36 protein-coding genes and 1 other annotated feature (2 of these 37 running past the window's edge) are annotated in these 57,671 nt (G+C 36.4%); of the genes, 5 read left to right on the forward strand and 31 right to left on the reverse strand.

Going from position 1 to position 57,671, the window contains the following annotated elements:
- From spoIIP to BM305_RS05065, 17 genes are all read right to left on the reverse strand, one after another.
- Positions 1 to 784 carry the 5' portion of a stage II sporulation protein P gene (spoIIP, locus tag BM305_RS04985; protein ID WP_092559604.1) on the reverse strand. 533 nt of this gene lie to the left of the window's left edge, so the window shows 784 of its 1,317 coding nt (coding positions 1-784); it begins with the start codon at positions 782 to 784; its stop codon lies beyond the left edge, outside the window.
- Between the two features lie 57 nt (positions 785 to 841).
- Entirely contained in the window at positions 842 to 1,798 is a 957-nt protein-coding gene (gene gpr, locus BM305_RS04990) for a GPR endopeptidase (protein WP_242940458.1), read from the reverse strand.
- Between the two features lie 83 nt (positions 1,799 to 1,881).
- Positions 1,882 to 5,274 (reverse strand): SbcC/MukB-like Walker B domain-containing protein, encoded by a 3,393-nt coding sequence (locus tag BM305_RS04995; RefSeq protein ID WP_177214556.1) that lies wholly within the window; start codon positions 5,272 to 5,274, stop codon positions 1,882 to 1,884.
- Positions 5,237 to 6,481, reverse strand: a complete 1,245-nt coding sequence (locus BM305_RS05000) for an exonuclease SbcCD subunit D (protein ID WP_092559606.1) — start codon at positions 6,479 to 6,481, stop codon at positions 5,237 to 5,239. The genes BM305_RS04995 and BM305_RS05000 overlap by 38 nt, the downstream gene beginning before the upstream one ends.
- A 96-nt stretch (positions 6,482 to 6,577) precedes the next feature.
- A complete protein-coding gene (locus BM305_RS05005; RefSeq protein WP_177214557.1) occupies positions 6,578 to 9,769 on the reverse strand; it encodes a DUF5704 domain-containing protein in 3,192 nt (1,063 codons plus the stop codon).
- 16 nt (positions 9,770 to 9,785) lie between these two features.
- A complete protein-coding gene (locus BM305_RS05010) occupies positions 9,786 to 11,021 on the reverse strand; it encodes a hypothetical protein (RefSeq protein WP_092559608.1) in 1,236 nt (411 codons plus the stop codon).
- A gap of 353 nt (positions 11,022 to 11,374) precedes the next feature.
- On the reverse strand, positions 11,375 to 13,657 hold the full coding sequence (locus BM305_RS05015; protein ID WP_092559609.1) for an alpha-galactosidase: 2,283 nt from the start codon (positions 13,655 to 13,657) through the stop codon (positions 11,375 to 11,377).
- Between the two features lie 16 nt (positions 13,658 to 13,673).
- Entirely contained in the window at positions 13,674 to 16,730 is a 3,057-nt protein-coding gene (locus tag BM305_RS05020) for a beta-galactosidase, LacZ type (protein ID WP_242940459.1), read from the reverse strand.
- 4 nt (positions 16,731 to 16,734) lie between these two features.
- Entirely contained in the window at positions 16,735 to 17,580 is an 846-nt protein-coding gene (locus BM305_RS05025) for a carbohydrate ABC transporter permease (protein ID WP_092559610.1), read from the reverse strand.
- Entirely contained in the window at positions 17,550 to 18,467 is a 918-nt protein-coding gene (locus BM305_RS05030; protein WP_092559611.1) for a carbohydrate ABC transporter permease, read from the reverse strand. The genes BM305_RS05025 and BM305_RS05030 overlap by 31 nt, the downstream gene beginning before the upstream one ends.
- Positions 18,468 to 18,545: 78 nt before the next feature.
- Entirely contained in the window at positions 18,546 to 19,892 is a 1,347-nt protein-coding gene (locus BM305_RS05035; RefSeq protein WP_092559612.1) for an ABC transporter substrate-binding protein, read from the reverse strand.
- A 136-nt stretch (positions 19,893 to 20,028) separates the two neighbouring features.
- Positions 20,029 to 21,591, reverse strand: a complete 1,563-nt coding sequence (locus BM305_RS05040; protein ID WP_242940460.1) for a response regulator transcription factor — start codon at positions 21,589 to 21,591, stop codon at positions 20,029 to 20,031.
- Positions 21,591 to 23,354: a cache domain-containing sensor histidine kinase gene (locus BM305_RS05045; RefSeq protein ID WP_242940461.1), complete on the reverse strand. Its 1,764-nt coding sequence runs from the start codon at positions 23,352 to 23,354 to the stop codon at positions 21,591 to 21,593. Before BM305_RS05045 ends, BM305_RS05040 begins: the two co-directional genes overlap by 1 nt.
- 81 nt (positions 23,355 to 23,435) lie before the next feature.
- Complete coding sequence (locus BM305_RS05050; RefSeq protein WP_092559613.1) at positions 23,436 to 24,323, reverse strand: hypothetical protein; 888 nt, start codon at positions 24,321 to 24,323, stop codon at positions 23,436 to 23,438.
- A gap of 116 nt (positions 24,324 to 24,439) precedes the next feature.
- On the reverse strand, positions 24,440 to 26,257 hold the full coding sequence (locus BM305_RS05055; RefSeq protein ID WP_242940470.1) for an ABC transporter ATP-binding protein: 1,818 nt from the start codon (positions 26,255 to 26,257) through the stop codon (positions 24,440 to 24,442).
- Positions 26,258 to 26,312: 55 nt separating this feature from the next.
- Positions 26,313 to 28,553 (reverse strand): ABC transporter ATP-binding protein, encoded by a 2,241-nt coding sequence (locus BM305_RS05060; RefSeq protein WP_092559615.1) that lies wholly within the window; start codon positions 28,551 to 28,553, stop codon positions 26,313 to 26,315.
- Positions 28,537 to 29,040: a MarR family winged helix-turn-helix transcriptional regulator gene (locus BM305_RS05065; RefSeq protein WP_092559616.1), complete on the reverse strand. Its 504-nt coding sequence runs from the start codon at positions 29,038 to 29,040 to the stop codon at positions 28,537 to 28,539. Before BM305_RS05065 ends, BM305_RS05060 begins: the two co-directional genes overlap by 17 nt.
- A 445-nt stretch (positions 29,041 to 29,485) precedes the next feature.
- On the opposite strand from BM305_RS05065, the gene glmS reads away from it, so the two are divergent.
- Positions 29,486 to 31,306, forward strand: coding sequence for a glutamine--fructose-6-phosphate transaminase (isomerizing) (glmS, locus tag BM305_RS05070; RefSeq protein ID WP_092559617.1), 1,821 nt, complete (start codon positions 29,486 to 29,488; stop codon positions 31,304 to 31,306).
- A 54-nt stretch (positions 31,307 to 31,360) separates the two neighbouring features.
- Here glmS and BM305_RS05075 read toward each other — a convergent pair whose 3' ends face one another.
- From BM305_RS05075 to BM305_RS05110, 8 genes are all read right to left on the reverse strand, one after another.
- A complete protein-coding gene (locus BM305_RS05075; RefSeq protein ID WP_242940462.1) occupies positions 31,361 to 33,907 on the reverse strand; it encodes an RICIN domain-containing protein in 2,547 nt (848 codons plus the stop codon).
- Positions 33,908 to 34,255: 348 nt separating this feature from the next.
- Positions 34,256 to 34,885, reverse strand: coding sequence for a GntR family transcriptional regulator (locus BM305_RS05080; RefSeq protein WP_092559618.1), 630 nt, complete (start codon positions 34,883 to 34,885; stop codon positions 34,256 to 34,258).
- Positions 34,886 to 34,963: 78 nt separating this feature from the next.
- Entirely contained in the window at positions 34,964 to 36,529 is a 1,566-nt protein-coding gene (locus BM305_RS05085) for an ABC transporter permease/substrate-binding protein (protein ID WP_092559619.1), read from the reverse strand.
- On the reverse strand, positions 36,529 to 37,653 hold the full coding sequence (locus tag BM305_RS05090; protein ID WP_092559620.1) for an ABC transporter ATP-binding protein: 1,125 nt from the start codon (positions 37,651 to 37,653) through the stop codon (positions 36,529 to 36,531). Before BM305_RS05090 ends, BM305_RS05085 begins: the two co-directional genes overlap by 1 nt.
- Positions 37,654 to 37,791: 138 nt before the next feature.
- Positions 37,792 to 40,203 carry a leucine--tRNA ligase gene (gene leuS / locus BM305_RS05095; RefSeq protein WP_092559621.1) on the reverse strand — a complete coding sequence of 804 codons (2,412 nt, stop codon included), beginning with the start codon at positions 40,201 to 40,203 and terminating at the stop codon, positions 37,792 to 37,794.
- An 84-nt stretch (positions 40,204 to 40,287) separates the two neighbouring features.
- Positions 40,288 to 40,552: a binding site (T-box leader), on the reverse strand.
- A gap of 58 nt (positions 40,553 to 40,610) precedes the next feature.
- Positions 40,611 to 42,191: a L,D-transpeptidase family protein gene (locus BM305_RS05100; protein WP_092559622.1), complete on the reverse strand. Its 1,581-nt coding sequence runs from the start codon at positions 42,189 to 42,191 to the stop codon at positions 40,611 to 40,613.
- Between the two features lie 91 nt (positions 42,192 to 42,282).
- Entirely contained in the window at positions 42,283 to 44,043 is a 1,761-nt protein-coding gene (locus BM305_RS05105) for an ABC transporter ATP-binding protein (protein WP_092559623.1), read from the reverse strand.
- On the reverse strand, positions 44,033 to 45,778 hold the full coding sequence (locus tag BM305_RS05110) for an ABC transporter ATP-binding protein (protein ID WP_092559624.1): 1,746 nt from the start codon (positions 45,776 to 45,778) through the stop codon (positions 44,033 to 44,035). Before BM305_RS05110 ends, BM305_RS05105 begins: the two co-directional genes overlap by 11 nt.
- Positions 45,779 to 45,959: 181 nt before the next feature.
- Between BM305_RS05110 and BM305_RS05115 the strand changes: the two genes are divergently transcribed.
- Positions 45,960 to 46,559 (forward strand): DedA family protein, encoded by a 600-nt coding sequence (locus BM305_RS05115; protein WP_092559625.1) that lies wholly within the window; start codon positions 45,960 to 45,962, stop codon positions 46,557 to 46,559.
- On the opposite strand, the gene BM305_RS05120 is transcribed toward BM305_RS05115, so the two are convergent.
- Entirely contained in the window at positions 46,530 to 47,096 is a 567-nt protein-coding gene (locus BM305_RS05120) for a manganese efflux pump (protein WP_177214558.1), read from the reverse strand. The two genes, BM305_RS05115 and BM305_RS05120, sit on opposite strands and share 30 nt — an antisense overlap.
- A gap of 163 nt (positions 47,097 to 47,259) precedes the next feature.
- On the opposite strand from BM305_RS05120, the gene BM305_RS05125 reads away from it, so the two are divergent.
- Positions 47,260 to 47,844: a hypothetical protein gene (locus BM305_RS05125; RefSeq protein WP_092559627.1), complete on the forward strand. Its 585-nt coding sequence runs from the start codon at positions 47,260 to 47,262 to the stop codon at positions 47,842 to 47,844.
- 86 nt (positions 47,845 to 47,930) lie between these two features.
- Here the strand turns inward: BM305_RS05125 and BM305_RS05130 are convergent, their stop codons facing one another.
- The 3 genes from BM305_RS05130 to BM305_RS05140 all read right to left on the reverse strand — a co-directional run bounded on the left by BM305_RS05130 (position 47,931) and on the right by BM305_RS05140 (position 51,242).
- On the reverse strand, positions 47,931 to 48,794 hold the full coding sequence (locus BM305_RS05130) for a DUF1848 family protein (protein ID WP_177214559.1): 864 nt from the start codon (positions 48,792 to 48,794) through the stop codon (positions 47,931 to 47,933).
- A gap of 194 nt (positions 48,795 to 48,988) precedes the next feature.
- Entirely contained in the window at positions 48,989 to 50,614 is a 1,626-nt protein-coding gene (locus BM305_RS05135) for a flotillin family protein (protein ID WP_242940463.1), read from the reverse strand.
- A 64-nt stretch (positions 50,615 to 50,678) separates the two neighbouring features.
- Positions 50,679 to 51,242 (reverse strand): hypothetical protein, encoded by a 564-nt coding sequence (locus BM305_RS05140; protein WP_092559629.1) that lies wholly within the window; start codon positions 51,240 to 51,242, stop codon positions 50,679 to 50,681.
- 143 nt (positions 51,243 to 51,385) lie between these two features.
- On the opposite strand from BM305_RS05140, the gene BM305_RS05145 reads away from it, so the two are divergent.
- On the forward strand, positions 51,386 to 54,103 hold the full coding sequence (locus BM305_RS05145; protein WP_092559630.1) for a calcium-translocating P-type ATPase, PMCA-type: 2,718 nt from the start codon (positions 51,386 to 51,388) through the stop codon (positions 54,101 to 54,103).
- A gap of 91 nt (positions 54,104 to 54,194) precedes the next feature.
- A complete protein-coding gene (locus BM305_RS05150) occupies positions 54,195 to 54,542 on the forward strand; it encodes a hypothetical protein (RefSeq protein ID WP_092559631.1) in 348 nt (115 codons plus the stop codon).
- 79 nt (positions 54,543 to 54,621) lie between these two features.
- Here the strand turns inward: BM305_RS05150 and BM305_RS05155 are convergent, their stop codons facing one another.
- Together BM305_RS05155 and eno are read right to left on the reverse strand one after the other, a co-directional pair.
- The gene (locus BM305_RS05155) at positions 54,622 to 56,109 is read right to left on the reverse strand and encodes an acyl-CoA carboxylase subunit beta (RefSeq protein WP_092559632.1); all 1,488 of its coding nucleotides are present in this window, start codon (positions 56,107 to 56,109) and stop codon (positions 54,622 to 54,624) included.
- 276 nt (positions 56,110 to 56,385) lie between these two features.
- Positions 56,386 to 57,671, reverse strand: the 3' portion of a protein-coding gene (gene eno / locus BM305_RS05160) for a phosphopyruvate hydratase (protein ID WP_092559633.1). Its footprint extends 25 nt past the window's final position; 1,286 of the gene's 1,311 nt are visible here — the last part of the coding sequence; the start codon falls outside the window, past its right edge; its stop codon occupies positions 56,386 to 56,388.

Raw genomic sequence — 57,671 nt, forward strand, 5'->3', positions numbered from 1 at the left:
CTCCTACAACCGTTTCTTCAATCTTTCCTTCATGGCTGTCTGTGAATGCTTCTGAACCTCCATGTGTATGGTAAATTAAAATCTGTGGATTGTCAGTATCCTTTTCCATCTTAAAATTTTTTTCCAGCAACTGTTTCGCATTAAAGATTTTATTATCAATTGTTGTTTTTCCATCTACAATATAAAAATTCTTTGTCAAAAACTCTGTTGTTAAATCTTGTTTCAATGTCTGAATTAATTTTTTATTCTGCTCCAATTTATTTGTTAATTCAATTGTACTCTCCACTTCATTGGCAGCTATCTCCTCATAATAAGAATCTCCGTTTAATACGCCTATGGTTCCAAGGCTTCCATTTTCCTCCTGGACATGGCTTGCCAAATCATTATCTACTATAATCAGGTTATCCTCGTCCTCATCATCTGGTTCATAAAATACTGCCTGGTCAGTATCTGAAATAATATTTGCATAAGCAAATTCTATCTTATACTGGTTAATTGGAAATTGTTCTAAAAATGCTGCTGCAATCCAACTGCGTCCTGCATTCTGATCCATTTCAGGAAGCTGTTTGTATGCTGCAATAGGATAACAGGCTCTTACAGCTTGTATACTGACACTGGATATCAAATTATTCATTAACCGGCTGAATAGTGAGTCTGATTTTTCTAATTTACTCTTTGCATTAAAAGATATGCAGCAGGCGGCAATAAACATAAAACTAATACTAAGGAAAAAGCTTATTCTCTTACTTGCTTTTTTTCTTTTTGTAATTTGAACCAGTTCCATGTTACACCACCTGCCATCTACCTTCTATTATTCCATTGTATTCATTTTATTGCACATTTATGCCCCGATTCCCTTAAAGAAGCATTGATTAAGAGCTTCTGAAATTGTATAGCTAATCTGCTTAATAGATTCATCTATATTTTTTGGTGTCACAAACATGTTTCTCATAGATGGATCATTCATTTCCTGAATAAAACACTCCACCTCTTTTTCGCTAAAACCCTGTCTGCTTAGCAGACGTTCCAGATGTTCCGATACAATTGTCGCAGCATCTACAACTGTTGGAACTCCTAATGCAATCACATCCACACCTAAGTTTTTACGATTCAGCTCCTTTCGGTTGTTTCCCACTCCTGCTCCAGGGCTAATTCCTGTATCGGTAATCTGTACTGTCCTGTTTAACCTTTCTACACTTCTGGCTGCCAATGCATCAATTACGATTACTAAATCAGGCTTTGTTTCATGTATGACTCCCGCAATAATTTCACCTGTTTCCATTCCAGTTTGTGCCATAACTCCTGGGGAAATTGCACTCATAGATTCCATGTTATGCTTTTCCTTAAACTCTTTCCCATATTCATTAATTAAATGTCTTGTTACAAATAAATTATCTACTACATCTGGTCCCAAAGCATCTGGTGTCACTTCACGATTTCCTAAACCCACAACAAGTACCTGCTTATTTTTCAAGCCTCCTGCTAGTCTTTCTACATATTTTGCTATTTCTTCAGAAAGTGGTTTATAAAAATTTTCATCCTTCTCATTTAAATGAGGAGCTTCTATAGTAATATACGTCCCTATTGGTTTCCCCATCACCTTTTCACCCTGTTTATCCGTAATTTCTACTGTAGTTACCCGAATGTCCTTCTGCTCATTCTCTTCTTTTTTTAAGATTACTCCCTTTATCTCAACATTATCTTCGGTAAAGCTTTCACGTACTTCCAGTGCTAAATCTGTTCTTCCCCCCTTCATAGATGTTTCAGATTCACTGTTCTTACTTTGTTTCCAATTCATTTTTGTCACTTCCTCTTTCTCCTGATTCTTATTTTGCTACTGGATATTTTGCCCCAAAAATGAATTAATATGAACCTAAATCATTAACTCTTTTCGATTTCTACGTGTGTACCTGCTTTGCCAGCAACCGATGGCTTCACAAGCAGCTTAACTGGAATACGGGTTTTTACAGATTCCACATGGCTGATAAGCCCTACCTTCAGTCTTTCATGATGAATTTTTTCAATGGAACTCATTACAACATCCAGCAGGTTATCATCTAATGTACCGAAACCTTCATCTAAAAAGAACAATTCGAGAGGCGCGGTTCCCTTCAATTGAATTTGCTGGGACAGCGCCAATGCCAATGCTAATGATACTAAAAAAGTTTCTCCTCCAGATAAGGTAGAGGCATCCCGGGTTACACCGCCGTTTTTAAAATCGCGTATCATAAATCTACCTGTTTCGTCTACTTCAATTCCATAGTTTCCATTTGTTATCTCCTGAAGTCTTTTGGCTGCATCGATTGAAATATATTTTAGTCTTGAAATTGCTACAAACTCAACAAATTTTTTCCCTTTAAAAAGCTTTTCAAGTTCCTCAATTAATGACTGTATATGTGCCGCCTTCTCCTGCTTTTTCAAAACCTCCCGAATCAATAATAATTTTTCTTCCATTTCATTTATTTCATGCTCCAGTGTATGAAAAAGCTTCTTCTTTTCCTCCTGGTCTTTCTCAATAAACAACTTCTTTTCTTCTAACTGTTCCCACTCTGCTTTTTCTATCCTTCGTTCCCCTAATTTTTCCCGGACATGAGTCAGCAGACTTTGAATACTCACTATCTCCTCCTTGTACTGACTGAGCTGTTTCATGTAGTCTTTGTATACATTTTCTTCCAAATTCCCTGCTTTTACTTCATCCTGACTATGAAATCCCTGCTCCTCCATAACAATAACAAAGTCCTTTTCTAAGTTTCTTTGCTGGGTCTGTAACAGCTGATACCTAGATTCTATTGTCCTCAGCGTCTGCTGGCACCTGCTGTAGGTTTCTTCTATATTTTTTTTCTGTTGTTCAAATTCTTTACTATTCCTTTCGATCCTTTTAATTTCCAATTCCACTTCTTCTAGACAGCCATGAATATTGGTTTCTGCCTTGTCCTCTTGATTCCATTGAATCTGTTCCAATTTTCTCTCATAATGCATTCGTTTTTCATTTACATGATCTGTCAAGAGTCGTATTCCCTCTTGCATGCTCACCAATTCCTGCTCACATTTATTCGTTTCAATGGAAATTTCCTGCATCTGCTTCAATAAAGTGCTTTGCTCATCCCTTAACTTCTTAAGTCTTACTGATAACTTCTTTGCTTCTTTATCCTTTTCTATCAGCAAGGAGCTTTCCTTTAAAAAATCTTTTATATGAATCTTATCCTGTAATATGATTAACTGTTCTTTCGCTTCATTATAAAGCCTGATTTTTAATTTGTAATCTTCTTCTGCCTGCCTTAAACTCTTGGTTTTTTCAAAAATCTTATTTCTAAGTTCCTTATATCGATCTAGCTTTTCTAATTTTTCTTGAATGACTTCTTTCGTATCTTCTCCTAGCTCTGCACCCAGTTCTTTTATAATTTTTTTATCCTCCTGGATTTGTTCTTCATAGATGGCTGTTCTAGATAAAAGATCCGATAGTGCTTTGGTCACCTGGTCAATTTGTAATTCTATTTTTTCTTTTTCCTTTTTTAGTATAGCAATGTGTTTCGTGTCATCCTGCTCTATATAATGCTTTACATGATGTATACTCCCACAAACTGGGCAAGGAACTCCCTCTTCCAATTGCTGTCTTATAATTTGTGCAAGATTTTCTTGTTCCTCTTTTTTTATTTTAACCTCAAATTCGAGATCTTGATTTCTAAACATTTTTTCTCTGTCTAATAATTCATTCCGCTTTTCACTTAATTCCATTACTAATTGAGAGTTCTTGGCTGCCTTATCGCTAGCTGCATTATACTTGTCCCTTGCTTCCTTTCTTTTATACAAGTCTTTTTGTAAGAAAGCTAGTTTCTCTTGCTCTTTCTCGTAGTCTTCCTCTTCTAAATTAAAAAAATTCTTTAGCTTTAGATATTCCGGAAGAATTTGATTATATACCCGTTTCTCTTCTAAAAATCTTTTTTCTAAGTGTTCTTTATCCTTCTCATATTCTGATTTTTTTTCTTCATATGAGGCTCCTGCTAGAATTTGCTCTCTTAAAACAGGATCCACCGTTTTTTCCATCAGTAATTTTTCCTGAACACTTATTTCTTCTGCTGTTGACAGTGCTTTTTTTTCTATCAGTTCCTTTTTTTTCATGCATTCTGCTTTCTGATCTTTCAGAACATCCAAACGACAACTGTATTCTACAAGCTGTTTTTTCTTTTCCCTTAACTCTTCAAATAAAATGACGGCATCTTTACAATCTTTCTGCTTTAAATAAAGTTTAGGCAGTTTTTCTTGCTGAAGTGTATGCCAAAGCTGAAAACTTTCGTCTACTCTTTCCTTTTCCAATTTGCACTCCTGCAAAATAGCCATTTGCTTTGTCTGCTCCTGTAATGCCTGATTAGTCTGCAAAACATTTTGCTCAAAAGCTTCTAGATAAGGTTTTACTCTTTTAGTCCCTTCATGTATTACAATCTTTTTTTCAATCCCCTTCATATCATCAGACCGTTCTTCTAGCTTTATAAGACGGCCATGATATTCTTTTTCTTCCTCTTGTAGTTTCCAGATTTCTTCTGCTTCTTTATGCTGCTTTGTGATTGCCTCCAGGAAATCTGCTGTACTATTCAGTTCCATTTCACAGTTATTCTTATCTTTTTTCTTTTCCTCCAGCAAGCTATTTGAAATACCGCTATATGCCTGTAATTCGCCTCGATAACCTTCCATTTCTGATTGAAGTAGCTTTTTATGAATGGAAAGCCTGTTGGCAAGACAATCTCCGTATTTTTCTAGATGAAAAAGACGTTCCAACATTTCACGTCGTTCCTTTCCCTCCAGCTTTAAAAATTCACTAAAACGCCCCTGTGGCAACACTACTGTTCTTTGAAAATCTTCCTGTCTAAGTCCAATAATTTCAATCACTTTTTTATTTACTTCTGTTATCGTGTCTGCCAGTATAACCAGCTCTTCGCCTTGATCCTCAAAAATTCTCCCCTTACCAGAACGAACACTATTTGTCTTTTCTGAGAATTTAAACTCTCGTTCCACCAGATATCTTTTTGTTTTCCTCTCAGTTACTTGAAAGAGAAAGGAAACATTTGCTGACTTTAGATTGACATTAATAAAATTAGAACTTTTTACTGCTGGCTGTCCATACAAAGCAAGCATCATGGCATCTAATATAGTAGTTTTACCACTTCCAGTAGGACCAAATATACCAAATAGACCTTGCTCCGACAGCTTAACAAAATCAACTATTTGTTCCTCTATAAAACTATTTATTCCCTTTATTTTTAATACAAGCGGCCTCATCCTCATCCTCCTCCGATACTATTTTTAATAATAATTCTACTAGCTCTGGTTCTGGCTCGCCTCCTTTTTCCCTGATAAAAAACTCCCGAAAAACCTCTTCAAACGGCTTTTCGGCAAAATTCAATGCTTCCTCACTGGCTGTCTCCAGCCTTGGAAAGATAGGAATAATTTCAAGAATATCATCTTTGATGCTCTTTAACTGCTTTATTTCCTGTTCCGTAATAAATGTCTCTGTTTTTATTTCCAAATACACCCAGCATTGTCGATTACTGTTTTCCATACACTTTCTCACTGCTTCCTCAAAAGCATTACACTTCCAGATTTCAATTGGCTTATAGGTATTTAATGGAATTTCCTCCACTTGACACGGCTCGCCTGCTTGTACCTCAACTAAAAATACTTTTTTTTGAAAGGCTGCTTCTCCTTTATGATAATGAAGGGGAGCCCCAGCATAACGTGCTCTTTTTTCTGTCCCAGGTACAATCTGTGGTCTGTGAATATGTCCAAGAGCAATATACTGTGCCTGCTTGGGAAAACATTTACTATCTACAATATAACTTCCACCTAGCGAAATACTCCTCTCAGAACCACTTTCTTCTATCCATGCAACAAATAAATGTGCTGTTAGTAAATTAATCGTGTCCTCCTGATAATGAACTGCCAGTGAATCCATTAGCTGTTTCAGACGTTCTCCATATGATTTTAATTTCTCCTCTTCCTCAGACATTTCAGTATAAATCATTTCTTCCAGCCTTTTTTCACTTGGAAAAGGAATTGTTACAATCACTGCCTGTTCCTCACCAATTTGAAGTTTAAAATAACCTTCTCCTGATTCAGTTATTTTATGTTTGCCGTATGTCCCTGTCTGGGCAATTGCCTTAGGAGTTCCCAACATAATAATTCCATGTTCTCTTGCTAATGGTCCTGCTGCAACCAGACGTTCTGGGCTATCGTGATTACCCGCTATTACCAAAGTTACACGTTCCCCATCTCTAGATAATTTTTTTAACGTATCATAGAACAATTGTTCTGCCTTTGCAGGTGGATTGGCTGTATCATAAATATCTCCTGCAATAATCACTAAATCCACTTTCTTTTCTTCTACTAGTTTAACAAAATCCTCTAGAAACCTTTCTTGTTCCCAAAGCCTGCTGTTTCCATCTAGATATTTTCCTAAATGCCAATCACTTGTATGCAAAATTCTCACAATACTGTCCTCCTTTATATACCAGCCTTTTCCTTATACTTTTATTAGTATAACATGTAACGTTTTATATGGAAATAGCGAGCCCCCGTTATTTCACTAATGCGTTCCCCCCACTTTATAATCTGATGCTGCTGAACGATTCCAGTCATACAGAATGCTGTCCCCATCTCGAAAAGAAAATGTTGTATATTCGTTATCTGTTTTTTCCCGAGAAAACCCTTCCATTTCCCACATATTGCAATATCCATTCTGTTGGTTCTTTTTATTTACATAGCTTAAGTGTTCCTTTCCGTCTTGTATTGTTTTGATGGAAAAATTCACAACTAAATATCCTTTCTTTAACCAGAAATCTTCCTTAAAATCAAAAGCTCCATTATTCTCATAATATGCTTTCAAAGGAAATGCCTTTGGTACTACATAAATTTTACTAGGCAGATAATATTCTCCATACCATTTTTGCATAGACCTTGTAACCGTTTTCCACGAAACATTTATAGGAAGCTCATTCATGCTGGAATAATTTTTTTGGATAGGAATATAGGTATCTCCAATATAAGTTCTAAAATTCTCATTTAACTGAACAGACTGGAAACAAAACATCGGATATTTCTTATTACGGATACTGTCTATCGTTTCACCAGTCACCTTGCATTTCACCTTAAGTTCTTCCTTGCTTACTGCAAGAAAAGGACTTCCTAATGCCCTATTCTTCACATTTTCTGCATCCCTTTTACTGCCAATGCGAACTAGTATTTCTTTTTCCTCTCCAATTGTTTCAGAATAATAAACATCCACTTCTGTCCTGTTTTCTCCTGTTTTATCAATATAATAGAACTCTGGTTTTATTACTATACTGTCACTCTCCTCATACATATTACCGATTGTAGTTAAATAATATCGGATAGAATACCCCGTCTTTAATATTCCTTCTGTAGAATCATATGGATGACTTCCTTTTACAAGAGGAATCGTATTCCTACTACTTCTATCCATTCTTTTACCGTCCTGATTATTAATGCCTGCCCAATAGGTGAAACCTGTTGGTTTTAATGAATCAGTCTGACGGAATACAGCCTGCCACGTTGGATAGTCTGATATATCATAAATAGAAAGTCCATATAGCCTGCCCGATATTTCAACGCATACAGAATCCGAAGCAATGTAATGGGCAGGATTAAGATTCGCAAGATTTTCTTCTAGAAGTGTTTCATTCTGTACAGTGGGAATGTTTACCGCAATACTCCTGCACTGTATCTCATAGCAGCCTTCCTTGACCCATATGGGAAGGTAAAACTCTGTCCAATCGTCTTCTAGTGTAATCCACGTATATTTGCAATAATACTGGCTGCCTATATATACATCAAAGGGAAACTGAACCTGCCTGCATTTTGTATACCGTTCATAATCCCTATATCCATATCCTGTCTGGTACAAATGCTCACCTTCCGTTGGCAAATACAATGAAAATGTCTTGTCTAACACGAGGGATGCTCTGGTTTTATCTGGATTAAGCATCTGATTATATGGCACCCCATTGGATACCATGGCATCACAGATAACTGGTGTATGTACAACAACTGGATTAATTCCCTCTATTTCATAGACCAGTTCATTATGATTTTCTGTTGTACTAACCGTTTCATATGTTATGTTTCCTGACGCAGCATACTCCTGATTTAAAATATGCTGGGCAATACTTAAATCATCTTGAAAAAGAACGTTTTCACCTGTTATTGCAGCCTGCCCTATAATTTCTTTTGGCGGATTTGTTTCTTTTTCTCTCCAATGCTTATCCATTACAATCTGCTGCCCCATAGTTAAGAAATCATTTGCTACAAGTATTTGGGGAACCTGCTGCTGGGCATAAGTAGAAAAGTTTTCTGATGGAATTTCTGGCCGTTGATTACTACCAGTAAGACTTTCTGATGGAATGATAACAGTATCTTGATAGACTGGGATTTTCATATGATTATTCTCGTCAGAATCTGCTTGATATACTAGTTGTGGAATAGAATAATTCTTAGGAACCAACACAATCGATTGATTAGGAAATACTTTATTACGGACTACAGCATTTTTAATTTTGTAATACTGTAAGGATTCAATCACCCAGTAAGAATAGGTTCTTTCCACCTTGATTTTTTTCGTAATTGTCTTCTCTTCCTTTTTTTGAACAATTTCTTGTTCCTCTGTAGAATTGCTGTCATTCCATTTTAAATGATAGGTTTTTTGAATCGTAACATAAAAAGATTTTGTTCCATAGATTTTCTTAAAATGATAAGACAGTAAATAAGACTGGGACATAACATTTACATATAAATTTTCTTTTACTGGAATTCCTTCTGTAACATCAAAAAACTCTTTACCTCTTTCTTCTGCACCAATGACTGCACTTATATCAGGAGATTCTAGATTTCTAATCTGTTCCGTTTCCGTAATTGTTTCTTTCGACGGCGTTTCTCTCATAATAGCTACAAACCGGACACCTCCTGGCCTCTGCCGAATCGTTCTGTTTTGTATACTGGCCTCTGACTCTCCGTTCAGTAAGCTGCGTCCAGTTCCTTCTATTGCCCTGCCGCTTATATAATACTGGATATAGCTTTTATATAACTCATATGTTGTATTACGATATACCATTTCTTTACGAAATGTTACAGCAAGCATAGTGCCTGGCTTTACCCATCTGGCTTTGTCATAAAGCTCTGTTTTTATAATTGCTCCAGATGCTGTTTTATACTGAAGTTCTACAGGCTCCAATGCCGCCTCATACCTTACCTTAATATCAAATCTGTCTCTGAAATCATTGGGATTTTTCCAATTTTCAGCTCTCATAATAGAGGGCAGATCATAAATTTTACTTCCATAGGCTATTCCATTATGCATCACCTGAAAGATACCATGGAGATATATAATATCGTTATTTTGAATCTCATCAAAGCCGGCTTGGATAAATGCTGCATTCACAGCTTCCTTTGGAATAGTAAAGGTAACATATACCGTACTTTCCGTTTCTCTTTCCTTTTTCCACTCCTCTTTTAAATAAATCGTAGCACACTTCAGCTTTTGCGGATATCCGCCATTGCTTGCTTCTCCGCTTAGACAAGGTTCTCTTGTCACTGTAAAACCAACTGTTTTCCACCGAATAGAAGACACTGCCTTTGTATCAACTGTAATAAACTTAATTCCACCTTCCACTGTTGTAACGCCAGTATTTTCCGCAAAGCTTTCAGGGCTTTTCCAAAAGACAATACAAGCTACAACCAGTATCAGTATCCATTTTTTATTCATCTGCAAATAACTCCTCCTAAAATGCTGTATCAATTAATTTATTGTCAATAACTGCATAGTCTTCACCTAAGCTGTTTCCATTATAGGAACCAATTGCAATATCAAAATATTGTTCTGCCCATTTTCCTATTACCATTGGATTCCCAATGTAATCATCACAGAACACAGTATCTTTGGTGGCAGTTCTGTCTTTTGCAGCTACAAGCATAAACTTAACATAAACTCTTACATAATTATTTTCCATGTTATATAATGTGGATGGTTCCACGCTTACCCGCTGTGTTTTAATAACCACCTTATTCTTTTTCATCCTGGAAACGTATTCTTTAATCTGAGTTGTCATTATCTTATTGGATACTTCATCTTTATTAAATATATAATAGGTACTTCTTAATTTATTAATCCATTCCTTGTCAAGTGTCCTGTAATCCACATTAAAGCGAAGCTTCATATTCTCTTCCACTTTGTCACACCATTCATCCAAATGCCGTTTCATCACTTCTTCCATACTTGTCTGATTATAAGCAAATACCATCTGCTTCACATGGGCTGGACTGGCATAATCCTCCAGTTCAACTGGTTTCTTATAGTATTTTGTTTTCTGGTACTCAAATTTTCCTTCATAAAATCGGTTAGGAAAGCTTGCCAATATGTATTCATAACTTTTATAATTTTTCGGAAGATGTGTAGTGCGAATCAGCTGTCCATCCGGACTAAGGTTTTTTCTCTGGCTTTTCTCTGTAACCCTCTTCAAGATTGTCCCAATCTCGGACTTTGTTAAATAACTACCTCCCGAAAACCTTCTGCTCTGACTGCATGTTCCATTAGACTGTCCAATCATAATCCCCTTACAAAATACTTTAATAACGTCTTCCCTTCGGTTTTTAGCAATAGAACTTAAATCAGAAATTCTATTCTTTAATTTTACCTGCTCATACAAGGCGTGATCGTACTCCTGCCCATATAAAGATTCATCCATCCTGTTTACCAGTACGGCAAGTCTTTCCTTCGTAAGCTTCTTCCCCATATCAGCCTTCTCTTCGTCCAGTAAAAGCCCAGCTGTAACAGCAGCTTCTATCCTCTCCTTTTCTCCTTCTTCCTCTGTTAAAGCAAGCAGATTGACGATTCGCAATATTCCATATTTTTCAGTTACTGTATTGGCTGCACTAGATATTTTACAATTATAAAACAGACCTGCTCCTAGCAGAATTAGAAGTACACCAGTTAAAACTCCTCTATACTTTCCGTTCATAAAATCCTCCTTACTCCTTGTTGATACGCTTTTTGTGATTAAAACATAGAAAAATAGATGTGACATATATTATAGAATTCTATACAAGCTGTTTACTTTCTAGATATTATTAGGAATTTTTTATTATCATACCATATTTTTTCTTTTAGTTCAATTTATTTTCCCTATTTTATGTATTTTCTCATCACAGAAAATCTATTTTTTTTGCTATTATCTGACACTCTGCTTTTCTGCTGAAAATCTCCACTTTAATAAAATCTTACTCCTTTTGCTAAAGACAAAATAGAGGCTCTTGCTCCATAGATTATTCATCTATTTTGCAAAAGCCCCTTTCAATCTAAATATTTATTAAATTATTTCTTCTTTATTTCATATACCCTGGTTCCAAAATCCCCCATAAGCCGCGTCTGCTCCAATAGCTCTGTTCCTGAGAACTGCTGGACTAACTTTATTCCTGCATGCATAAGCATATCTCCAAATACCTGATATTCTTCCTCTTCACTCATACCTGCTACTTCTTCTTTTCCCTTTATTATATATTGTTTTCTGGATTTCACAGTATAGATTTCATCCGGCAGAAGATTCACTGCCTTTATGATATCCCCAGGTGGATTGGATACAGCCAGCCTTTGATAAACAAGTATAACCGCCTCTTTTTGATCCCCTGACGTAACCTGCCAGACAACCAGATTCTGCTCTGATTTCAGCCGTGAGAAAGTGCCGAACTGAAACAACCTCCGGTATTGTTTATAAAAACTAATCTGCTGCGCCACTGCTATTTTTTCCATTTCTGTTAATTTTGTAATATCAATTTCATATCCAAGCACTCCGAAACAAGCCACATGAAACCTTGTCTCAATAGAAATATTTCGAAGTGTCTGATGATTGGGAACTGCACTGACATGTGCTGCCATAGCAGAAAGAGGATAGCCAAAGGATGTCCCTTCCTGAATATCAATTCTTTGATTGGCATCTGTATTATCAGAAGTCCAAATCTGTGGCATGTAAAACAACATACCTAAGTCAAAACGGTTTCCTCCTGAGGAACAGCTTTCAAATAAAACATCTGGAAACTCTTCTGTAATTTCCTTCATAATCTGATACAGCCCTAAAATATACCGATGATAAAATTCTCCCTGCCGTTTCAAAAGTCCTGCTGAATAAGCATCTGTTATATGTCTGTTCATATCCCATTTCACATATTCAACTGGTGCACTTTTCAGTATACTGGTAACAGCATCCACAATGTACTCACATACCTCCTGACGTGTCAGATCCAAAACAAGCTGGTTTCTTCCCAAATATGCCTCTCTGCCAGGTACCTTTACCGCCCAGTCTGGATGTTGTCTATATAACTCACTGATTTCACAAATCATTTCCGGTTCAAACCACAAACCAAATTTTATGCCAAGGTTATTTATTTTCTTGACAAATCCATCTAATGTTCCACCTATCTTCTTCTCATTCACTGTCCAGTCACCTAGGGAAGAAGTGTCGTCGTTCCGATTGGAGAACCAGCCATCATCTAACACAAACATTTCTATGCCAAGACTTTTTGCTTCCTCTGCAATTTCCAGCAGCTTATCACCAGTAAAATCGAAATAAGTCGCTTCCCAGTTATTAATTACGATTGGTCTTTCCTTCCCCTGCCAATTAGAAGGTATTATATGCTGATTTACAAATACATGCATATTATGTGATAATCCATTTTGCCCTTTATCGCTATAAGTCAATACTGCCTGCGGGGTATAAAAGACATCATTTCCATCTAATGTCCAGGCAAACTGATGGGGATTTAATCCTGACATAATTCGTATTTTTCCGTATTCGGATACTTCAACCGCTTCATAGTGATTGCCAGAATAAATCAAATTGAAGCCAAAACAATCTCCTGTGTCTTGTGTGCAATTTGCTTTTGTCAGCATAATAAACGGATTATGCCTGTTAGAGCTGCTTCCTGTGGTAGAATCGTTTACATAAATTCCAGAAACAAGCTTTTTCCTATTTTTATGCCGTTCGCGAATCCAAAGCCCATCAAAAGTATGGAGATAATACTCCTGTTCTGGCAAATCCAACATCATACTCATCACTTTTTCTATTCTGATCGAATCTTCACAGTGATTCTCTATCTTAACAAGCCTTACAATCACATCGCACTCATAAAAGAACGTATAAATCAAGTGTAGATACACTGGATATACAGTATCCTTTAACACGATGTCTAATGTTTCCACATCTTCCTGTTCTTTATCCTGACTTTTCTTTGCAAAGGGCATGTTGGTTTTATCATTTTCTTCATAAGTGCCTTGATAGATTCTGTAACTGTCATAAACAAATTGATTGGAAAAACAAGAATCTGGCATCTGAAGAGTCAGAGGTATATGCCTGTAGTCTCCTGTTCCTGAAAAGGAATATTCCAGACATATATTATCTAATGTGAGTCTGGAATCTGTTGGAGTTACAATAGAATTTCCATATCCTGTTCCATTTTTTTCGTATAAAGCCTCATAATCTGACGTATGTCTTATTTTCTTCCCGTAATAAAGCTGCTCTATATACTGGCCATCACGAACTCTTATAATATACGAAGTATTTTTTGTAGAAGCATGAAATACATTATTTTGAAATATAATCAAAGCTACTGTCCTCCTGTCAGCTTATTATAGATAACATAAATTCAAATTCTATGTCCTCTTCACCCGAAATACAGTATTCTGGATGAACAGGAGCGCCCCAGCTGTCATCACCACCAACTCCCATTTGTTTTGCCGCAATCCTCACATATGTGTTTTTAACTGGCGGCAGTTCTTCTATATGCATGGCATTTTCCAAATCCACTGTGCTATAAGGCAGCACACTTAGTTCAAACGGCTGCTTTACCATCGTAATCTCTACTCCACATCCTGAAGCATCATATACCTTTGCACATCTTACGCCTGTTCGATTGCCACATTCCTGTGGCACAATATATCTGGACAAATTATCCATTACTCTCATTTCATATTTGCCAAGTCTTGCACCAGCAGAACGATCCACATAATTTTCATCAGGCCCCATACCATACCAGCTGAACCATTTTAAATCAGGCACCATTTTAAATTCCATTCCATAAAGAGGAAGAACTGTTAACCCTTCCTTCCCGAAATATTTCATCTGCACCCGTATATTACAGGTTTGATCAACGGTATAAATAACCTTTGATAAGGTACCAGGATTGGTTGGTGTTAAAAAAGTGTAGCTGAACTGATGGCAATTGCCTATTGTATCAACGGTAAAGTTAGTTACTTTTTGATATTTTGAAGCCAGGCCCCATTGAGCTGCATCAAAGCTAATACTGTTTCCTCTGTCATTATCCGTTGAAGCCCGCCAGTATACGGGTTTGCCAGCACGGCTGACTAGCTCCTTGCCTGCCTTTTTTATTGAAACAATTCCACCCTCTGATACAGAAAAGAGGATAGAAAGATCACCTGAACGGATTCCATAATTTCCATCACCTCTTATCAGTTCTACCTTTGGTAAAGCGTTTTCTAGCTGTTTCACTTTTTCCTTGCTAAAAGTCTTACAGCAATATTCACCATAAGCTGTTTCATATCCCTTTGACTCCCATAATGTATCTTCTCGTAAATGCAGAGAAACCCGATATACATATTCTCCTTCAGAGTTAAAATGTGGGTAATCAATGGGAATCCACTGCTCCTTCTGTGGTTCTACCGATACTACTCCACTGGTAAAATAAATTGGTTCTCCATTTCGAAAAACCTGGCATTCCATTATATAATGATCCGTTGAAATAAAAAGATTTTGGTTCTGTATCCGTACTCCCTTTTCATCTGGCATTATTTTTACATTTTGGTAAAGAAACTTCACTTCCTGCGCCTTTGGAGATGGAGTGCGGTCTGCATATACAATGCCATTGGCACAGAAATTATAGTCTGACGGACGATCCATAAAGTCTCCTCCATAGGCAAACACGTTATTTCCTGATTTCCCTTCTCGTAAAATCACCTGGTCAATATAATCCCATATAAATCCCCCTTGATACATGGGATACTTTTCCTCTAAAGCTGTATATTTCAACATTCCACCACAAGAATTACCCATAGCATGCATATATTCACAGCTAATATAAGGCTTTTGTGGATCCTGTAACAGATACTCTTCTATTTCATGAGGTTTTGCATACATTCTGCTTTCCATATCACTTGTTTCATTATAGGTTCTATCCCAAAATACTCCTTCATAATGAACCAGTCTGCCCGGGTCCTTTTGACGAAACAATTGTGACATAGCATAAATATCTTTTCCTCCATATGATTCATTTCCACAAGACCAAATCAAAATCGAAGGGTGGTTTTTATCTCGTTGAAGCATGGCATTGGCACGACTTAATACATTTTCCCGCCACTCCTCCAGATCCCCTGGGACAACCCATTTAGGAACAGTTCCATCTGTTCTCTGCCAGGATCCATGACTCTCCAAATTTGTCTCGTCAATCAGATATATTCCATATTCATCACACAATCTGTACCATTCACTTTGGTTAGGATAATGAGAAGTCCTTACTGCATTTATGTTATTCCTTTTGCAGAATTTTATATCCCAAATCATTTCCTTTTTCGTAACTGCCCGCCCTCTGGACGGACTAAATTCATGACGGTTAACTCCTTTAAATACAATTCTCTTACCATTTAAATACATTATTTTATCCCGCAGTTCAAATGAACGAAACCCTACCTTTTGAGGAACTACCTCAATTAAGTTTCCGCTGTCATCCTTGCAGTATAAAAGCAGAAGATATAAATAAGGCTCCTCTGCACTCCATGTCTGGATTTGGTTTACTTCTATTTTAAGGTTCATTTCTGGCTGTGTACTTATATGTTCCAGTACAGCAACTGTCCTGTTCTGACTGTCTAGCAGCTTCGCTGACATGCTTCCTTTTAAATTTCCTTTTGTTTGAAGATCTATCTCTAATATTCCGCTTTTATAATCGCTGTTTAATTTTGTTTTAATAAATACATCAAAAATATGAAGCTCTGGTACTGCATATAAATATACTTCTCTAAAAATACCTGAAAATCTCCAAAAATCTTGGTCTTCAATCCAACTTGCACTGCTTCTTTTGTAGACTTCCACACAAAGCTTATTGGTTCCCTCTATGATATATTCCGTAATATCAAATTCCGATGGTGTAAAGGAATCCTCAGCATATCCAATAAATTCTCCATTGAGCCAGACATAAAATGCTGTCTCAACTCCTTGAAAGGACAAAAATATTTTTTTCCCTTTCAAATTCTCTGCTAACTCAAAGTATTTGACATAACTTCCAACAGGATTATACTTCCATGAAATATTTGGTGGAAGAAGTTCCTCCTGACCATCCCATGGATATATTTTGTTGGTATAGTGACAATAATCATACCCTTCCAACTGAATATGAGAAGGGACCTGAATACTAGAAAAATCATCGCAGGAATTATCCATTTCATAAAAATGCTCCTTGCGGGATTCTGGATTTTCCGCATAATGAAATAACCACCTACCATTTAAGCTTTGTTTTAATGGCATTTCACTTTGGCATAAAGCCTGACATTCCTTTTCATAAAACCAATGGTCTGAATGTGGTGGTATTGTATTCACTGAAAATACAGCTGGATTCTCCAGCCACGCCAAGTCTGCCTTAGCTGCCCTTTGATTCATTTTAACATCCATACATTTATCCTTTCACTGCTCCGCCAATTGTCATTGCGCCTTCAACCTTTTTACTAAATATACAATATAAAATAATTGTTGGCAAGCTTGCAATTACCATAGTTGCTCCCATTGCACCCCAGTCAGTTGTAAAGGCTCCCTGTAAAAACAACAAACCTAATGGTAATGTCTTTAATCTTTCCTGTACTACTAATACATTTGCCAGATTAAATTCATTCCATGCATTTAAGAATATATAAATAACAAGAGTAGCAGTTGCTGGCTTTACCAGTGGCACAATAATGCGGAAAAAGCAGACAAAAATATTCGCTCCATCCATACATGCCGCCTCTTCTAGTTCAACTGGCAGTGCCTTTAATGAACCATAATACACCAGTGTTGCAAAGGAAAGGTTGATTGCTGTATAAACTAATATTAAACCTGTTCTTGTACTATCCAGCCCTAATCCATTCACCAGTTTGGCAACTGGAATCAGTATAGCTTGAATTGGTATGAACATTCCTAAAGACATATAAATTTTTGCTGTATTTCTTCCTTTCCACTGCATACGTGCTGTAGCATAGGAGAATAATAATGCTAAAATAATGGTGAGAATTACAGTTATAATCGAAACGATCAAGCTATTAGTAAAATACATTGGTACATTATATTGAGACCATGCTTTTTGGTAATTTTCCCAGTGGAGTATAGTGGGAACTCCAAATGGATTTGTGACAAATATTTCACTGTTATTTTTGAATGAATAAAAAATCAGCCATATTACAGGATATAGCGATATTCCTGCGTAAAACCAACAAAATGCACGAAATAATACTTTTCCTATTTTACCTGTCCAGTTTTTTTGCTCCATCTGCTTTCCCTCCTATCTTCTTTATCACGAAACAGCCAATTAATAACCAAAATAATAACTAAACACTGAATTACCAAAATACTGGCGGAAGCCATACCATATCCGTACCGGTATTCACGAAAGGCTGCTTTATACATTAAGTAGGTAAGGGTATAGGTTGCATTACCTGGTCCCCCTTTTGTCATAATAAACATTTCTGTAAATGCTTTAACACCGCCTGTTAGTGATATAGTAAGACAAATCTTATAAGTTTCTTTTAATAAAGGAATTGTAACCTTGGAATGAGCCTGCAAAGTCGATGCTCCATCAATTCTTGCTGCTTCATAATAATCATTGGGAATGGATTTAATACCTGCCATCATTAATGCAAACTGATACCCCATCCACTGCCATGCATTAACAAACGCAATGACATAAATAGCATGGTGCCTGTCTGATAACCAGTTTTGTTCATAATTGATACCAAGCGCTTTAAAAATTGCATTTAACAATCCAGTATCGGCATTTAGGATTGCCAGCCATAATTGACATACTACTGTTACAGAAAGCACTACAGGAATAAAATACGCCACCCGTAGAAAATTTCTTCCCTTTACCTTTTTGTTGGAAACAACCAAAGCAAAAATACTGGCTAATGTCATTTGAAAAACAGTGATCACCAAAGCAAAAATCAGTGCATTTTTATTGGATAGTTTAAAAACAGTATCTCCAAACAGTTTTGTATAATTGTCAAAACCAATAAATGTCCCGCTTCCCAGACCATTCCATTCGTAAAAACTTTTTACAAACGCCTGCACAATCGGATAAAATACCATAACAGTAAAAACCAATAGTGCCGGAAATGCAAAAAGAACAATTGCCAGCTTATTTGAATAAAATTTCTTCACTTTATGGCCCTCATTTCTATATTTTATTAGAGTTAGAGCCGCCATACACAGGATTGCCTTTGTATGGCGGCTCCATAACTAGTTCAGAGAATTATCAAGTTCTTTTATTACTTCTTCTGGTGTGTAATCTTTCACTAATAAATATTTTGTCTGATCCTCCAGAGCAGTTTTAAACGTTGCATTGGATAAATGCCAGTCGAATTTTGTAATGCTTGTGATACCTGGCAGATCTGCCTGCAATTTCTGCATCATTGCTGGAAATTCTGTCTGTGGCTCAACATCTACATCTAGAGCAACTAATGGTGTACCACGATACATTACTTTTGCTTCACAATACTTTTCTGATAAGAAAGCTGCTACTTCTGCTGCAAGCTGAGCATGCTTAGAATCTGGGTTCACTGCATAACCAGCTGCTGCACCACCACCAGACCAAGCCGTTTTTCCAGCTTCGTATGAAGCTTCATCATAAGAAGGATAGTACATCCAATCTACATCCTGACCTAGTGCAGTTGTTGCATCTGTCATATACCATTGTCCATTTAAGAACATAGCTGCTTCACCATTTAAAAACATTTGAGATGCCTGATCATAATTTGTTGTAGGTGCACTTCCCTGGAACATACCTGCTTTTACAAGGGTATTCATCATTTTAGCTGCATTTACATAGGCATCTTCTGTGGCGGAGCCTTCTCCATTATCTAGTTTTGCTATACCACCTGCATCCCATCTGGTTGCAAGAACATCAAACATAGCAGAGGTAATCCAGCCTTCTGAACCAAAAATAGCCATTGGTGTAATACCATTGCTGTTAAAAGTATCAATCGCTGTTAATAATTCATCAAATGTTTTTGGAACCTCTACATTGTATTTTTCAAAAATTGCTTTATTATAATACCACATTACATATTCGTTTCCTGCATATGGAAAAGCATAAATATTTCCATCTTCGTTATATAAAATATTCTGTGCGCTTTCAAATACTTTATCTTTAAATCCAGTTGCTTCTGCAACATCATTTAGCACCATAATATTTCCAGATTGTTTGAAATTTTCAATCTGCGCTAAAGCCACCTGATAAATGTCTGGCAAGTTGCCTGTTGCTGCATAGGTCATAAGTTTTTGTCCATCATCCTGTGCCTGGACTTCTAAGTTTAAAGTTACATTAGGATAGGCTGTTTTCAACTGTTCTACCGCATAATCATAAGGTACCTTTGTATCGTCATCTGAATATTGTGCATAGATTGACAAGGTAGCTTCCTCATTTGACAATACGCCTTCTGGCAATGTCTCTGTAGCTGACTCAGTAGTAGTTTCTGATGGTGACGTAGTATCGGGTGTAGTTTCATCCTCTGTTTTACTGGAACATCCGATAAACATAAACAAGCAAAGAATAATACTCATTGCAAAAGCCATAATTCTTTTCATAATATTTCCTCCTTGTAATAAAGTAAAAAATCTGCCTGACTGCTTAAAAGCAGCATTGCTGTTGATGAAATGAGTATACCCTTTTTTACATATAATTACTACGGAATATCCAAAAAACATTGGTATTTTTCAAAATTTATTGTCTATTTATAATATCACTAGGTAAGTAGCCAAAGTATTTCTTAAAACATTTACTGAAATAGCTGGTATCATTATAGCCAACTTTGTACGATATGTACGAAAGTTTTTTATTTTCCCTCTTAATCAATTCTCTTGCCATCTCCATGCGATACTTTGTAATGTACTCACTAATTGTCATTTTATATTCCTCTTTAAACATTTTCCTCAAATAGGTCTGATTCACTAACAATTCTTTTGATATATCACTGATGGAAAGTTCTGTATCTCCATAATTTCTTTCAATATAGCTTTTTGCCTGCTGAGCAATCTGACGAGACTTTGTATCCTGGTGCTTTACCTGATAATCAATTGCTGCTTTATAGCATTTAAAAATGAAATTCCTTTTATTTTTATAAGATGTTTCCTCATTCAGGATAGTATTTGGATGAAAACCATACCCAAATATATCATCTATATTCCGCCCCTTCTTAACTAAATAGGAAAACAAAATGCTGAGCAGACTCATATAAATCATAGTAGCATATTCTGGATTTTCATATTCCCCAATCCGATCCAGTTCTTCTATCATGCTTTTTTCAATTTGCTCATAACTTAATATTTCTAAGCAGTTATTAATTTCGTCAATTAAATCCCATGTATAAAATTCACTTTTACCATCCTGTTTCTCTCTCTTATAATCTAATATTTTACCATGATGCTCCATATAAGAATTACTTAGTGCTTGAATTGTTTGAAAATACGCCTCTCTTAACTCATTTTCTGAATAACAGTAATCGCTGATTCCAACGGAAACTTCAAAACCAATGTGCTCTTTTGTCATATTTATGATATCTTCAAATTCAAATCCCTCATACTCTTCCATAGATTGCTTATCTTGAAAGTTAAGAATTGTAACGATATTTCCTTCAAAATCACTAAAAATCTCCTGGGTTCCATTAATTTGAATCATATTCAGCAGCATGGAAGACAACACCTGTTTCCACTTTACTATTTCCTCCGATTCAACTTTGTTCTCGTACAAGTTTATCCGGACTGTAGTTACCAGAAAATAAGGATATTGAAATGAAACTTTGGTGTCCATTATTTCCTTATCCTTTAAATCCCGTGTATAAATATACTGCCTAAGCTGCTGTTCCCTCCTCTCCCTTTTTACTTCATCTTGTTCATTTTGAAGTTCCAGTACACGACTGATATTATCCTGTAATTTCAGCAATGCAATGAGCAGTTCTTCTTTTTCAAAGGGTTTTACAATATAATCACAAACACCTAGCTTAACTGCTTTTCTTGCATACTCAAACTCACTATTTCCCGTTATTAGTATAACCGATACATCGGCATTATCGCCAAGCAGTTTTTCCGCAAGTTCCAATCCATCCATATACGGCATTACTATATCCGTCAGTACAATATCCGGCAGATGTTGTTCATACTGCTCCAAAGCTTCTCGTCCATCCTTCGCCTCACAGCACACTTCAAAACCATATGCCTTCCAATCAATGAAATTCCGCAGATACTCTCTGTAAACGGGCATATCATCCACAATCATTATCTTAATCATTAATTCCCATCCTCCATACTTTCCTTTGCTGGAAGTAATATACTAATTATTGTTCCTTCTCCTGTTTTACTTTGTATTGCCATACCGTATTGTTCTCCGAAAAACAGCTTAATTCTATGATTTACACTATATACTCCAAAATGCCCGTCTGGCTGATTTGTTAATATTGACTGGCTGATTTCAGGACTCATACCTGCTCCATTATCTTCAACAGAAAGCACAATTCCTCTTTCTGTCCTGTTTCCAGTAACACGCAATAGCCCCATTTCTTCTTTATATTTTAACCCATGATAAATTGCATTTTCAATAAGAGGCTGCAAAGTGAGTTTAGGAATCAGCATATTCATAATACTTTCATCCAGATCAACCTCATAGGAAAAAATATCCTGATAGCGGATTCGCTGCAATTCTAAATAATCCTCTACAATTTTAACTTCTCTGCTAATAGTGATAATCTTTTTACTATCTGAAAGGGAATTTCTATAGTAATCAGCAAGCCTTCTAATTGCCCTTCTTGCTTCTCTGTTCCGATTCATATCTGATAGCTTTAAAATAATATCCAGACTATTATACAAAAAGTGAGGCTTTATCTGTTCATGCAACAGGGATAGCTCATATTCCTGCTTTTTCCCCGCTTCATAATCCACCTTTACAAGTAATTCCTGCACCTGCTCTGTCATATAGTTAAAGCTATTACCTAATTGGCCTATTTCATCTTCACTCTTAAAATCCAGCCGCAGATTCATATTTCCACCTGCAATTTCCTCTGCTCCAGCTTTTAATTTTTGAAGAGGATTTGTAATAATCTTAGACAAATAGTAGGACAATAGAATTTCCAGCACCATTACTGCAATTATAATGATAATTGCCATATATAACAATTTTTTTGCTTCTACACTAAATTCATTTAAATCTGTTACGCCTGCTAAACTCCATCCATAATCTGCTATTTCATAATTGGAAATATAATAGCTTCTCCCATTATATCTCGTTATCTGTTCCATCTCTCCCTGCCTCAAAAGCTCTGTTACCTCTTCCTCATCTATATACTCAGATGAGGTAACCGAACTAATTACCATTTCATTCTTATCCACCAATCGGTAATTAATTAACTGATTTGATAAAATAGTACCAATGGCACGTAAGTCCACATTTACAAATATATATCCTAATGTTTCCCCTGTGGTAATCTTTACTACTTTTTTTCCTAATGACAACACTGGTTCTGTGGTATCTTGTACAAAAAAATTTCTTGTTTCACAAGGAAACCAAATTGGCTTCCCACTGGTTTCCTTCAACTTTTTCAAATGCGAAGATTGAAGAATTTCATTTATGTTAATTTGTATTGTATTATCCGATACAAATACTGTTCCGTTATTACTAATAAATGCAATGGATTCAATTTCATCAAACACAATTTTAGCTACATAAAGCTCATTTGTAATTGCTTTTTGCTCTGCCAGTGACATTTCCCTGTTAATATCCTTGTTTTCCATTACTTTATTTATATTAACTGTTAAATAATTTGAGCAATTCTCTGTATCCTTTAATACCCTGGTAATTCGATCCGCAATTACAGTACTGGAATCCTCTACACTTTGCCTTGTCCGTTTATTTACCGTATCGCGGTACACTTTTGTCATTAAGATTCCAAATATAGTTACAGGAAGGATAGCTATTATCATATTAATAAAAAGTAATTTCCGCTTAATCAAAAGTGTTTTCCGATACTTTCTGATTTTCTCAACTAAAGTCTTTTTCATTCTGTTTTTCCTCTCATGCACAGGAAAAGGATATATTGCATCCCTTTATTAGGCTTCCTGCAACATATCCTTTACCCTACACTAATTGTTAATTGCTATAATTTTATATTCACCGTTTTCATTTTCCGTAAACCAGATATTATTGGAACCAGTGCCAACCATAACTCCATCTTCATTACTAAACATTAGATTAGAATAGGCATTTATCATACATTCCTGTAACCCTTCTGTAAAGACCTTTTCCATTCCAATCTCTAACAGCTGCTCCTTTGTATCAACTGAAACCTTAATATCTCCTGCCATAATAACAACCGGATATTCAACATAATCAGCAAATGCCTGAAAATCTCCAGCATTTACAGCATCTATAATTTTTAATGCAAACTCTTCCACATCCTCATTTTCACCAATTGCATACAAATGTTCCTTATCTGGCGAACTATTAATGTGATTCAAAGTAACCCTTACCTCCTGCGGCTCTCCACCTTCCTCTGCAAAAAAACCTGTTAAAGATGAATCTTCTATTTCAGCCAGTGCTAGAAAATAAGATGTATCCTGATATATGATTCTATTATTTTCTATAGATGTTTCCATCGTAATCGGTTCTGCATAAAAAGAACTCACTAATACAATCTGAGCTTCATTGGTCTCAACATCTGACCATATATCCAGATATACTTCTTCTGTACCAATGCTTCCATAATAAATATTATGTGCTTTATCTTGTATCGTAAAGGGAACACTCTCTAATTTCTCTGTTAATGAAGAGTAATCTGTTAATAAATTCTCTTCTTCTGCCTCCACTGCTTCCGTTGCTGGAATATCTGTGGTATCTGCCTCTTCAGTTGAAACATTGGGTTGATCTACATCAACAGTTGGTTTCTGAAGACCATCCTTTGAACAGGCAGTCAGTATAACAGCTAAGCATACCATACCAATATAAAAACTAAAATATTTATTTTTTTTCATAGTACTCTCTCCTAACTTCATGCATTCCACTTTTTTAATAGAATATATTCATTATAATACAGAGCGCCGGAAGTTACAATATGGTGGAAAAAAGAAGAAACAAATCAAGCTTTATACTATGCTGTTTTTTCAAACTGACTGTTATATAACTGGGCATAGAATCCACCTTTTGCCATAAGTTCTTGGTGATTTCCCTGTTCTACAATATCCCCGTCCTTCATAACTAAAATCAAATCAGCATCACGAATGGTGGATAGTCTGTGGGCAATTACAAAACTTGTTCTTCCCTTCATTAAATGATCCATTGCCTTTTGAATCTGCACCTCAGTTCTGGTATCTACTGAACTGGTTGCTTCATCTAAAATCAAAATCTTATTATCCGCCAAAATTGCTCTGGCAATGGTTAATAGCTGTTTCTGCCCCTGGGATACATTGGTAGCCTCCTCATTTAGTTCCATATTATATCCATCTGGTAACGTCTGGATAAAATGATGTGCATGGGCCGCTTTTGCTGCTGCAATTACCTCTTCATCTGTTGCATCTAATTTACCATAACGAATATTTTCCATAATGCTTCCTTTAAACAGCCAAGTATCCTGAAGCACCATTCCAAACAGCTTCCTTAATTCTCCCCGGTTAAAATCACGTAAATCATTACCGTCGATTTTAATTGATCCGTTATTCACATCATAAAAACGCATCAGAAGCTTCACCATTGTAGTTTTACCTGCTCCAGTAGGCCCGACAATTGCAACCTTTTGCCCCTGCTTAATATCCACGCTAAAATCATGTATAATAATGTTATCTTCATTATACCCAAAATTCACATTTTCAAATCGCACTTCTCCCACCAAATCCTCTACAGAAACAGGGTTTTCAGCAAATTGAACTTCTTCCTCTTCTTCCAAAAATTCAAATACACGCTCTGCAGCTGCTAAAGTGGATTGCAGCATATTAGAAACCTGTGCAATCTGACCAATTGGCTGGGTAAAGCTTTTTACATATGAAATAAAGGACTGTATATCACCTACCTGAATTTTCCCCTTTATAACTAGAAAACCTCCTAAAATAGCTACTGCAACATATCCTAAATTTCCAATAAAATTCATAATTGGCATCATCAAACCTGATAAAAATTGAGACTTCCATGCTGATCCATATAAAACATCATTTACTTTATCAAACTCATTGATTACCTGCTGTTCATGATTAAAAACCTTTACTACACTGTGACCTCCATAAACCTCTTCTACCTGGCCATTAATATGCCCTAGATATTCCTGCTGTTCTTTAAAGTACTTCTGGGACTTCTTCACAATAAACATTATCAGAACCATGGAAATAGGTAAAATTAACAACGTAACCAAAGTCATAACTGGGCTAATAGAAAGCATCATAATGATAATACCAACTATGGTTGTAACAGATGTAATCAGCTGGCTGATACTCTGATTCAGACTCTGTCCAAGTGTATCAATATCATTTGTCACTCTGGAAAGAATCTCACCATTGGTTGTACTGTCGTAATACTTCATTGGCAGTCGGTTCATCTTTTCAGAAAGTTCTTTTCTAAGATTATAGCAGGTTTTCTGAGAAACCTGTGTCATAATCATTCCCTGTACAAAACCAAATACCGCACTAATACAATATATAATTACAAGAAAAATCAAAATATCTAAAATCTTATCGAAATTAATGCCACTTCCACCTTGCATTTTGGAAATGAATCCATTGGCAATTTCCGTTGTCGCATTTCCTAATTTTTTAGGACCATAAATATTAAATGTGGTACTGAAAATCGCAAAAATAAACGCAATGACCATCTGAATTTTATATTTTCCCAGATATCGATTTAATTTTTTCATAGTTCCCTTGAAATCTTTTGCTTTTTCACCAGGAACCATTCCTCCCATTGGTCCATGGCCGCCTCCCATGGGTCCCCTTTTCGGTCCTCTTTTTATGGAAGCATCTGACACCTTAGGATTGTCATTATTGTTCATTCTGATCAGCTCCTTTCTTTAATTCTAACACCTCTTTACTATCTAAATCCCCACTTAACTCCGCTTGTGAAAGCTGAGATGCTGCTATCTGCTGATACACCTCATTGGCTGCCAATAGCTGCTTATGGGTACCAATTCCCACTATTTTACCTTCGTCTAATACAATAATCTGGTCTGCATTCAAAATCGTACTAATACGCTGGGCAACAATTAAGACAGTGCTCTCTTTTAAATCTTTCTGAATTGCCTTTCTAAGCGCTACATCTGTCTTAAAATCCAGAGCTGAAAAACTATCATCAAATATAAAAATTTCTGGTTTCTTCGCAATTGCCCTTGCAATAGAAAGTCTTTGCTTCTGTCCACCAGAAACATTGCTGCCGCCTTGTGCAATAGAGCTAAAATATTTATTTTCCTTTTCCTCTATAAAGTCCGCTGACTGTGCAATGGCTGCTGCCTTCTTTATTTCTTCTTCTGTTGCATCTTCTTTTCCATAACGAAGATTTGAATCTATGGTTCCAGAAAACAAAATTGCTTTTTGTGGAACATACCCCAGCTTATCATGTAGTTCTTTCTGTGTTATTTCTCTCACATCGATTCCATCCACTTTAACGCTGCCTTTTGTAACATCATAAAAACGTGGTATCAGATTTACTAACGTAGATTTACCACTTCCTGTACTTCCAATAAATGCTGTAGTCTTGCCAGGCAGTGCCGTAAACGTAATATTTTCAAGCGCATCTTCATCTGCATTTGGATACCGGAACGATACATTTTCAAATTCAATCAGTCCCTTTTTCCCGTTTGCATCCGATATTTTTTTTGGACTTTCTGGTTCCATAATTGTAAGGTCTGTCATTAACACTTCATCAATACGGGTAGCGGAAATAGCTGCCCTTGGAAGAAAAATAGAAACCATGGTAAGCATTAAAAATGACATTACAATCTGCATGGTATAAGTCATAAAGGCAATCATATCTCCAACCTGTAACTCTCCCAGTTCAATGCCCTTTCCTCCGTACCACACAATTAAGATCATCACACAATTCATAATTAAAAACATAAATGGCATCATAAACGACATCACCCGATTGGTAAACAGCATCGTTTTTGTCAAATCCTGATTTGCCCCATCAAATCTTTTCTCCTCATGCTTTTCTGTTCCAAATGCCCGGATAACAGAAAGACCAGTCAAGATTTCTCTTGATACTAAATTGACTCTGTCAACTAAGCTTTGCATCATTTTGAACTTTGGCATGGCAACTTTAAATAAAATAAGTACAACTGCCAGAATTGCTGCCACCGCAACAAAAATAATCCATGACATAGATGTATTGGTATGCACTACTTTAATAATACCGCCTATTCCTAAAATTGGTGCATACACTACCATACGCAGCAGAAGCACAGCTACCATCTGCACCTGCTGAATATCATTGGTACTCCGTGTTATCAGAGAAGCAGTTGAAAAGCGGTCCATTTCCGTGTTGGAAAAGGATACAACCTTCTTGAACAAAGAGGTACGCAGATTTTTCCCTATGCTTGCTGCTACTCTTGCTGCTATTAAACTGACAATGATTATAATAAACATGGCTCCGAAGGATACTCCCAGCATTTTTGCTCCCGTCCTTAAAATATAGCTGGTTTGAATTTTCCCAATATCCCTCCCAAGTGCCTCATACTCACTTTTTGCAAAAGCTGCTCCAATTGTATTTATCATAGAGGCGGAATAATTAGAAAATCCTTCATCGGTTTTCTGGTACATGGCAATTCGCTGCTCTGCTGTTCCGTTTAAAACTCCTTCTAGCGCACCCTCCGTTTTTGACAAACTACTGATAAGGGCATATACCTTAGCAATCACCAAACCTGCTTTTTCTCTCTCCTCTTCTGTTCCATTAAATTCATAAACTACCATAGAATCAGCTAGAGGATATTGTTTTAGAAATTCCTTTCTCCCTTGTTCAGTTAAACTAGATAATTCCACTTTTTGATAACAATTCTGAATCAATGTCAAATTGTCCTCTGCTAGAAAAGGATACATTAACTGCAAACTCTCTTCTCTCATCACATCAGGGGACACCTCTTCAATTCCACTCTGCTGGATTCCTACATTTACAACATCTGAAGTATATTCTGGCAATTTCAAATCACAGATAGCCTGAATGACAAGCAAAGCCACAATTGCAATGACCGGAATATAATGCTTTGATAAATACTTAATGATATTTCTCATATTCTGCGCTCTCCCTTTCTTTCTCCTCAATATCACCTAATTCTTCTATTATCAGGTCTACAAGCTTTTCATTTAAGTGAAGCAACTGTTCCACATCTTCACTCCCCATTTTCTGAAATACTACTGTAAGAAAATCAGTAATTTCCTTTTTTGACTCCTCCAAAGCTTTCCGTCCTTCTTCTGTTACAGTAAGATACACTACTCTCTTGTCTTTTTTATCAGAAACCCGTTTCACATATTCTTTTTCCTCTAGTGAACGTATTTTCTTTGAAATCGCTGGTTTTGTAGCATCCATCCTCTTTGTAATATCAGAGATTTTGACTCCAGGCAAATTAGGTTCTGTCTTTGTATTTTGCTCCACCATTTCCTGAATACAAGATAATGTAACAAACTCTACATGAGGCAAATGGGCGGATTTCATTTTTTTTGCAATATTTCGAAAACGATGTAATACAGTAACGTATCTTTTTATGAATTCCTTCACCATTTCATGTCCTTTCTTTTAAATAGTTTACTTGGTTAACAGTTGAGCAAGTGAACTTATTTTATCCTATTAATAATTTTTTGTCAATTAGCTATTTTTGTGTTAAGAAATTTAATACCTGGTTTATACTTTTTTTATCTTTGCAAAAATTGACTTTTTTAATATTTAGTGTTACCATTTGACTGACACAAAATCAATTTACTCTCATATACTGAGAATAAATTATAAAAACAGCTGACAGAAGTGTCTTTGTCATTTCTAAGTGGCAATAAAACTAGCGCCATGCACCTTTTCATATTGTGAAAAAGGTTAACGAGGTAGGAAGAGTATCGAAAATTCGGCGGATGCTTCCTCGCGTTTTCTGGACGTGTAATATGTTGCTAAAAATCTGGGTAACTAGCCAACAAGAGTAACATAACCAGTAAATGCTTGAAAAAGGAGAATAAGTATGTGTGGAATTATTGGTTTTACTGGCATCCTTGATGCAAAAGAAGTTTTAACAGAAGGATTAAAGGAATTAGAATACCGCGGCTATGACAGTGCCGGCATTTCTTTTTTTGGGGAAAACAAAATCCTTACGATTAAATCAGAAGGTAAGGTTGCCTGTTTATGCGAAAAAGTTAAGGCAGCTGATACCGAAGAGGCAACCTGTGGAATCGGACACACCAGATGGGCAACCCATGGTGGCGTTTCTGACACAAACTCTCATCCTCATACTTTTGGCCAGGTTACTTTAATTCATAATGGTATTATTGAAAACTATAAAGAATTAGAGGAAGAACTGGCAAAGAAGGGAAAATATCCTGTTAGTCAGACAGATTCTGAAATTGCAGCAATGGTCATTGATGACTACTATGTTGGCAATCCTGTTAAAGCATTAAAATCTGCCATAAAAAAATTGCAGGGAGCGTATGCATTTTGTATTATGTTTGCGGATCAGCCAGAAGTTATTTATGCTATCCGAAATGGAAGTCCTCTAGTTGCCACTTCTACGGTAGAAGGCTCCATCATTGCATCTGATATGGTTGCACTAATTAAGTATTCAAAAGACTATTTTGTTTTACCAGAGCATCACATTGCCCGTCTCACCAAGGACGAAATTATTGTAACAAATATGGAACATCAAGTGGTGACACCTCCTATGCTTCATGTAAACTGGGATGTGGCAGCAGCAAGAAAAGGTGGATACGAATATTTTATGCTGAAAGAAATCCACGAACAGCCTGAAGCTTTAAGAAATACAATTGCACCTCGGATCGTCAATGGGCTTCCCGATTTTTCAGAAGAAGGTATTTCTGATGAACTATTAAGAAATACAAAGCGCATTGTGATTACAGCCTGTGGTACTGCCATGCATGCTGGATTAGTCGGCCGTATCCTTATTGAAAAGCTTACGCGGATTCCTGTTTCCGTTGAAATAGCTTCTGAATTTCGTTATGCCAACCCGATTTTGGATGAGAATACTCTTGTCATTACCATTTCTCAGTCTGGAGAAACCGCAGATACATTAGCTGCATTGCGATTAGCGAAAGAAAATGGTTCTATGACCTTATCGATTGTAAATGTGAAGGGTTCCTCCATTGCCCGGGAAAGTGATTTTGTTCTTTATACTCACGCAGGCCCTGAAATTGCAGTTGCAAGCACAAAGGCTTATACCGTTCAATTATCTGCCTTGTATCTTTTTGCATTCCGTTTTGCTTTTGTCAAGGAAAAAATTTCCCAACAGAAGGCTCAGGAATATATTACTTTGCTGGAGGATACCATTGACACAGTTGCCTACGTTTTATCCTATGATACACAAATAGAAGCTATCAGCCAACGCCTGAAGAGTGCTGATGATTTATTTTTTATTGGCCGTGGGTTAGATTATGCTCTTTCTTGTGAAGGTTCTATTAAGCTGAAAGAAATTACTTATATTCATTCTGAAGCTTATGCAGCAGGTGAACTTAAACATGGTACCATATCACTGATTACAGACAATGTTCCTGTTATTGCATTAGCCACTCAGGCAGATGTTTATGCAAAAACTATTTCTAATGTAAGAGAAGTCCGTTCCAGGGGTGCGAAAGTAATTTTGATTACAAATGCAGATGTCCAGGTAGATGCTTCTTTATGCGATCATCATATTATGCTTCCACCAATGGAAGCAGAGTTTACTCCTTTTGCTGCTGCTGTGGTATTACAGTATATCGCTTATTATACAGCAGTTGCCCGAGAGTTAAATGTTGACCAGCCAAGAAACCTGGCTAAATCTGTTACTGTAGAATAATTGCAAGGGATGCTGTTGGTTAAGAACAGCATCCCTTTTCATAATACAAACAATTTAATACACTACATCAATATCATAAATATTAATTCCGCTATTTGATGAATACAAATAAATTGTATTGCTATTTCCTGAGTAAGTAAATTTTTGTACCGACAAGGACGTACTCATTGAAAACGTTCCTAGCTGGTTTCCATTGGCATCAGCAACCAATAAGGTTCTTGAACTAGTTCCTGATGATTTTCCAGTCACTACAATGGAACAAGCACCACTTACAGGAAAGGAAGCTGAACGATAAGAAGTATTTCCTGTACCCCCTAAAGCTAAACAATATCCATAGGTTGTTCCATTTAATGTTTGAGAAGCTTCATATACTTGCATCGTTTTTGCACTGGTTGCATGTAATGCTAATTGATTTACAGTAACACTAGATGAAATAGTCCCTAAACCTTTAAAGCCGGAATCCTGCATATTCCATGACATGTTTGTTCCAGTACTGCCAGCCGGAATTAACTTCCAATGCTGTGCATTGCCGCCCCAGTAAGTCCATTGGTTTGCGTTTCCTCCATTTGCTGTGCTAAAGTCATAGATTTCAATTGCTGAAGCACTTCCAGATGCTTTTGTCAAAAATGCATAGGAGCCATCATTATGTTTAGTAATATAATACTGTTGCATATCTCCTCCATGATAAGTCCATTGCAAAACATTTGTACCATTACTAGTACTACCGTTTTCAATATCTATACAACTAGTATATCCAGAGGCACCTGTTAGTATATGATAGTAGCCATTTCCATTGGAAACTACTTTAAATTTTTGAGCGTCACTTCCGTTATACTCCCATTGTTGAATGTTGGTTCCGTCTGACGCAGATCCATCTGCAACATCAAGGTATAATCCACTATTTACATTTTGTATATAATAAGTTCCTTCTGTCACAACTGAAGCCTCATCCTTAGTCTTTGATCCCCAAAGTGCTTTATTATTCTTACCAATTACAGAAAATGTCATTACCTCATTGTGGCTGCTTGATTCATTATATTGCTTGAAGAAAACACCTTTATAAGTTATTCCACCAATTATCATCGTTACATAGTAGGAACCTGATGTATAAGACCATGTTCCGCTGATTGCTCCAGAAATTGTTCCATTAGAAGAAAGTGTAATGGATGTAGTAGGAAGCATTCCAACATTTGAAGTAGATGCATCTAAACCATGATCAATAAATTCATAGGTACCTGCCATATCTGATAAACTGTATCCCGATGCCGAAATTTTACTTCCCAGATACTCATATGGAGCTGTCACCAGCCAGCCATCTTGATTCAAAAATTGTTGATGAACACGAACTTCATGCATCTCTGAGCCATTATTAAATCGAGTATGATATACAAGATAATGACTTCCATCTGTGTTAATGAATGCTGAATTATGACCACCAGACTTATATCCCACGCTTAAACTGGAAAAATCATAGTTTCCAAATAATTTAACCCCTAAATTTGCCTGATTACTTGTGGAAGAATAAATCGCTGAATTTCCTGCTGCATCCTTATATGGACCTGAGATATTAGTAGAACGGTACATTCTAATGTGATAACCACCAGAATTTGCAAGTCCTCCGTATGTTATGTAAAGGTAATAGTAACCTGCCGTTTTATCATATACAATATATGGCGCTTCACCTGATTTATAATAGCCTCCTGCTATTCTTGTTCCAAAATAGGCATCTGTATTACCACTGTTATAACCAGGATAAATTGGCTGACCAGTTGCTGGATTTAACTCAAGTAAATAAATTCCCCCTGACCAGGAACCATATGACATCCACATTCTTCCACTAGAATCAAATGTTAGGTTAGGATCAATTGCATTTGGAAATAAGCAATTATTATAAGAACCATTGGCATTAAACCATCCACTCCTATATCCACTTAATGTTCCTTTGCTAATTAATGTTGAAACATTTGTATTTGTATATTTTGTATTTATTGTCTTACTGCCTAACGAAGAGGAAGTTGTAATATAATTATCCTTTAATGTAAAACCTGAATATACAATTGTGTCAACATGTTTAAATGGCCCCTCTACTGATTTTGATACTGCATATCCAATGCAGGAACGAATGTACGTGGAAGACGTACAATAATACATCATATATGCGCCTTTAGTCCCATCACTCCAACTATAACTTCCATTCCAAATAATGTCTGGTGCCCATACCGCATATCCGCCAGAACTATCCTGATCATTATAGCCTGCCCATGTAAAGGATTCTGACAATGCACTTAATAAAGAATCTGTTGTTGAACTTCCATAGACACTTCTATTACTATACCCTTGGGTTCCTAAATAAGACCAGTCCATAATGTTTGTTGAAGAAGCCTGACCTAAATGCGATCCAAATATGTAATATTTCCCGGATTTTGGATCTCTAAAAATTGATGGATCATGTACAGAAACCCTTTTTGTTGTTCCTGCTGCTGCTTTAATTGTATTTTCGTTGTGTTGCAAAACCAGTGTAAAGACAAACATACCAATAAGTGACACTGCTATAACCTTTTTTAAAAATTTTTTCATACCTTTTCGGGTATAAACAATCATTTATACCCTGCCTCCTTTCAAATAAATCCATGTAACCTGTTTTTTTGTAATCCCCAATTTTAGATTTTAGTAAACAATTCATACTAAAAATAATTTGGATAAATCAGCATAAATCCTTATGCTATATTAAATATAGCATAATATGTAAGAAAAAATAAGATGTATTATTCACAAATATTATGCAACTAATTAAACTATTTTAACAATTACCAAAACATATTTCACTTATTTATTTGAATTTTCCCTAAAATTATAGAGCCTTTGCTCCCAGATAATTAATACCTGATTGGCAAAGGCTCCTGCAAATATTTTAAAACTTCTATTATTGATACCTCTTCTAAATTAAAATTATAATAGATTTACATTTAGAAAATGACATACCTGTGGATATATTTTTTCATCACCTACAATAAGCAAAATATCTTTTTCCAAAATCAGTACATATGGACCTGGAGAAACGATTAAATTACCCTCTCGCTTAATTCCAATAATGGTACCACCTGTATTCTGCCAAAATTTCACCTCCGAAATTGTCTTTCCAAGGTGAATAAAATTACCTGGAACCTCAATTTCAATTGGTGTAAGCGGGTTGGTGTTTCTCAACCGTCCAGAGTAATCCAAAATTTTTTTTAATGTATCTTGTAAGTATAAATCCAGCCTTTCCTTCTCTAAAAGGATATTATGAACTTGTTTTTCCAAATCCCTGACACTTTCCAAATTGGAGAAACGGTTCATATACTCAAAAGCCTTCTCCCGAGACAGAACCTCTATCCCACTGCCTCTATTGGATTTCACAATGTGAACATCCTCTAATATTTTTACTGCTCTCCTTATTGTTTCAGGAGACACTTTATACTCACTTGCCAAAGTAGAACGGCCATGTAGCTTATCTCCAATTTTAAAGCTACCGTTATAAATGCGATTAGCCAAATCAATGGCTATTTTTTCATAAGTAGGTATCTGAATTTTGTGTTCCATGAAATCCTCCAGCACATTATTATAAAATTAAAGATATCATAACACAAATCTTTTCTAAAAAATACTATCTGCATAAATTTATTTGATTAGTCCCTTTTCTTTTAAGAAATCTTCTGCCACCTGAGCAGGAGCCTCCTTCAAACTATCTACTTTATAATTTAATTCACGCATAGTTTCATCGTCCAAGGCAGCTGCTAATTTGTTTATAACACTTTCCAGTTCTGGATATTCCTCTAAAGTATCTTCTCGAATCAAAGGCGCTGCATAATATGGCGGAAAAAATTTCTTGTCATCTTCCAAAACTGACAAGTTAAATTCTCGTAATAATCCATCTGTAGAAAAAGCATCAATTACTTCACTTTCTCCGCTATTTAAAGCTGTATATCGAAGTCCTCCATCTACAGGAGCTACTTTTTTAAATTCTAAATTATACACTTCTTTTAGTCCAATCAGACCATCTGAACGATTAGGAAATTCTATAGTAGGTCCCATAATCAGTTGTTTACTCACATTAGCTAAATCCGAAATTGTTTTCAAATTATATTTTTCTGCTGTATCTTGTCTTACTGCTAAAGCATACGTATTATTAAAGCCCAGTGGCTCCAGCCATTTTAATTGATACTTATCATGAAATTCTTTTTGCACAATATTATAAACTTGATCGGAATCACTAACCGCATCTTCTTTTAATATATTTACCAATCCGGTTCCTGTATATTCCACATAAACATCCAATTCTCCAGAAGTTAAAGCACTAAAAGCAACCTGTGATCCACCAAGATTTAATTTCCTTTTTACATGGAAATCTGTGTTGTATTCGATTACATCTGAAATCATGTTTCCTACAATCAATTGCTCTGTAAAGTTTTTACTTCCAACTACAATCGTTTTTTCTTTGTTATGATTCATATTCATAACTAATACTGTTGCCCCAAAACATAGAATAATTCCCATTGAAGCAATTTGCACCCATCGCCTTTGAAAAATACCGCTTTTTTTAGATTTTTTGGTAGAAAAGGAAATCCCATTTTCAATTTTACCAATTAAAAAATCGATGAGCAGGGCAAGCATACATGCTGGAATGGCTCCAGCTAAAATCATCTGATTATCTACCGTTTGCACACCTGAAAATACAAGATATCCCAAACCACCTGCACCAACAAAAGCAGCAATTGTCATTAATCCAACCGCGGTAACAGCCGAAATGCGAATACCTGCCATAATCATGGGAAGGGCAAGTGGCAGCTGTACTTTCGTTAAAATCTGATTTTTGGTCAGTCCAATTCCAGTTGCAGCCTCGATAATGTTCCCATCTATATTCATTAATCCTGTGTACGTATTCTTGATAATTGGCAAAAGAGAATATAGCACAACCATTATGATAGCTGGCTTACTTCCTATTCCAACAAAGGGAATAAGAAACCCAAGTAATGCCAGACTTGGAATAGCCTGAACTAAATTAGCTAATCCAATAATAGGCTTGGATAGTTTCATATGCCTTGCAATTAAAACACCTATCGGTATTCCAATTAGTACTGCGATTAGTACTGCTAAAACACTAAGATAAATATGTTGAACAAGTAAATTCAAAATTTGTTCTTTTCGCTCTAAAATATATTGAAAAAAGTCAGCTACTTTTATCATTAGAAATCCACCTCCATCTCCAATAGTTGGTCGCTTAATGCTGATAGTATACTGCTTCTTGTAATCAGACCCTTTAACTGCTTTGAACTGTTAACAACTGGTACATATCCTATATGATTATCATTCATGGTTTTTAACACACTGATTAAGTCCTCTTCTTCTAACACAGTAACTAAATTAGGCTCCATAACATTTTCAATTAGAAGGCCCCTATCTTTCAGCTTTAAATCTTTCAGTGTAACAAGTCCAATCAATACTCCTGATTTTTCCGTAATCATTAAGCTGTCAACATGATTTGTTTTCATAATTTCAATTGCTTGAAGAACATTACGCTTAGGATTAATTTTAACTGGTTCTTCAATCATAAAATCCTGAGCTTTAAGGAACTCTGGATTATTCCATATTTGTTTTTTTCCAATAAAATTTTCTACGAATTCATTTGCTGGATTTTTCAATATAACTTCTGGCGTATCAAATTGTAGTATCTCTCCATCTTTTAATAAACAAATCTTGTCTCCCAACTTAATAGCCTCTTCCATATCATGTGTTACAAAAACAATTGTTTTATTTAATTCTTTCTGCATTTGAAATAGTTCCTCCTGAAGACCGTTACGGGTAACAGGATCTAACGCACTAAAAGGTTCATCCATTAATATAATATCTGATTCTGTAGCAAACGCCCTTGCTACACCTACTCTTTGCTGCTGTCCACCGCTAAGTTCTTTGGGCAGACGTTCTAAATATTCATCTGGATTCAGTCCCACAAGTTTTAGTAATTCTACTGTCTTTTCAAAAATTTTCTCGGTTGGTTCCCCTTTCAGGCGAGGAATCAATTCAATATTCTCCTTAATACTCATATGAGGAAATAGTCCTGTATGCTGAATAACATACCCCATATTTCTTCTCAATTGAATCGTATTGGCTTTTGCAATATCCTTACCATTTACATATATAGTTCCTGAAGTTGGTTCAACCAGTTTATTTAACATTTTTAATAGAGTCGTTTTTCCACAGCCGCTTGGTCCAATTAATATTACTAATTCTCCCTGATTTATCGTTAACGAAAAGTCATTTATAATAGTCTTATCACGATACATTTTTCTTACATTTTTAAATTCAATCATTCAAATCCTCCTTCTTAACCAGTCAAACTAACAACCTCATTATAACAGTAAAGTTGTTAGTTTGTCAAATTGGAGGAATATAGAAAAAAGAGCCGCCGTCTATTTAAGACGTAACAGCTCTTCTTATTTCACCTATATTTATTTCATTACAATATTAACAATTCTTCCAGGAACGTAAATTTCTTTTACAATATTTCCTGTTAATTTATCCTGAACAGACTCTTTTGCTTTGGCAATAACAGCATCCTTTGCTTCTTCAATTCCTATCAAAATGGCAGCTTTTGTTTTTCCATTTATTTGTACTGCAATCTCAATTTCATCATCCTTCATTGCCTCTTCATCATATACTGGCCAGCCACCGTCAAACACGGAGCCTTCATTGCCTAACTGTTCCCATAATTCTGCTGCAAAATGAGGTGCAAATGGTGCCAGCAGCAATACAACCGCAGAAAGTGTTTCTTTATCAATTCCGTTTTCTTTCTTCGCTAGGTCAATCAGCTTGTTATTGTATTCCATAAAACCGCTGATTACTGTATTTAGACTAAATGATTCCAAACGAGTTGTAATGTCATAAATCATCTTATGACGAAGCTTTACCATATCCTTCGTTGCTGAAACATTTTTCTCTTTGCTGTCCATTGTTAAATTCCAAAGACGATTTAAGAAACGATATACACCATCAATACCTCTGTCATCCCATTCCGAATCTAATTCAGGTGGTCCAACAAACAACTCATATAATCTTAAGGAATCACATCCATAATCACGTACCAAATCATCAGGTGAAACTACATTTCCCTTAGATTTACTCATTTTAATACCATTTTTTCCAGTAATCATACCCTGATTAAATAATTTTTGGAATGGCTCTTCAAAGTCAACTACACCAATGTCATATAAAAATTTGGTATAAAATCTTGCATATAATAAGTGTAATACTGCATGCTCTACGCCACCAATATACATATCAACTGGCAGATATTTTTTTGCCTTTTCAGCAGAAACTAATTCTTTATTATTTTTACTATCCACATATCTTAAGAAATACCAAGATGAGCCTGCCCATTGTGGCATCGTATTAGTTTCTCTCTTTGCAGGCGCTCCACAACAAGGACAAGTTGTGTTTACCCAATCAGTAATGTCTGCTAATGGTGATTCTCCTGTACCAGTAGGCTGATAGCTTTCAACCTCTGGAAGTAATAATGGCAGTTCTTCCTCCGGAACAGGAACTGCCCCACATTTCTCACAATGAACAATTGGAATTGGCTCGCCCCAATAACGCTGCCTTGAAAACACCCAGTCACGAAGCTTATATTGCGTAGTCTTCTTTCCGATTCCTTTTTCTTCAATTATAATTGGTGCTTCCTTTTTTAATACTGCCGAATCTTTTCCATTCCATTCACCTGAATTAATAACAATACCAGATTCTGTATACGCTTCCTTTAAATCTGGATTTTCTTTTCCATCTGGCGCAATTACCTGTATAATCGGAATGCTAAATTTTGTCGCAAACTCAAAATCCCTGTCATCATGTGCTGGTACACACATAATCGCTCCCGTTCCATAATCAGCCAGAACGTAATCAGACAGCCAAATCGGCACCTTTGCGCCATTCATTGGATTCACGGCATAGGAACCTGTGAATACTCCTGTTTTTTCTTTATCTTGAAGACGATCCACATTGGACTTCATGGAAGCTTTAAAAATATAATCTTCCACAGCTTTCCTCGTCTCATCATTAGCTAACTCTTTTGCCATAGCATGTTCTGGTGCTAATACCATAAAAGTTGCTCCATACAACGTATCTGGTCTTGTAGTATAAACAGTAATAGCCTTATCTGTACCATCCACTTTAAAATCTACTTCTGCACCATAGCTTTTGCCAATCCAGTCGGACTGCATTTTTTTTACTTTATCTGGCCAATCCAGTTTATCCAGATCGCTCAACAAACGATCTGCATATTTTGTAATCCTAAGCATCCATTGTTTTAAATTCTTCTTTGTAACATCTTCACCACATCGTTCGCATTTACCATTAACAACTTCTTCATTTGCCAGGCCAGTTTTACAGGAAGGACACCAGTTAATTGGCATTTCCTTTTCATATGCCAAACCAGCTTTAAACATTTTGACAAAAATCCATTGTGTCCATTTATAGAAATCTGGATCTGTTGTGTTCACTTCCATATCCCAGTCATAAACCGCCTCAATTTCGTCCATCTGCCTCTTAATATTTGCCACGTTTTCAGCAGTAGAAATCGCTGGATGCACACCCATTTTTATTGCATAATTTTCAGCAGGTAATCCAAAGGCATCCCATCCCATTGGATGGATAATATAATGCCCTTTCATCATCTTATAGCGGCTCCAGACATCACTGATAACATACCCTCTCCAGTGCCCCACATGAAGCCCATTTCCAGATGGATAAGGGAACATATCCAGACAATAATATTTAGGTTTCTTTTCATCCTCTACGTTAACAGGATTTTGTTTCCAGTATTCATGCCATTTTTTTTCAATTTCCTTATGATTATATGGTATTGCCATATCTGATTCCTCCATTCTTTTTCATACAAATGCGGTACTGGAGCAAGTTTCCATCACATAAAAAGCCCCTCCGTCTCTATACTGCTTAGAGACGAAAGGGCATCTATCCATCACCATTTTCCGTGGTACCACTCTAATTCGTGCAATCTTCTTTGTCAAACTGCACGCACTTATTGTTCTGTAACGGGAATACCCGCCCCTATCTACACATTATCTGTATCCTCTTTCAAGGAAATACTTCAACAAGGGAGCTCCAAGGCGAGTTGGGAGACTAAATCTATTGCCTTGCACCAGACGGCAACTCTCTAAAAGACCCTGTTCTCTTACTACTCCTCTTCACTGCTTTTAATACTATAAACTGTTAAATATTTTATATCAAATGCACTTACCTTGTCAAGTAAAAAAACTTAATAGTCTTCACTCTTTGTATAAACCACAGTGGTTTCTCTTGTATGACCTTTTTCATTACTTATAGATAATGTAATTGTATAAACACCTGGCTTACTTTCCTCAATTTGAATTTTCATCCGATACGTAACATCTGTATAATAGTCAAATGCAGTTATACCTTGATTCCGCACATAAGTTTCTGAAACAACATCATATTTTGAAATCGTCAAATCCTTTGCGTTTTCAATTCTCAAAAAATTAGTCACTTGAAACGTAACGACCTGGCTGACTTCATTTAGAAAATCATCTTGTGCAATATACGTAATTTCATATGTTTTAGAATCTACTTTGTCAATCCCTACTACAATGTCATCTACACTCATTTCAGAATAATCATCTGTTACTCCAATTCCTTCCAATGCAAATTCCTCTGTAACCTCAGTATCCCATGCAATTTCTCTGTTTTCAACTCCTGTAAATACAGGTGCCTCGTTATCCACAAATACTTTGCAGGATGCTGTCTTCGTTTTTCCATTTTCCGCCGTAACAGAATAGGTTACATCATAGTAAGAGGAATCTTCACTTTTTGCAATCTTTGTCTTAATAGACTTCTTACTTATTGTCTTTGAATTCCATGAAGCCTTTACATTTTTTAATACCAAAGTACGGTTTACTTTTGCATCTGGTCCAACTAAAATATCCTTAACACCAGTTAATTTTGGCTTTGCAGTACTTCCCTTTACCGTAAAAGTTACTGTCTTCTTAGCACTTTTTCCAACTCCATCTGTAACAGAATAAATTACCTTATATTTACCAGGAACCTTAGAATCCACCCCGTCCGCATTGTTTCCATTATATGTAACAGAAACTTCTATCTCACTTGAAATATCTGTTCCTAAGGACGAGTATGCTTTTACACCACTTAGCACATTCACAGCTGCTCCTAGTTTTACACTTTGACTTTTTGCTCCCGTAATAGAAGCTTTTTTCGTAATATAAGGGTTTCCTGCCGACCAAATATCCGTCGGATCATATCCCATTCCGTAGTTTATACTTAGTTTTATTCCCTGTGGTTTACCCAGTGGGCCTGGATCACTGCTGTCATAAATTGTCACCGTAGTCCCCAGAGAACAATTATCATAGATCCACTTGGCATCTTCTACTGATAGCCGGACACATCCATGTGAACAAACTGTTCCCAGCTTATTAAACTGCTTGTTGGATAATGTTGCTGGATCCCTTTCATAATACCACACCGAATGAAACAAGATACCATCTACTATTCGTGTAGAATACTGTCCCCAGACATCTTCCATTAATAATTTCCATCTGTACTTAGCTTTTGTCTGATAAGTTCCTAACGGAGTGTCCCAGCCCGGCGAACACAGCATTGCCTTAACCGGAACAGTATACTTACCTTTTTCATCCTTTTCGTAAACAGTTAACGTACTCATTTTTCGATTCACTTTAATCAAGTATGGATACTTTTCCGCGGCATGCACGCTTCTATCCATCTTTCCGTACGACAACCCAATTCCAATAAAGAACAAAAGAATAAAAAGCTGTTTTGCACGAATGCTAAAAAGTCTTTTTTTCATACTATTTCTCCTAATTCTCTTTCATTCAATGACTTTATTTTAGTCTTAAATTATGTTACTTTTATGTCAAGTCAGACTAAAATGTCCTATTTTACTCGCCTGGTACATTAAACTGGCTGTTATAAAGTTGATAATAAAAACCACCTTGGTCTAATAAAGCATTATGGCTTCCCTGTTCAATTATATCACCATCTTTTAATACCAGTATAATATCCGCTTCTCGTATCGTTGAAAGCCTGTGTGCTATCACAAAGCTCGTCCTGCCACGCATCATTTTAGTAAATGCCCTTTGTATGGTTATTTCTGTTCTTGTATCTATGCTGCTTGTGGCTTCATCTAAAATAAGAACAGGTGGATCCATTAACATTACCCGCGCAATTGTTAGTAATTGTCTTTGTCCTTGTGACAAATTGCTTCCTTCCTCATCAAGAATGGTATCATATCCTTTTGGCATTTTTCGAATAAAACTATCTGCCTTTGCCTCTTTTGCAGCCTGGATTATTTCTTCCTTTGAAGCATCTTCTTTACCATATCCAATATTTTCTGCAATCGTACCAGCAAATAGCCAGCTGTCCTGCAATACCATTCCAATAGAGCTTCTTAAACTTTCTCTTGTCATTTTAGTAATATTGTTCCCGTCTATCATTATATGCCCGCTGTCCACATCATAGAACCTCATTAGCAAATTTACTAAGGTTGTCTTACCAGAACCAGTTGGTCCTACAATGGCAACCATCTGTCCACTTTGTACTTTTAAGTTTAATCTCCGTATAAAGGGTACATCTGGACGATAGGAAAACTTTACATCTCTAAATTCAACCTCACCCCTGCAATTACGCAGCACATCTACTGTTTCATTTTCTTGTTCCTCTTCTGGTTCATCTAAAAATTTGAACACCCTTTCTGCTGATGCAAGAGCTGACTGGATTTGAGTGGAAATAGATGTAATCTCATTAATTGGCTTAGCAAACTGACTGGAATACGTTAGGAAACTGGCGATTTTACCTATGGTCAAATTTCCTTGTATGGCCATAACACCACCCAATACAGTTACTCCAACATATGCAATGTTATTTACAAGCCGAGTCGTTGGATTTGTCATTGAAGCATACCACTGAGCCTTTTGGCCACATTGGTACAGTCTTTGATTTATCTCCTTAAAATTCTGCACTGCTTCATTTTCATGACCATACGCTTTCAAAACCTGCATATTAGTTACCATTTCTTCTACATATCCGTTTAACTCCCCAGTTGTTTTAGATTGAAGGGAAAAACTATTGGCAGAATGCTTTGCAATAAATGCAGCAATAAAAAAACAAAGGGGTGTTACAACTAAAACCACTATAGTAATCAACGGGCTAATCAAAAGCATAAACAGAAAACAGCCTGTAATACTAATGACTGCTGACATAATCTGAGTAATCCCTTGAAATAAGCCATCTGATATAGCATCTAAATCATTTGTAATACGGTTAATGGTATCTCCATGTGGAGTATTGTCAAAATATTTCAGCGGAAGCCTATTAATCTTTTGAAATGATTCCTGCCGCAAATCATGTATTGTTTTATTTGCTGCTACATTGCTGACAATAGACATAAGCCACTGAAAAATACTGCTTAATAAATAGAGGAGAAGCAAAATCAAAATAATTTTTAACAGCTGTGGAAATTTTACTGCTCCAGTTCCAATCATCTGGTCTATAGCCTGTCCCGTCAGCAGTGGTCCTAAAATTAACAGCATATTCCCAACTAGACCACATATGAAAACACCAATTAAATAGGTTTTATACTTTCCCACATATCCCCATATTCTCTTCCATGTTCCTTTTTCCCGTCTGTTACTATGCTTCATCTGCCATCACCTCACTACTTTGCATTTGGGATTCACATATTTCACGATATACGGAACAGTTCCTCAACAGCTCCTCATGGGTTCCCATTCCTTCCATTTTTCCATCATGCATGACAAAAATTTGATCCGCATTTTTTATGGTGCTTACTCTCTGGGAAACCACAAAAATCGTCATATCCTCAGTGTTATCTTTTAAGGCTTTACGAAGCTTTGCATCTGTCACAAAATCCAGTGCATTAAAACTGTCATCCAATATAAGTATTTCTGGCTGCCTGATAATTGCTCTTGCAATGGAAAGCCTTTGTCTCTGTCCGCCCGATACATTAACACCACCTCTTTGAATTATACTTTCAAAGCCATTTGGCATCTTTTCAATAAACTCTGTTGCCTGGGCAATCTCTGCTGCTCTTTTTATTTCTTCCATAGAAGCGTCCTTTTTACCCCATCGCAGATTTTCTGCAATACTTCCTGAAAATAGTACAGATTTTTGTAAAACAATAGCTATTTTGCTACGCAATTCTTCTAATGCATAATTCTTTATATCCACTCCATCAATGAAAATGTGTCCGCCCGATACAGGATAAAATCCTGGAATTAAATTAACAAGAGTAGATTTTCCACTTCCTGTTCCGCCAATTATTCCAATAGTATCCCCCTTCTTTACCCGAAAGCTGATATCCTGAATTGCATTCTCGCCAGCGCCTTCATAATTCATGGAAACATGTTGAAATTCGATGTGAAATTCGTCTACTTTTTTTCCCTGTTCTTGTGTATCATTTTTTTTCTCTGCTTCACCTTCTGCTTCTAGTACATCACTTATTCTTGCAGCAGATGCAAAAGCTTTTGTAAATACCACCACCAAATTGGATACAACGATCAATGCTGCTAAAATCTGTGTAACGTACCCGATAAATGCCATAATCTCTCCTGTGGTTGTCGTTCCCGTATTTACTCTGATTCCACCATACCATAGGATTGCTCCAATTGAAAAATTCATTACCAGTGCAGTCAATGGATTTAAAAGTGCAGAAAGCTTACCCACACGAATTGCATTTTCTTTATATTCATCATTCTGTTTCATAAATCTTCTGTTTTCATAATCAATTTTGGAAAATGCGCGGATTACTCGAATGCCATTTAGATTTTCCCTTAGCACAAGTGCAATTTTATCAAGCTTTCTTTGTACTGCTTTATAGAGAGGAACCGTTTTTTTCATTGTTAAGAACAAGATTAAAATAAAGACTGGTAATACAATCACCAGGATAAGAGACATTTTAAAATCAATCAAAAAAGCCATAACAAGTCCGCCAATGCACAAAAACGGCGCCCTGATTACTAATCGTATCAGCATTGCCACTGCCCACTGGACTTGATTTACATCATTTGTAATTCTATTTACCAAGGAAGATGTTCCAAAACGATCTGCTTCCTGATTTGATAACGTTAAAATATGCGAAAAAAGCTCATTTCGAATATCCGTTCCCACTCCTTGTGCAACAAAAGATGCTGAATATTGACAAATCAATGCACAACACACGCCTACTACAGCAATGAGAATCATGAAGCCGCCCGTCCGATATACATAATTTAAATCTCCGCGGGCAACACCCATATCCATTACTTTAGACATTAAAAAAGGAAGCATTAGTTCTAAAATTGCTTCTAGTAATTTAAAGAATGGTCCAATTATAAGCAATTTCCAATATGGTCTTAGAAACCTTAATAACTTTCTCATATAAACCTCTTTTCTATGTTGTAAACTATACCGTATATTTTATCATACAAAACATTGGATATTATAACACCGATTCCTCATTTTGTTAAGACTATTTTTCATTATAATACCTATTTTCATCATTTTTACCGTCCCAATAAAATATGCATATATTAATACATTTTCCAACCAGGAGTATCTTATGGAGACATTGCTTCACCTGATTCATCAATACGGCTTGCCTGGCATGTTTTTTCTTATTATGATTGAATACGCTTGTTTTCCCATTTCAAGTGAAATCGTACTTCCTTTTTCTGGTGCTATGGCATCTACCCAACAAATTGATTACCTCTTAATTTTAGCAGTAAGCGTCATTGCTGGATTACTTGGAACAAGTTTTTGCTATTTTGTTGGCCGGCTTGGTGGGTTTCCCATATTGGAGAGACTTTGTAAAAAGCATCCTAAGATGCAGAAATCTATGGATTCCTGCTATCAATATTTTGATAAGCATGGCCGTTCTGCTGTTTGCATCGGAAGAGTCATACCCATTTGCAGAACCTATATTGCATTTGTAGCAGGTGCCCTGAAGCTGAAGTACTCTGTATTTTTATTAGCCTCCTTTGCTGGTATTTCTCTTTGGAATTCCATTTTAATCGGGCTTGGCTACTTATTCCGTGAGAACTGGGGATTAGTCCAGCGTTATTATAATGACTATAAAGCCTTTTTCTTTTGTACTTTGGCAATTTTAGCTTTGGTTCTTATCATCCGCTTTTTACGCCATCGTTCGCAAAATCGCAATTAATATTAATAAAAATCCTGAAAATACACCACACACTTTACGATTCAACTTTTTCATAAGCTGGCTTTTGTCAATAAGTATCCCCCCTATACTTAAAAATGCTATTTGCATGAATCCCACTGTAAAAGGCATAATACTGCCTCCAATCCCAATGGCCGATGCAGCAATCCCCGCACTAAAAGCATCGGCTGATAATGCAATTCCCAATATAAAAGCTTCCCAAAAATCAATTGTTTTTGATTTATCAAAATCGTATATCTGATTTTCGTCTCCAAAAATACTGTTTCTTATAAATGTTAATCCAATTAATACTAAAATAGATATTCCTATAATCTGTATCACCGTTTCCGGAAAAACGGCAGCTAAAAATGCTCCTATTTTTAATGATGTATACATTATAATTACTGACATCATGGCAATAATGGCTCTTGAAAGTTTTGTAATTTTAACGCCCTTTAAATGATATGAAATTCCAATGCCAAGTGCATCAATACTTAGCGATACGGAAATAATCAGAATTTGAAGCAACACCGTATTCACCTGACTTTTTATAAATTCGGCACGTCCTTATCTTCACATGCCTTACATTACAATATGCAAATCAATTAATTTATTGACATTTCTGTAAATTTTTCTATGCAATGATCCGATATAATTTATGACAATAAAACCAAATTATATAAAAGGATCAAGGAGGATTTTTATGAATGTAAATGGAATTACAACTCAGACAGCGGCATATGCTGCTACGGAAACTTCTGAAAAGAAAACAGCTGATAAGAAATCGGCCGCATCAGACAAATCGGAAGCAGCTGTTTATGAAAGCACTGCAAAATCAGACAAGGACAGCAGCAAAAAAATATATTCACAGGATTTGGAGACAGTGAATCGGTTAAAAGAGGATTTGGCCAGAAGAAAATTGCAATTGATGGAACTGGTACAAAAATCTTTAGGACAGCAGGCTGATACCTCTATTACTGCTGCTTCTATACGACAGGTGATTGAAGATGGGGTCGATCCAGAAGTTGTAAAGCAGGCTCAGGAAGACATTTCGGAAGACGGCTACTGGGGGGTAGAGAAAACCTCTGACCGCCTTGTGAATTTTGCAATTGCACTTTCTGGCGGCAACCCAGATAAGGCAGATGAAATGATTGCAGCCATCCAGGAGGGCTTTTCACAGGCTGCTGGGGCATGGGGCGAGGACTTGCCTGAACTTTGCCAGAAAACCTATGATGCAACTATGGAAAAATTAGATGCCTGGAAAAATTCTGTAACCGAAGAAGTATAAAAAGAGTAAAGTGCTGCTGTACTAATAACCTTTTGTCATTAGTGCAACAGCACCTTTTCTGATTGATTTTTTATTATCGCCATTTACTAAATTGCCCCTTTAACATAACAATACTTACAGGAATGTATACATTTTTTCCCACCATCTAGGTAAGGATAAATTCCTATGTCGATACTTTTTGTGCAAAGACATTCTTTTCGTTGGGAAGCATCTTTTGCACGGCTCACCTTTTCTCCCTCTATGCTAGAAATAATATTTCCGTCAATACAGGGTTTCCTTTCTATTCCCGCCATCTCAACCCTAACATCCGCGCAAGATGTCAACGCAAATCCCCTCTCATCAGCTATTTTTTTTATTGTTTTAAAAAAGGTGTCTATCTGTTTCTGATTTGCATTAAAAATATGTATTCCATGCTTGTCCAAGTTTTCAGTTATCTGACTGTTCAGGTCAATATATGATGTTATCAATCTAGGTCTTTCCATTATGTGCTTATCGATATTGTCCAACAATGTCTCAAAAATCTGCTTCCTCTCATTCATTGCATCTTCAATTCCGTTTCCTTTATCTACAAACATAACAGGATCAAAACGTATAGCCACCTTCTCTGCACCATAATTGTCAATTATCCATTTTAAATTTACAATATGATAATCTAATAATTTTACATTTTCAATAGCTTTATCATACAAATTAATGGTATATTGAAAATACAACGAATAGATATCAAGTGGCTTAGGATGCCGAACAAAATTTGTGAAATCCTTGCTCCACAGAACCATTGCTTGTATATCATCTTTCTCTAGGGACACATAGTATTTTTTATTCCTAAAGAATGGATTCTGTAATTCAACACCGCCTTCTTTTACTTTTTCCAATAACCAAGGGTAGAATTGCGCCACAACATCAGCCCTTCTTGAGGCAGATATTACATTTTTCATTGTTTTATCCATTCCTTTCGCGATGCTCAAAGCACAAATTGTCATAAAAAACGTTGCCTGAGCCTATTTCTTATTTATAATCATGTCCAAAGAAACCAAACGTGGTATACTCATGATTTTTGACAAAAACTAAAGTCTCTTATGGTGCCGTTCAACAGCCTTTCTAAAGCCATTTTACGACACCATATTATTCACACTCTAGTATCTTATCTTTCTAATTCAGTCTGCATTGCCTCTATACCTTCTGGCGAAATCTTTTCCATTTTGTCCAACAGTTCTGGACTGGCATTTATGTTAATATTTTTCGTCACCTGGGCATCATATCCCTTTGCCTTAACCAAATCCGTCAAGTCAACACCTGTAACTTCTTTCATCGACTCGAATACCTGTGTCATAACTCCAGTTACATTTGAAGCCACGTTACTTACTCCGTTTCCATTTCCACTGCCGCCATCCATAATAACAATTTTATCAATCTGAGACAATGGCTGAGCCACTTTTCCAGCAACATCCGGCAATACTTTAATTAACATTTCCGCAACTGCTGCTCCTGTATATTTCTTGTATGCCTCGGCCTTCTTTTCCATGGCTTCTGCCTCTGCAATACCCTTTGCCCGGATTGCCTCTGCTTCTGCACGTCCCTTCTGACTAATAACATCTGCCTCTGCCTGACCAGTAGACTTAATGGCTTCTGCTTCCGCATATGCTTTCATTTTCTTCGCCTCCGCTTCGGCCTCGGCAAATTTTTTCTGCGCCTCAGCATTTGCTTCTGCTTCTGCAATCTTACGATACTTTTCTGCATCCGCAATGGTCTGCTGCTTTGCCTTATCAGCAATAGCTGGTTCTACTACCTCTGCACGAAGACTCTCTTTTCTTCTCTCTGCCTGTTTCTGCGCCAACTCAATGTTTTTTTGTTCCTTTGCAATCGCAATCTGAACCTGAGCTGCTTCAATATCCTTCTGACGTTCCTGTTTCAAAAGTTCTGCATCCATCTCAGCCGTAACGACCTCTTTGTACGTAATATTCTTCTGGATATCATACGCTGCATCTGCCTTTGCCTTCGCTGCCTGCTGCTCCTGCATATAAGCTGCTTCCTGAACCTGCTTCAGCTTAGTTGCCTCCGCAATCTCTGTTTCAGCTTGCAGCCTTGCCTGCTCACCAGCCCTCCTGGCCTTTGAAGTCTCAATCTGGGTTTCTCTGTTTGCTTCAGCTTTTGCAATTTCTGCATCCTTCTTCTTCTCAGCAATCTGCTTAACACCAAGTGCCTGAATATAACCATTACTATCGTTAATATCTTTAATGGTAAAGACCTTCACTTCAAGACCCATTTCCATCAATTCCGTTCCCACTACTTCCTGAACCTTGGAAGAAAAGGTTTCTCTGTCCCGGTAAATCTCCTCTACCGTCATTGTAGATACGATTTCACGAAGCTTACCTTCCAGTACATTTGTTGCTGTATTTTTAATTGACTGCTCAATCTGTGCTTCATTTTTCCCTGTAAACTGTTCAATTGCATTAAAAATAGATGCATGTTCATTCTTAACCTTAATTACAGCAGTACCGATAACTGCTAATGGTACTCCCTGGGAAGACATACTTTCATCTGTTGATACATCAATCTGGATATTTCCCAGAGAAATATAATCTGCTCTTTCCAATACAGGAATTACCAGACCACCACCACCTGTAATAATTCTTTTTCTTAAACCAGTTACAACAGCTGCTTTATCCTGTGGAACCTTTTTCCACATAGAAAAGATAATTACCAGAATTAAAATGATCCCAACTACAGCAATTAACACGTATCCCAATGTTCCTAAACTTTCAAGCATTCTAACATCCTCCATTCTTTCATTTAAATTTATCTTAAAATGGTAATCCATCTTAATTCAAGCATTAGTTTTTCTGCTTTTTTTCAACAATTGCCACATTCCTGTCAAATCGAATAATCCTTACTATCGAATCTTGTCTGATTACTGCATCTTTCTCTGCTGCCTTTGCTGGATAATTTGTTGTAATCCCATCTAAAGTAGTAATACTGACGGAACCAAAGCCTCCTTTTACAATGGTATTAATTACTTTACCATCATATAACAAAAGCTCCTCCTTTGCATATGTAGTATGACTAATATTTTTTAATGTCCGAATCAATGTCTGAAGGATTATAGCAATTACATAACCTGCTGCGCCGGCTGCTATATTAACCACCACCGTATTATGTCCATTATAAAAAATTTTGCCCATACATCCAAAAATCAGAAGTCCTGCACTTACACACTGTAAAGAAAAAGGCAAATAACAAAATTCTATTCCACCTATGTGAAAGCTCAGATTAAAGTCAAATCCACTGTCCACTGCATCAAATATCCCGTCAAATACATCAAATATTTCTCCTATAATAAGCGTGATAGCTGGAATTGCTATCCCAACGACGATACAGATAAAATAAATCTTATCCATTATGCACCTCCTACTCTATCCAATATATTCATTATATTACAAGTGAATCAAAATTGATATAATTTTTAGAAAAAGTTTGTTATAAACAAGACAAACCACAACATATATTGTGAAAGATACTATACCAGTAAAGGAGAATGCCAATGAGTTCCTGCAACAGAGCAACCAATCCTCATTTTAAAAATAGAGATTCTGTTCCTTATCACAGTCTTTCTAAGGAGGAAACACTGCAACATTTAAATAGTTCCGCTTCTGGAGGCCTGACTTCAGCAGAAGCCCAGAAACGTTTGAAAACATATGGCCCAAATCAATTGGAATGTGCTCAGAAAAAAAGTTTACTTTTACGTTTTTTCAGCCAATTTACAGATTTTATGATTATTATTTTAATTGCTGCTGCTGTTATATCCTTTGTCGTTTCCTTGTTAGAAGGCCATGCTGACTATGTAGATCCTAGCATTATTTTTGCAATTATCTTACTAAATGCCATTCTTGGAGTTTTACAGGAAGCAAAAGCAGAAAAATCATTAGAAGCATTGAAAAAAATGTCTGCTCCCAATGCATTTGTACTTCGAGAAGGCCGGCAATTTTCTATTCCTTCAAAGGATCTGGTTCCAGGAGACATTATTTTTTTAGAAACAGGCTATTTTGTACCAGCTGATGCCAGACTTTTAGATTCTGCAAATCTGAAGATAGATGAATCCTCCCTGACAGGGGAATCTCATCCTGTTGAAAAAAACTGTGACTGTATTTTGGCTGCCGATACAATGCTTGGAGATCGAAACAACCTGGTTCCTGCTACTGGAATTGTCACATATGGACGTGGTAAGGCAGTGGTAACAGCTACTGGTATGAACACAGAGGTTGGGAATATTGCAAAAATGATTCTTGAGGATGTCACACCAGACACACCTTTGCAAAAACGTCTTGCACAAACTGGAAAAATCCTTGGTATTGCAGCTTTGTTTATATGCATTATTATTTTTATTCTAGGTACCACGCAAGGAAGACCTGTCTTTGACATGTTTATGACTAGTGTCTCACTTGCCGTTGCTGCTATTCCAGAAGGCCTTCCTGCTATTGTTACTATAATGCTTTCACTGGGTGTACAGCGAATGGTAAAAAAGAATGCTGTAATCAGGAAGCTTCCTGCCGTTGAAACACTTGGCAGTGCAACTGTCATATGCTCTGATAAAACAGGAACATTAACTCAAAATAGAATGACAGTAACTGCACTTTCCAGTTCAACCCAATTTGAAACTCCTAACAGTGATTTTGCAACTTTCTTACTCTCACTTGCTACTCTTTGTAATGACTCTGTCGTACAAATAAAAGACAAAAAATTATCTGTTATGGGGGAGCCAACTGAAACCGCCCTGGCAATGGCCGCCTATGATTTAGGTATTAACAAGACTAAACTAGATTTAACTTCAAAGCGAATTTTTGAAATTCCATTTGATTCTACCAGAAAAAGAATGACAACAGTACATAAAAATCCTTATCTTACTAGCTATCTTTCTCTTGAAGAAACTATGGATTGCATAAGCATTACGAAAGGTGCACCTGATATTTTAATAAATAAATGTTCTTACTACTGTGAAAACGGAACAATAAAGAAACTAACCAGCACAATAATTCATACTATTACTCAATTAAATTTAACTATGACACAAGATGCATTGCGAGTAATTGCCATTGCTTTTAAACCACTGAAAGTTTCTGCTGGGACACCTAAAAATTGGGGGAACGATTTGGAAAGTTCCCTTGTATTTGTTGGTCTGGTTGGAATGATTGATCCACCTCGGCCAGAAGTAAAGGACGCCGTTTTCACCTGTAAAAGAGCTGGAATTAAGCCTGTCATGATTACAGGAGATCATATTTCTACCGCATGTGCTATTGGAAAAGAACTTCATATTATTTCAAATAACAGCCAAGCAATTTCCGGTCAAGAATTAAACAGCATGAGCGACGAAGAATTGAAAAACACCATTCATAAGTTTGGTGTATTTGCCAGAGTATCCCCCGAACATAAGGTAAGAATTGTAAAAGCATTTCAGAATAATGGCGAAATTGTAGCTATGACAGGGGATGGAGTAAACGATGCCCCTGCACTAAAATGCGCTGATATTGGTTGTGCAATGGGAATCACAGGGACAGACGTAGCGAAAAATGCAGCTGATATGATCTTGACCGATGACAATTTTGCTACTATTGTTTCTGCTGTCAGTGAAGGAAGAGGCATTTATGATAACATAAGAAAATCCATTCACTTTCTTCTTTCCAGCAACATTGGTGAAATTATCACCATTTTTATTGCTATATTATTTGGCTTGCAGGCACCATTAGTTGCCGTACAGCTTTTATGGGTTAATTTGGTCACAGATTCTCTTCCTGCCATTTCGCTAGGAATGGAACCTGTGGAAAAAGATATCATGAAACGAAAACCCATCTCCCCATCAAAAGGAATTTTTTCAGACGGCTTGTTTTTGAAAATAATCATTGAAGGTATGCTGATTGGTTCCCTGTCACTCTTAGCATACGTAACCGGAATCGCGGTTCTTTCTGAAAGGAGCTTATCTCTTGGACGCACCATGTGTTTTTCCGTACTAAGCCTTTCCCAGCTTTTCCACTCCTTCAATATGCGTAGTGAACACTCACTCTTTACGATTGGCCTATTCAGTAACAAGCAGCTTTTATTTAGCTTTCTTCTAGGAACTGCTTTGCAAATATCAGTAGTTACGTGCTTACCATTAGCTGCTATTTTTAAAGTAATACCTCTTACCATACAGCAATGGTTTATTGTATTTGCATTATCAAGTTTGCCTGTTCTATTAGTAGAATTCCAAAAAAAGGTCATAAAATAAATCATAATAATATAAAATGACGAATATTTGACATTCTTTTTCCTTAATTATATAATAGTATTAAGGATACAAAAAGGAGAAGGTGGATAAGGTGAGTACTAATTTCCAGAATAATTTTTCACATCTAGCACCCTATGATTTAAGTCTTGAAGACAAACGAACCATTTACGATAATCAGCCTTATAAAAGGGATTCTGACTTAATGTCATTAGAAAAAGTAACAAAATTCAGCGGTAATGTAATTAAGTACTATAGATTTAATTATGATAAGGATGCACCTTATAAAGTTGATACTAAGGATGCCAATTTCATTAAAAATCAAAAAAAGGAATGTAACCCCGAAGTATGTACTCCTCAACAGGATTTTGCAGAAGAAGCCGCTAGCTCAAAGGATATTACCGATGAACAAATTGAATCTCTTATGGAAGATCAGAATTAAAGCCCAAAGAATTTTCATCTGTATAACAAATATTTTCACTCAAGAAAGTGTCCTTGACACTTTCTTGTGATAATAAAACTTATAATGGAATATTTCCATGTTTCTTTTTAATCTTCATTTCTTCCTTATTTCTCAGACGAACCAAGTCACAATACAGTCTTTCTCGTGTTTCAGATGGTTGAATCAGCTCATCCACATAACCCTCTTCTACCGCTGTATTAGCATTCATAAAATTATCATTATATGCACGTACTTTTTCATCATAAAATTTCTTTTTGTCATCTCCACTTAATGCTTTCATTTCTTTTCTGTTAATAATCTGAACCGCACCTTCTGCGCCCATAACTGCAATTTCTGCCTTTGGCCATGCATAAACAAAATCTGCTTTTAGATGTTTACTGCACATAGCAATATAAGCTCCACCGTATGCTTTTCTTAGAACAACTGTTAATTTCGTTGTTGTTGCTTCTGCATATGCATAAAGAAGTTTCGCACCATGACGAATAATTCCGCTGTGTTCCTGAGTTGTACTTGGCATAAAGCCTGGAACATCCACTAGTGAAATAATTGGTATATCAAAAGAATCGCAAAAACGAATAAATCTAGCTGCCTTGTCACTGGAATCACAGTCTAGTACTCCACTCATAAAATAAGGCTGATTTGCAACAATACCAACTGTTATATCACCAATTTTTCCAAAGCCTATTACAACATTTTGTGCGAAATGTTCCTGGACTTCAAGAAAACTATTCTGATCTACAATCTCATCAATAATATGTCTCACATCATAAGCCTTCTTAGATTCTTCTGGAATAATATTGGCAATTTTACTTCCCCTCTTTTTCACATAGACTGAAAATTTATCCGGATACACCGAATCTTCAGGAAATATTTTAACCAGTTCGCGAACCTTCTTAAAACACTCTCTTTCGCTTTGATGATAAAAATGTGCTACACCAGATTTTTTAGCATGAACCTCTGCACCACCTAGCTCTTCTGCTGTACAGACTTGTCCTGTTACACTCTTTACTACATTTGGTCCTGTTACAAACATTTTACTTATATTGTCAATTACAAAAATAAAATCTGTTATACCTGGTGAATAAACTGCACCACCTGCACACGCGCCTGCAATAATGGATATTTGTGGAATATAACCTGATGCCATAGTATTGTAATAGAAAATATCTCCATAACCAGCTAATGCATTAACTCCTTCTTGAATTCTAGCCCCACCAGAATCATTAATTCCAATGATGGGACATTTGTTTTTAATAGCAAGTTCAATGACATGAGCAATCTTTCTCCCGTGCCTTAGTCCCAACGAACCACCGTTAACTGTGAAATCCTGAGAATATACAAATACCGTTTTACCTTCAATTGTTCCATGGCCTGTAATAACTCCATCATATGGCAGCTTTTTAGCTGATGAATCACATGAACCATAATTAGAAATACCTGACCCGATTTCGCAAAAACTGTCTTTATCAAGCAATAGTGCAATTCGTTCTATTGCATGTAACTTGCCCTTACTGTGTTGAGCCTCATAATTGTAATTTACATTCATTAACTATATCCTCCTACAAAAGATTTCATTACCAAAAATAGGACAAACTCCCGTATATCAAGTATTATTTACTGTTTAGTCAATTAATCTGTCTGAATATTCTTCCTCTCATTTCTTGTTGTAAACACTATTATTATATATCAATTAAGTTCTAGTATCAATACTAAAATGAAAAATAGTTTGACATTCAAAGTAAAAAGACCATCCCGGCAGATGGTCTTTTACTTTTTATGTGATTAAAACCACGCGAGTATGTGGAACACACACTTTGTTCTATTACCTTACCTTAAATGCATTTTTTCCTAAATACCTGGCACTACTTCCCAGTTCTTCTTCAATACGCAATAATTGGTTGTATTTCGCAACACGATCACTTCGTGAAGGAGCACCTGTCTTAATCTGTCCTGCATTCATTCCTACCGCTATATCTGCTATGGTGACATCTTCTGTTTCGCCAGAACGATGTGATACAATAGCTGTCCACTTATTATTTTTTGCCATCTCTATTGCTTCTAATGTTTCTGTCAATGTTCCAATCTGATTTACTTTTATCAAAACAGAATTAGAAATATTTCCTGTTATACCCTTTTGTATTCGCTTAGTATTGGTAACAAATAAATCATCACCAACTAGCTGGATTTTCTTTCCCAAACGCTGGGTTAATTTATCCCAACCTTCCCAGTCCTCTTCTGCCAGACCATCTTCCAAAGAGATAATCGGATACTTATCGCACAATGCCTCCCAATACTCAATCATTCCATCGACAGATTTGTACTCTCCTGATTTCCAGAATAAATATTCTCCTTTTTTTCCTGCTTTAGCAGCTTCTTCATACATTTCCGTTGCAGCTGCGTCCATGGCAATTAGAAAATCGTCTCCAGGCTTATAACCTGCCACCTCGATTGCCTTAACAATATATTCAAGAGCCTGCTCATCACTTGAAAATTTAGGAGCAAATCCTCCCTCATCTCCAACTGCTGTCACATATCCATCCGTTTTAAGCAGCTTCTTTAAAGTATGAAAGACCGTAGTACTGGCTTCCAAACAATCTGAAAATTTCTTTGCTCCTACTGGCATAATCATAAATTCCTGAATATTTAAGCTGGAATCTGCATGCTTTCCACCATTAATAATATTCATCATAGGTACAGGAAGAACAGTTGCATTACATCCTCCAACATACTGATATAATGGAAGATAACTAGCCTTTGCTGCTGCCTTTGCTACTGCCAATGAAACACCTAAAATTGCATTAGCTCCTAATTTACCTTTATTTTCTGTACCATCTGCCTCTATCATTGCCTGATCTATTTCCACTTGGTTAAATGCATTCATACCAATTATAGTGTCTGCAATTACATTATTAACATTACTAACTGCTTTTCTGACTCCTGTTCCCAAATATCGCTGTTTGTCTCCATCTCTTAGCTCCACTGCCTCAAAAGCACCTGTTGATGCGCCAGAAGGAACCGCTGCTGTTCCTGTACTTCCATCCTCTAAAACAACTTCTGCCTCTACTGTAGGATTTCCTCTAGAATCTAAAACCTCTCTTCCGTGAACTG

The organism is Anaeromicropila populeti, from assembly GCF_900112775.1.
In the GTDB taxonomy this organism is placed as follows: domain Bacteria; phylum Bacillota; class Clostridia; order Lachnospirales; family Lachnospiraceae; genus Anaeromicropila_A; species Anaeromicropila_A populeti.

Bases quoted from the DNA above. Each gene is read 5' to 3' on its own strand.
- gpr (WP_242940458.1), bottom strand. From the start codon at position 1,798: ATGAATTGGAAACAAAGTAAGAACAGTGAATCTGAAACATCTATGAAG.
- BM305_RS04995 (WP_177214556.1), bottom strand. From the start codon at position 5,274: ATGAGGCCGCTTGTATTAAAAATAAAGGGAATAAATAGTTTTATAGAG.
- BM305_RS05005 (WP_177214557.1), bottom strand. From the start codon at position 9,769: ATGAATAAAAAATGGATACTGATACTGGTTGTAGCTTGTATTGTCTTT.
- BM305_RS05010 (WP_092559608.1), bottom strand. From the start codon at position 11,021: ATGAACGGAAAGTATAGAGGAGTTTTAACTGGTGTACTTCTAATTCTG.
- BM305_RS05020 (WP_242940459.1), bottom strand. From the start codon at position 16,730: ATGGATGTTAAAATGAATCAAAGGGCAGCTAAGGCAGACTTGGCGTGG.
- BM305_RS05025 (WP_092559610.1), bottom strand. From the start codon at position 17,580: ATGGAGCAAAAAAACTGGACAGGTAAAATAGGAAAAGTATTATTTCGT.
- BM305_RS05035 (WP_092559612.1), bottom strand. From the start codon at position 19,892: ATGAAAAGAATTATGGCTTTTGCAATGAGTATTATTCTTTGCTTGTTT.
- BM305_RS05040 (WP_242940460.1), bottom strand. From the start codon at position 21,591: ATGATTAAGATAATGATTGTGGATGATATGCCCGTTTACAGAGAGTAT.
- BM305_RS05045 (WP_242940461.1), bottom strand. From the start codon at position 23,354: ATGAAAAAGACTTTAGTTGAGAAAATCAGAAAGTATCGGAAAACACTT.
- BM305_RS05050 (WP_092559613.1), bottom strand. From the start codon at position 24,323: ATGAAAAAAAATAAATATTTTAGTTTTTATATTGGTATGGTATGCTTA.
- BM305_RS05055 (WP_242940470.1), bottom strand. From the start codon at position 26,257: ATGGGAGGCGGCCATGGACCAATGGGAGGAATGGTTCCTGGTGAAAAA.
- BM305_RS05060 (WP_092559615.1), bottom strand. From the start codon at position 28,553: ATGAGAAATATCATTAAGTATTTATCAAAGCATTATATTCCGGTCATT.
- BM305_RS05065 (WP_092559616.1), bottom strand. From the start codon at position 29,040: ATGGTGAAGGAATTCATAAAAAGATACGTTACTGTATTACATCGTTTT.
- glmS (WP_092559617.1), top strand. From the start codon at position 29,486: ATGTGTGGAATTATTGGTTTTACTGGCATCCTTGATGCAAAAGAAGTT.
- BM305_RS05075 (WP_242940462.1), bottom strand. From the start codon at position 33,907: ATGATTGTTTATACCCGAAAAGGTATGAAAAAATTTTTAAAAAAGGTT.
- BM305_RS05080 (WP_092559618.1), bottom strand. From the start codon at position 34,885: ATGGAACACAAAATTCAGATACCTACTTATGAAAAAATAGCCATTGAT.
- BM305_RS05085 (WP_092559619.1), bottom strand. From the start codon at position 36,529: ATGATAAAAGTAGCTGACTTTTTTCAATATATTTTAGAGCGAAAAGAA.
- BM305_RS05090 (WP_092559620.1), bottom strand. From the start codon at position 37,653: ATGATTGAATTTAAAAATGTAAGAAAAATGTATCGTGATAAGACTATT.
- leuS (WP_092559621.1), bottom strand. From the start codon at position 40,203: ATGGCAATACCATATAATCATAAGGAAATTGAAAAAAAATGGCATGAA.
- BM305_RS05100 (WP_092559622.1), bottom strand. From the start codon at position 42,191: ATGAAAAAAAGACTTTTTAGCATTCGTGCAAAACAGCTTTTTATTCTT.
- BM305_RS05105 (WP_092559623.1), bottom strand. From the start codon at position 44,043: ATGAAGCATAGTAACAGACGGGAAAAAGGAACATGGAAGAGAATATGG.
- BM305_RS05110 (WP_092559624.1), bottom strand. From the start codon at position 45,778: ATGAGAAAGTTATTAAGGTTTCTAAGACCATATTGGAAATTGCTTATA.
- BM305_RS05115 (WP_092559625.1), top strand. From the start codon at position 45,960: ATGGAGACATTGCTTCACCTGATTCATCAATACGGCTTGCCTGGCATG.
- BM305_RS05125 (WP_092559627.1), top strand. From the start codon at position 47,260: ATGAATGTAAATGGAATTACAACTCAGACAGCGGCATATGCTGCTACG.
- BM305_RS05130 (WP_177214559.1), bottom strand. From the start codon at position 48,794: ATGGATAAAACAATGAAAAATGTAATATCTGCCTCAAGAAGGGCTGAT.
- BM305_RS05135 (WP_242940463.1), bottom strand. From the start codon at position 50,614: ATGCTTGAAAGTTTAGGAACATTGGGATACGTGTTAATTGCTGTAGTT.
- BM305_RS05140 (WP_092559629.1), bottom strand. From the start codon at position 51,242: ATGGATAAGATTTATTTTATCTGTATCGTCGTTGGGATAGCAATTCCA.
- BM305_RS05145 (WP_092559630.1), top strand. From the start codon at position 51,386: ATGAGTTCCTGCAACAGAGCAACCAATCCTCATTTTAAAAATAGAGAT.
- BM305_RS05155 (WP_092559632.1), bottom strand. From the start codon at position 56,109: ATGAATGTAAATTACAATTATGAGGCTCAACACAGTAAGGGCAAGTTA.